Source organism: Sphingomonas vulcanisoli (genome assembly GCF_011761305.1).
Taxonomy (GTDB): Bacteria; Pseudomonadota; Alphaproteobacteria; order Sphingomonadales; family Sphingomonadaceae; genus Sphingomonas_I; species Sphingomonas_I vulcanisoli.
This window is the reverse complement of the sequence record NZ_JAAOZC010000008.1, coordinates 1-57288: the sequence shown is the minus strand read 5'-3', so window position 1 is coordinate 57288 and position 57288 is coordinate 1. Positions and strand designations below refer to the sequence as shown.

Sequence of the window (57288 nt, the reverse complement as noted above, 5' to 3'; positions counted from 1 at the left end):
CGGCGCCTATCGTTCGATGCAGATGGCGCTCAAGAAGGCCGGCCTGACGCCTGCCGATATCGATTATATCAACGCCCACGGCACCTCGACTCCGCTCGGTGACGAGCTGGAACTGGGCGCGGTCCGCCGCTTGTTCGGCGAGGCGATGGAGACGGTTTCAATGTCGTCGACCAAATCGATGATCGGGCATCTGCTCGGCGGCGCGGGCGCGGTCGAATCGATCTTCTGCATCCTCGCGATCCGCGATCAGATCGTGCCGCCGACGATCAACCTCGAGCACCCCAGCGAGAGTTGCGCGGGCGTCGATCTCGTGCCCAACGTCGCCAAGAAGCGGCAGGTGCGCGCGGTGCTCAACAACAGCTTCGGCTTCGGCGGCACCAACGCCAGCCTCGTGATGCGCGCGATCTGATTTGATGTTTGGGCGCCCTCACCCTTCCCACCCGGCTGAAGCCGGGCGGGCCCCTTCCCTCTCCCTGCGGGGAGAGGGAAGGAGCGATGCGTCAGCGTCGCGGAAGGGTGAGGGCGCGCGCCGCTGATGGCCAAGCGCCGCAAGACCAACGGCCTGCGTGGTCTCGGCTGCCTCGGCCTTATCCTCGTCGTCGTGGCCGGGCTGATCTGGCTGCAAGTCTATCGCAACTGGAGCGGCCCCGGCCCGGCCAACCACCCAACGCCGGTCGTCGTACCGCAGGGATCGACGCTGGCCGCCGCCGCGCGCGCGCTGGAGAAAGCGGGCGTCGTCCGCTCGACCACCGGCTTCCTCCGCTTCGCGCGCCGCTTCGGCTCCGGCGATCCGATTCGCGCGGGCGAATATGAGGTGCCGCCGCACGCCAGCGCCAAGGAGGTGCTTGCGCTCCTGCAGAGCGGCAAGACCGTCCAGCGGCTGGTGACGATTCCCGAGGGCATGCCCTCGATCGAAGTCTATGATCGTCTGAATGCCGAACCGTTGCTGACCGGCAAGATCCCCGTCCCGCCCGAAGGATCGGTGCTGCCCGGCACCTACAGCTTCCAGCGCGGTGAGCGACGGGGCAGCGTGCTCAAGCGGATGCAGGCGGCGATGCGCGATACGCTCCAGCGGCTATGGTTGGAGCGGAAGGCCAACAGCGTCGTATCGAGCAAGGAAGATGCGCTGATCCTGGCCTCGATCGTCGAGAAGGAAACCGGCGTGCCCGCCGAGCGGCCCATGGTGGCCGGCGTCTATTCCAACCGCCTGCGCGCCGGCATGCGTCTTCAGGCCGATCCGACGATCATCTATCCGATGACGCAGGGCCGCCCGCTCGGGCGCCGGATCAAGCTGTCCGAGGTCCGCGCGGTCAACGATTACAACACCTATGCGATGGCGGGACTTCCGAAGGGCCCGATCACCAACCCCGGCCGCGATTCGATCGCCGCGGTGCTGGCGCCCGCCGATACGCATGCGCTGTATTTCGTCGCGGACGGCAAGGGCGGCCACGTCTTCGCCGACAATCTCAAGGATCACAACGCCAACGTGCAGCGCTATTACAATCTGCGGAAGGCGCAGGGGACGCGCTGAGATTGCCAATAACCGTTTGTCCCGAGCGAAGTCGAGGGACGTGCCAAGAGCCGTGAAGCCGACGTGTCTCGACTTCGCTCGACACCAACGGTGAGTTTGGTTGAACGCACCGCCCCAATCCCCTAAAGGCCCGGCCCATGTATACCTTCCTCCTCGTCGTCCACGCGATCATCGCTGCGGCTCTCGTTTCGGTCATCCTCATGCAGCGTTCGGAAGCGGGCGGGCTTGGCTCCGGCGGCAATCCCGGCGGGCTGATGAGCGCGCGCGGCGCCGCGGATTTCCTGACGCGGGCGACATCGGTGCTTGCCACCATCTTCGTGATCATGAGCATCATCCTCGCCGCTCTCGCCACACGCGAACATGGCCCGGCGACGATCGATACCTCGCTCGCCAAGACATCGGTCCCCGTCGCGGCATCGCCTGCGGCTGCACCGACCAAGACCACTACGGGCGACACGACTGCCACCGGATCGAACAGCGCCGTCCCACTGGCGCAGTAATACAATCCTCCCCGGCACGGGGAGGTGGCATGGCGAAGCCATGACGGAGGGGGCTCTCAACTGGCGCTGCGCTCGGTGGTGAGCCCCCTCCACCATGCTGCGCATGGTCCCCCTCCCCGTGCCGAGGAGATACCTCATCAAAATCTGTGGGTCGTTTCGGCGCTGCCCTTGCCCTTCCCCCATCACCCCCGCTAGGTCTCTCCTCCCATGACGCGGTTCATCTTCATAACCGGCGGCGTGGTCTCCTCGCTTGGCAAAGGCCTGATGGCCGCCAGCCTCGCCGCCCTCCTCCAGGCGCGCGGGTACAAGGTCCGCATCCGCAAGTTCGATCCTTATCTCAACGTCGATCCGGGGACGATGAGCCCCTATCAGCATGGCGAAGTCTATGTGACCGACGATGGCGCGGAGACCGATCTCGATCTCGGCCATTATGAGCGTTTCACCGGCGTACCCGCGCGCCAGAGCGACAACATCACCTCGGGCCGCATTTACCGCGACATCATCACCAAGGAACGGCGCGGCGATTATCTCGGCGCCACCGTGCAGGTGATCCCGCACGTCACCAACGAGATCAAGCAATTCGCGCAGGACGATGTCGAGGGACTCGATTTCGTGCTGTGCGAGATCGGCGGCACGGTCGGCGATATCGAGAGCCTGCCCTTCATGGAGGCGCTGCGCCAACTGCGGAACGATCTCGGCCGTAACCGCACCTGCTTCGTCCACCTGACGCTCGTTCCGTACATCGCGGCGGCGGGCGAGCTGAAGACCAAGCCGACCCAGCATAGTGTCCGCGATCTCACCTCGCTCGGCATCCAGCCCGATGTGCTGGTCTGCCGCTGCGATCGGCCGTTGCCCGATGGCGAGCGCGCCAAGATCGCCCTGTTCTGCAACGTCCCCAAGCATCATGTCATCCCCGCGCTCGATGCCTCATCGATCTATGAGGTGCCGATCCAGTATAGCGCGGCGGGCCTCGATGCGGCCGTGCTCGACAGCTTCGATCTGCCCAACGCCGGCATGCCCGATCTGCGCCGCTGGAGCGATATTCTCGACCGGCTACAGAACCCGGAAGGCGAGGTAACGATCGGCGTCGTCGGCAAATATGTCGGCCTCGCCGATGCCTACAAATCGCTCAACGAGGCTTTGGTCCACGGCGGCATCGCCAATCGCGTCAAGGTCAACATCCGCTGGATCGATGCCGAACTGTTCGAAAAGGATGCCGGCGACATTGCTTTGGCGCTGGAGCCGATGAACGCGATCCTCGTTCCCGGCGGCTTCGGCGAGCGGGGCAGCGAGGGCAAGATCGCCAGCGTCAAATTCGCGCGCGAACGCAAGGTGCCGTACTTCGGTATCTGCCTCGGCATGCAGATGGCCTGCATCGAGGGCGCGCGGAACACGGCGGGGATCGTGGGCGCCTCCACCACCGAATTCGGTCCCACCGATGAGCCCGTCGTCGGCCTGATCACCGAATGGATGACTGCGGAAGGCCTGCAGAAGCGCGAGGCCGGCGGCGATCTTGGCGGCACGATGCGACTCGGCGCGTACGAGGCGACGCTCGCGGGCAACAGCCATGTCGCCAGCGTCTACGGCGCGACCGCGATCCAGGAACGCCACCGCCACCGCTATGAGGTCAACGTCCATTACAAGCCGGCGCTGGAAGCGGGCGGCATGGTGTTCTCCGGCATGTCCCCCGATGGTGCGCTCCCTGAGATCGTCGAGCGACCGGACCATCCCTGGTTCATCGGCGTCCAGTTCCACCCGGAATTGAAAAGCAAACCCTTCGATCCGCATCCTCTTTTTGCCAGCTTCATCGAAGCAGCGGTCAAGCAGAGCAGGCTGGTCTAAACCCATCGCCGAATCGCTCGGGATGAACGGTTAGGTTCCACTAGCCTTCCGCAGCCAGCGCGCTCGCCTGCGCGGCATTGGTATCGGCGGCGTTGGCCGCATCGACATCCGTCTTACGCTCTCCGGCGAACTGGATGGCGGACCAGCAGATACCGGCTGCCCAGAACAGCGCCGCCCAGCGGCTGCGAAACAGGGAGCGGGTTGGGATCATGGGCGCGATCCTAACCCTCCAGGGGTTAAGATCGCGTCACCCTCATACCGGATCGGTCGGCGTCGGGGGGATGGGATCGGTGGGCGTAGGCACCGGATCGTCGATCGGCAGATCGACGGGCAGATCGGGATTGGGCTGGCTGGCCATGTTAGGTCTCCTTACGGGGAGAACGCACGCGGCTTGCTGCGGGTGCCACGCTATTTGCTTCATCATGTGTGATGGAAAGCGGGAAGCCCAAAAAGCAAACACCCGGGATGCTTGAGCATCCCGGGCGCCTGCGTGACGATTGACTCGTCAGCCCCCTTATCTTGCCCGGCCCGCACGATACGACACCCCCCTTTTTATAGGTGCCGTTCGGGGCCTTGGCCTCCCTGAACCATGGCCGGAGCCTGTTCGTGAGCGTCTGTTATACGGTGATGCGCGTGCCGTCATGCGCGATTCTGTTTGCGCCAGCGCAATCACCGCACCCTGTGTTTTTCGCGCAACAGGGCCGCTTCGGGCCTTCACCCGATTTGCCCTCCGCCCGGCCCGCGCCTAAGCCGCGAAACCGCACAAGCCTCAGACGGAATCCCATGCGCCTTTCCCGTTATTTCCTGCCCGTGATGAAGGAATCGCCCGCCGAGGCGCAGATCGTCAGCCACAAATTGATGCTGCGCGCCGGGCTCGTGCGCCAGCAGGCGGCGGGCATCTATGCCTGGCTGCCGCTGGGAACGCGCGTGCTGCACAAGATCGCGCAGATCGTCCGCGAGGAGCAGGATCGCGCCGGCGCGATCGAGCTGCTGATGCCGACGCTGCAATCGGCGGACCTGTGGCGCGAAAGCGGCCGCTACGATGCCTATGGGCCGGAGATGCTGCGCATCACCGATCGCCACGATCGCGAGATCCTTTACGGGCCGACCAACGAGGAGATGATCACCGCCATCTTCCGCGATGCCGCGCGATCCTATCGTGATCTGCCGCGCACGCTTTACCACATCCAATGGAAATTCCGCGACGAGGTCCGTCCCCGCTTCGGCGTGATGCGCGGCCGGGAATTCCTGATGAAGGACGCCTACAGCTTCGATCTCGACGAGCAAGGCGCGCGCCACAGCTACAACCGCATGTTTGTCGCGTATCTGCGCACTTATGCTCGGATGGGGCTGCGTGCGATCCCGATGCAGGCCGATACCGGCCCGATCGGCGGCGATCTCAGCCACGAATTCATCGTCCTCGCTCCCACTGGCGAGAGCGAGGTTTTCTATCACAAGGCCTGGGAACAGGATCGTTCGCTGGATGTGGATGCCGATGATGCGGCGGCGCTGCAGGCGTTCGTCGGCGGCCTCACCGCCGATTATGCCGCGACCGACGAGAAGCGCGACGAAGGCCGCGAGCGCGAGGCCGGAGAGGCGCTGCGCACCTCGCGCGGCATCGAGGTGGGCCACATCTTTTATTTCGGCACCAAATATTCGGCGGCGATGGGCCTCAAGGTGCAGGGGCCGGACGGCAGCGATGTGGTGCCCCAAATGGGCAGCTATGGCATCGGTGTCTCGCGCCTGATGGGCGCGATCATCGAGGCGAGCCATGACGACAAGGGCATCATCTGGCCCGAAGCGGTCGCCCCCTTCAAGGTCGGCCTGATCAACATGCGCGCCGATGATGCGGCCTGTGCGGCGGCGGCGGATGATCTTTATCAGAAGCTCAGCGATGCGGGTGTCGAGGTGCTGTACGATGATCGCGACGAGCGCGGCGGCGCCAAGTTCGCGACGATGGATCTGATCGGTCTGCCCTGGCAGATCGTCATTGGCCCGAAAGGGCTGGCGAACGGGGTCGTCGAACTCAAGCGCCGTGCGACGGGCGAGCGCGAGGAGCTTTCGGCCGAGGCGGCGCTGGCCAAGGTAGCGGGCCGGTGATTACCAGAATTTCCCCTCTCCCCTTGTGGGAGAGGGTAGGGAGAGGGGATCGCGCGAGCGGGCTCGATGCCCGCGAGCGCGAATATTGGCTTACGCCATCCCCTCTCCCCTGCCCCTCTCCCACAAGGGGAGAGGGGTAAGTGTTCCTTTCCCGCACCGAATTCTTCATCGCCAAACGCTATCTCTGGCCCGGGAAGGGCGAGGGAATCATCGCGGTGGTTGTCGGCTTCAGCCTGATCGGCGTGATGCTCGGCGTCGCGGCGCTGGTCGTGGTGATGAGCGTGATGAACGGCTTCCGCGCCGAGCTGTTCGACAAGACCACAGCGCTCAACGGTCACGCCGTCGTTCAGGGCTATGACGGCAAGCTGGCCGATTGGCAGCGTATCGCCGCCGTCGCCAAGGCGACACCCGGGGTCGTCTCCGCCGTGCCGCTGATCGAGCAGCCGCTGATGGCGTCGAGCGAGGGCCGCGTCGAAGGCGTACTGGTGCGCGGGATGCGCCTCGAAGACATTCGCAATGGCACGATCGGCAAATCGGTCACCGCCGGCCATATCGCCGACGTCGCCCCCGGCTCCAACAACGTCGCCATCGGTTCCCAGCTCGCGCAGCAATTGGGCGTCGGTGTTGGCGCCTCGATCAGCCTGATCAGTCCCCAGGGCCAGACCACCCCCTTCGGCACCGTGCCGCGCATCGTCAGCTATCGCATCGCCGCGATCTTCGAGGTCGGCGTCTATGATTATGACAAGGCGTTCGTGGTGATGCCGATTGCCGACGCGCAGACCCTGCTGATGCTGGGCGATGCGGTCGGCATGATCGAGGTGCAGACCGTGGATGCCGATCGCGTCGGCCAGATCCTCGCTCCCGTCGCGCAGGCCGCGCGCGGCTCCGGCGAGGTGCGCGACTGGAAGCAACTCAACTCCAGCCTGTTCGAGGCGCTCGCGGTGGAGCGAGTGACGATGTTCGTGGTGCTGTCGATCATTATCATCGTCGCAGCGTTCAACATCCTTTCCTCGCTGATCATGCTGGTCCGCGCCAAGACACGCGACATCGCCATCCTGCGGACGATGGGCGCGACGCGGGGATCGATGCTCCGCATCTTCATGAGCGTCGGCCTGACGATCGGCCTGCTCGGCACCGTCGGCGGCCTGATCCTGGCCGCGATCTTCCTCTATTTCCGCCAGGGTGTGGTGAATGCCGCGCAGTTCGTCACCGGCCAGAATCTGTGGGATCCCTCGATCCGTTTCCTCTCGGAGTTGCCCGCGCGCGTCGATGCGATCGATGTGATCGGCACGGTGGTGATGACCATCGTATTGTCGCTGCTGTTCACGCTCTACCCGGCGCTGCGGGCGGCGCGGACCGATCCCGTGCAGGTGCTGCGCTATGAGTGATGCGCTCATCGTCCGCGATCTGCGGCGGACCTTCACGCAAGGATCGAAGTCGATCGAGGTGCTGCGCGGCGTCGATCTCACCGTCGCGCAGGGCGAGATCGTTGCGCTGCTCGGCCCCTCGGGCACGGGTAAATCGACTTTGCTGCAGGCGGTCGGGCTGCTCGAGGGCGGTTTCTCGGGCAGCATCCGTCTGCTCGATGAGGAAGCCGCCAGCCTGGATGACGGTGGCCGCACCCGCCTGCGCCGCGAGGCGCTCGGCTTCGTCTATCAATTCCACCACCTCCTGCCGGACTTCACCGCCGAGGAGAATGTGATCCTGCCGCAGATCATCCGTGGCAAGACACCCGCCGAGGCGTCCGAGCGCGCCAGGGCCTTGCTCTCGGCGCTGGGCCTTGCCGACCGCCTCGATCACCGCCCCGCCCAGCTTTCCGGCGGCGAACAGCAGCGCGTCGCCGTCGCCCGCGCGCTCGCCAACAAGCCCGCGCTGGTCCTCGCCGACGAACCGACCGGCAACCTCGACGAAGGCACCGCCGATCGCGTGCTCGGTGAATTCCTGCGGCTGGTCAGGGGCGAGGGTGCGGCGGCCTTGGTCGCAACGCACAACGAGCGGCTGGCGGCCAAGATGGATCGCATCGTGCGGCTTCACGAGGGCGTGCTGGGCTAAGCGAATGCGTCCCGGAAACTCCCCTCCCTTAAGGGAGGGGAGAAAAGGCCTTACTTGCCCTTGCAGGCGGCCTTGGTCTTGTTGCCCGCTTTCGAGCAATCATAGGTGATCGTCTTGCCCGTCTTGGTCTTGGTGGTCACCGAACTGCCGCTCGCGGTCGCGACGGAGGCGCTGCTTTTCTTCTCGGTCTTGACCGTCGCCTTGGTCGCCCCGATTGCGGGCTTGGTCGTGGTGGTCACGGTCTTGTCAGACGTCGCGGTCTTGGTGCTGGCGGCGGGCGTCTGCGCGATGCTCGCGCCCGAAAGCGCAAGCGCGGCGGCTACGGCAACGAAATGAAGCGTCTTGATCATAGCGATCCTCTCTCTGCCCGCGATTGATGCGGTGCGGGTCTAAGCTACGCCGCGAACGAACCGATGGCCATCCCGCCCGCCGGAGAGCGGTCAGGCAGCGCGCGGAACGATCCGGTCCAGCTCTTCGCCGTGCAGGCGCTTGACCTCTTCAAGGTCATAATCAGCTTGGAGACCGAGAAAGAATCCTTCGGACATGCCGAAATAGCGCGCAAGCCGCAGATCTATGTCGGCATCGATGGCCGCCGAACTTGCAACAACAGCCTCAAGCCGAGGCCGCGCGATCCCGGCAGACAAAGCAACCTCGCCTACCGAAATATCGCTGCCGATCAAAAAGTCCTCACGCAGGATATCGCCCGGATGCACGTTCGGCAGCCGGTCGCTTTCCTCAATGATAGTCCTCGATCCGGACATTTTCCGCGCCTCGTTCGGACCAGGTGAAGCAGATGCGCCACTGATCGTTGATGCGGATACTATATGTCCCTTTGCGGCTCCCCTTCAACTCCTCGAACCGATTGCCACGCGGGATGCGAAGTTCGGCGGGTTGGGAGACGCGGTATAGCTGGCGGAGTTTGCGGCGTGCGACGTCCTGGATATCGGATGGCAGCTTGCGGCTACGTTCGCCCTGCCAGACGCGCTGCGTTTCCGTGTCGGCGAAATTTATAATCATAAAAGCTCGCAGAGAAGAGTGCCAGGTTTCTCGCGATCCACGCGGCTGGCGTCTGATCTCTGCACTTACAGCGGCAGGAGCTGGGGGTGACGCAGTAACTCTCTACAGCCAGATCGAAATGAGATCAACCAGCACAATACTTCAACTCCGCGCCCTCTTCTCCGCCCGCACAGCCTTCGCCTTGCCGTACCGCGTCTGCCGCGTCCCCGGTTTGCCCAGCGTCGAGTTGCCGCGCATCGGCGCGCGGCTGGGTTCGCTGGGGAGGCCGAGTTCGTCATTTTCCAGCTTGCGGATCTCGTCGCGGAGGCGGCCGGCTTCCTCGAATTCCAGATCGGCGGCGGCAGCGCGCATCTTCTTTTCGAGATCCTCGATGTAGGCGCGCAGATTGTGGCCGACCATGTTGTTGCGGTCGTCGATCTCGAGATCGACGGTGACCTGATCCTTGGAGGACAGATGGCCGACAATATCGGCGACGCTGCGCTTCACGCTCTCGGGCGTGATGCCGTTGGCCTCATTAAACGCGATCTGCTTCTCGCGGCGGCGCGAGGTTTCGGCCATCGCGCGCTCCATCGATCCGGTGATGCGGTCGGCATAGAGGATCACCTTGCCGTCGATGTTGCGCGCCGCGCGGCCGATCGTCTGGATCAGCGAGGTTTCGGAGCGCAGGAATCCCTCCTTGTCTGCATCCAGGATCGCGACCAGCCCGCATTCGGGAATATCGAGCCCCTCACGCAGCAGGTTGATGCCGACCAGCACATCATAGACACCAAGCCGGAGATCGCGGATCAGCTCGATCCGCTCTAGCGTCTCGACGTCCGAGTGCATGTAGCGGACCTTGAGCCCGGCCTCGTGGAGATATTCGGTCAGATCCTCCGCCATCCGCTTGGTCAGCGTGGTGACCAGCGTGCGATAGCCCTTCGCGGCAACCTGCTTGCACTCGTTGACCAGATCATCGACCTGATCCTCGATCGGGCGAATCTCGACAGGCGGATCGATCAGCCCGGTCGGGCGGATCACCTGTTCGGCGAAGACACCGCTGGTCTGCTCCATCTCCCAGGGGCCTGGCGTCGCCGAGACATAAACGGTCTGCGGGCGCATCGCCTCCCACTCGTTGAAGCGCAGCGGCCGGTTGTCGATCGCAGAGGGCAAGCGGAAGCCATATTCGGCGAGCGTGATCTTCCGGCGATGGTCGCCGCGCGACATGCCGTTGATCTGGCCGATCGTCTGGTGGCTTTCATCCACGAACAACAAAGCATTCTCGGGCAGATATTCGAACAAAGTCGGCGGCGGTTCGCCGGGCATGCGGCCGGTGAGGAAGCGCGAGTAATTCTCGATGCCGGAGCAGGAGCCGGTGGCGGCGATCATCTCCAGATCGAAATTCGTGCGCTGCTCCAGCCGCTGCGCCTCCAGCAATTTGCCCTCGGCGTGCATCTCCTTGAGCCGCTCGGCCAGTTCGAAGCGGATCGCCTCCATCGCCTGCTTCATCGTCGGGCCGGGGGTGACGTAGTGCGAGTTGGCGTAGACGCGGATATCGTTGAGGCTGGCGCTGGTCTTGCCGGTCAGCGGATCGAATTCGCTGATCTGATCGATTTCGTCGCCGAAAAAGCTGATCCGCCACGCCGCATCGTCGAGGTGGCTGGGAAACAGCTCGAGATTGTCGCCGCGCACGCGGAAATTGCCGCGGTTGAACGCCTGATCGTTGCGCTTGTACTGGAGCGCGACCAGCTTGCGGATGATCTCGCGCTGATCGACCGTCTGGCCCTTCTTCAGATCGAAGATCATCGCCGAATAGGTCTCGACCGATCCGATGCCGTACAGGCAGGAGACCGAGGCGACGATCAGCACATCGTCGCGCTCCAGCAAGGATCGGGTGGCCGAATGGCGCATCCGATCGATCGCCTCATTCACCGAGCTTTCCTTCTCGATATAGGTATCGGAGCGGGGGACGTAGGCCTCGGGCTGGTAATAATCATAATAGCTGACGAAGAACTCCACCGCATTGTCCGGGAAGAAGCTCTTGAACTCGCCATAAAGCTGGGCGGCGAGGATCTTGTTGGGGGCGAGCACCAGCGCCGGGCGGTTCAACTGCTCCACCACCTTGGCCATGGTGAAGGTCTTGCCCGAACCGGTAACGCCCAGCAGCACCTGATCGCGCTCGCCCTGCTCGGCCTGCGCGACCAGCTCGGCAATCGCGGTCGGCTGATCGCCCGCGGGCTCGTAATCGGAAACGATGCGGAACGGCCTGCCGCCCTGGCTTTTCGCGGGCCGCTCGGGGCGATGGGGGATGAAGGACTGGCCGGTCTCGGGCTCTTCGAGACTCGTGCGGATCTGGATCGCCATGGGAACAGATATGGGGTGGGGCAGGGCGGAGCGCCAGAGTTTCATCCTCCCCCGCCAGGGGGAGGTGGCGCCGAAGGCGTCGGAGAGGGAGGGCGGCGGCGACCTATCAAGGTCTTCCAGTCCTCCCCCTCCGTCAGCTGCGCTGCCACCTCCCCCTGGCGGGGGAGGATTGGGTAGGCATGCGCAGCATTCCGCCTTAGACCGCTCCGCGTCATGTTCGATCTCGAAGCCTATCTCGCGCGCACCCGCCTGCCGCTCGCGCCAACGCCCGATGCCGAGGGCCTCGCCATCCTCCAGCGCGCGCACCGTTTGGCGATCCCGTTCGAGAATCTCGATATCGCGCTCGGCCGGGGTATCGCCATCGATAGCGATAGCGTCTTCGCCAAGCTCGTGCAGAGCCAGCGCGGCGGCTATTGTTTCGAGCATGGCCGCCTGTTTCTCGATGCGCTGGAGGCGCTCGGCTTCGAGGCGCGGCCGCTGCTCGCGCGGGTGTGGCTCGGCGGTGGAGACGAGGTGCCGCCGCAGACGCACACGCTGGCGCTGGTGACGATCGATGGCCAGCAATGGATCGCCGATGCGGGCTTTGGCGCGGCCTATTCGCCGCCGATGCCGCTCAGCGATGGTGAGGAGGCCGATGCTCCTGATGGCGCACGCTTCCGCCTCGCCCGCGATCCCGTGTTCGGCTGGATGCTGAGCCGCAACGGTGATCCCGCCACCACCGATGGCCGCATCGATGCCGCCGCCGAGGGCCGGGGCTGGCAGCGGCAATGCAGCTTCACGCTCGATCCGGTCTATCCGAACGACCTGATCCTGGCCAACCATTGGGTCTCCACCGCCGCCGAGAGCCGCTTCGTCCAGCACCGTATCGTCAGCGGCGTGCTGCCGCACGGCTTCGCCGGCCTGACCGACACACGCTATCACCGCCGCAACGGCGAACAGGCGACCGAGGCGGAGATCACCGATCCGCGCGTTTATCGGATGCGGCTATCGATGATGTTCGGAATCGACCTGAGCGCGGAGGAAGCGGCGATGTTGGTGGGCCTGCAAGCCGCATGAGCCGCACAAACCCCGTTCGTGTCGAGCGAAGTCGAGACAGGTTTGATCTGCCCGCTTGCAGCACGTCCCTCGACTTCGCTCGGGACAAACGGCGGGGGGTGGCGTTGTGACCCGCGTGCGATCGATCCTCGGCGGGGCGGCGGGCAATCTTGTCGAATGGTTCGATTGGTACGTCTATTCGGCTTTCTCACTCTATTTCGCGCCGGTCTTCTTCCCCGGCGGCGATCCCGCCGCGCAATTCCTCAAGACCGCGAGCGTGTTTTGGGCGGGGTTTCTGATGCGGCCGATCGGCGGCTGGCTGATGGGGCGGATCGGGGACCGGCACGGCCGCAGGACGGCGCTGGCGCTTTCGGTGGGGATGATGGGCGGCGGATCGCTGCTGCTCGCGGCGACGCCGGGCTATGCGCAGATCGGCGCGGCGGCCCCCGCCTTGCTGCTGATCGCGCGGATGCTGCAGGGGCTCAGCCTGGGCGGCGAATATGGCGCGGCGGCGACCTATCTCAGCGAAGTTGCCGAGCCTGAACGGCGCGGCTTCTGGTCGAGCTTCCAATATGTCACGCTCTATGGCGGGCAGTTGCTCGCGCTCGGCTTGATTCTGGGGATGCAGGCAAGCGGGATCGGCGAGGCGGCGCTGGCGAGCTGGGGCTGGCGCGTCGCCTTCGTCGTGGGGGCGGCGCTGGCGTTCGGCATCTTCTGGCTGCGGCGCGGGCTCGCCGAGAGCCCCGATTTCGTCGCCGAGCCTAAGGCGGAAAAGAAAGCCGGGGGCATCGCGGTGCTGTGGCGCGATCATCGCCGCGGGGTGCTGATCGCCTTCGGGCTGGCGATGGGCAGCAACGTGATCTTCTACACCTTCACCACCTATATGCAGAAATATCTGGTGGTGACCTCGGGCTTCCCCAAGGACATCGCGAGCCGGATCTGCGCGGGCGCGACGTTCCTCGCCATCCTCGCGCAGCCGCCGCTCGGCGCACTGTCCGATCGGATTGGGCGCAAGCCGCTGCAATATGCGTTTGGGTTTGGCGGCCTGTTGCTGACCGTGCCGATCATGGTCGCGATCGGGCGCACCCACGATGCCGGAGCGGCGTTCGGGCTGATGCTGTGCGCTCTGGCGATCATCAGCTGCTCCACCGCGACCAACGCCGCCTTGAAGGCCGAGCTCTTCCCGGTCCACGTCCGCGTGCTCGGCGTCGGCCTTCCCTATGCGCTCAGCCAGAGCCTGTTCGGCGGATCGGCGGAGACATTGGCGCTGGCGCTCAAAGGCGCAGGGCATGAGGTGCTGTATTTCTATTATGCCAGCGCGATGGCTGGGGTCGCGCTGATCGCCGCCTTTTACTTACGCGAAAGCGCGCCGCGCCTGACGGGGAAAACCTGATGCTCAGACTCTACGCCCATCCCTTCTCCTCCTATTGCTGGAAGGTGCTGATCGCGGTGTGGGAGAATGATATCCCGTTCGAATATGCCCATCTCGAACAGGGCGAGCATGGCGCGGAACTGGCGGCGCTGTCGCCGCTGGGGAAGATGCCGCTGCTCGTCGACGGCACAGAGGTGGTGCCCGAGACGACGATCATCATCGAATATCTCCAGCTCAACTATCCCGGCCCGGTGAAGCTCATCCCCGACGACCGGCAGGCCGCGCTGGAGGTGCGCAAGCTCGATCGCCTTGCTGACAATTATCTCGCCAACGTCCTGCAGATCCCGGTCTGGGATGCGATGCGCCCGGAAGCCGAACGCGATTTCGTCGGCGTCGCCAAGGCCCGCGCCGATCTCGTCAAAGCCTATGATTGGTGGGAAAGCCAGATCGCGCATCAGCCGGAATGGGCCTGGGCGCAATTCAGCCTCGCCGATTGCGCCGCCGCGCCCGCGCTTTTCTATGCCGATTGGGTACAGCCCTTCGCCGAGACGCACCCGGCTCTGTACGCCTATCGCCAGCGCCTGCTCGCCAGGCCGAGCATCGCGCGTGCCGTGGAGGAGGCGCGGCCTTACCGCGCCTATTTCCCGCTCGGTGCCCCCGATCGGGATTGACGCCTAAGCTTTCGCTGCCTCGGCATAGAGCGCGAAGACGCGAGCGGCGCCATCCGCTGCCCGCTCCAGCCACTCCGCGCCGCCGGCCTCCGCCGCATCATCGAGTGCGGCGCCGAAAGCCCGCCATTCGCCCGGCAGATGCCCGGCGTTGAGATAGGCCTTCGGCAAGCTCTCCGGCACGCCGCGCGCCAGCATCGATCCGCCGAGCCGCGATCCTTCGATCACATAGGCATAGCCGAACGCCTCGGCCGCATCGGCGGGCGGCGGTAGATCGAGCGCGGCGGGCATCGGCCGGCCCAGCGCGGCCAGATCATCGGCAAGCAGCGCGGCGCGGGGCCGGAGCGGCGGCACTTCCGCCAGCCCCGCCAGCACCGCCTCGACTGCGGGCAGCGCGCGGGCATGGGCTTCGAGAAAGCCGATATAGCCGTCCCGATCGGCAAGATCGAAGCGGCCGAAATGCGCGTCGACATTTTCGTGCCGCCCGGCGGTGGCGGCGCGAAGCGCGGAATGGGCTGTGGGCGATCCGGCCATCCCCGCCACGAGTGGCAGGCGCTACCGGCCGCGTCCAGTCTCCTCTTGCAGCGCATCGATCCGCTTCGAGGCTTCGGCCTTGGTCAGCGCCTCGTCAAATCCTCCCCCGGAAGGGGAGGTGGCGCGCGCAGCGCGTCGGAGGGGTGTCCCGCTATCGAGAGGGCGATACCCCTCCGTCAGCCCTAACGGCTGCCACCTCCCCTTGCAGGGGAGGATGTGAAGATCGCCCCAAATGTCGATCCGTCCTAGCGCATCGCGCCGCGCACGCTATCTAGGAAACCATGCCGCCTCTCGCCGTCACCACCGCCAAGCCTGAGGCGGGCTTCGCCACGCTGCGCCGCTTCCTGCCCTATCTGTGGCCGAAGGGCGGAACCGAGCTGAAGCTCAGGATCACGGGCGCGATGCTGTTCGTGCTCGCGTCCAAGATCGTCCAGGTGTTCGGCGCCGCCTATACGCTCAAATATGCGGTCGATCGCATGGCGCGCGGCGACAAGGCCGGGGTCGTGGTCGTCGTCGCGTTGGTCATCGGCTATGCCGCCGCCCGCTTCGGCTCGACCCTGTTCGACAATCTGCGCAACGTGGTGTTCGAGCGTGTCGGCCAGACCGCCACCGCCGATCTTGCCGCCAACGTCTTCCGCCATCTCCACAATCTCTCGCTGCGCTTCCATCTCGAGCGGCGGACGGGCGCGGTCACCAAGGTGATCGAGCGCGGCACCAAGAGCATCGATACGATGCTCTATTTCATCCTGTTCAACATCGCGCCGACCGTGCTGGAACTGGCGATGGTGCTGGTGCTGTTCTGGCGCAACTTCGGCCTGCCGATGGTCGTAACCACGATCGTGATGGTCGTGATCTACATCACCTTCACGCGCAAGGTCACCGATTGGCGCAGCCATCTGCGCGAGCGGATGAACGATCTCGATACCGGCGCGGTCGCGCATGCGGTGGACAGCCTGCTCAATTTCGAGACGGTCAAATATTTCAACGCCGAGGTGCGCGAGGCGACCCGCTACAACAAGGCGGTCACCGCTTATGCCGCCGCCGCGACCAAGAGCGAGAACAGCCTGGCCTGGCTCAACATCGGCCAGGCCTTCATCACCAACGCGATGCTGGCGGCGGGCATGGCCTTCGTCGCGCACGGCTGGAGCCAAGGCCGTTTCTCGGCGGGCGACGTGGTGTTCATCTCGACCCTGCTCGCGCAGCTGTTCCGCCCGCTCGATCTGCTCGGCATGGTCTATCGCACGATCCGCCAAGGCATCATCGATATGGAGGCGATGTTCCGCCTGATCGATACGCCGCAGGAGATCGTCGATGCGCCCGGCGCGCCCGCGCTCGTCACCGAGGGCGGCACGGTGCGGTTCGAACATGTCGATTTCGCCTACGATCCCGAACGCAAGATCCTCCACGACATGGATTTCACCGTGCCGGCCGGGCGGACGCTGGCGGTGGTCGGCTCGTCCGGTGCGGGCAAATCGACGCTCGCGCGGCTGCTGTTCCGTTTCTACGACGTCACCGGCGGGCGGATCACGATAGATGGGCAGGATATCCGCGCGGTGACGCAGGAGTCGGTCCGCCGCGCGATCGGCATCGTCCCGCAGGATACCGTGCTGTTCAACGATACGATCGGCTACAATATCGCCTATGGCCGCGACGGCGCGACGCAGGCCGATGTCGAGGCCGCCGCCAAAGGCGCCGCGATCCACGATTTCATTCTGAGCCTGCCCGATGGCTATAAGACGCGCGTCGGAGAGCGCGGGCTCAAGCTTTCGGGCGGTGAGAAGCAGCGCGTCGCGATCGCGCGCACTTTGCTCAAGGATCCCACCGTGCTGATTCTCGACGAGGCGACCAGCGCGCTCGACAGCCGCACCGAAGGCGAGATTCAGGAGACGCTGCAGCGCGTCGCCCAGCGCCGGACGACGATCATCATCGCGCACCGGCTCTCCACCATCGTCGGCGCCGATCAGATTTTGGTGATGGAGGGCGGCCGCATCATCGAACGCGGCACCCATGGCCAATTGCTTGGCCGCGCGGGCACCTATGCCGACATGTGGGCGCGCCAGCAGGCCGAAGAGGAAGAGGCGCAAGAGGCGGCGGAGTAAGGGTGCGGACATTTCCGTTCGTCCCGAGCGAAGTCGAGGGACGTGCCGCATGCGCTGACGCCGAACGTGTCTCGACTTCGCTCGACACGAACGGGGTTGATGGTGCGCGGGACGGGCTTAGAACCGCCTCCAACAAAACCATAAGAGGCCCTCAATGATCCGCACGCTGATGCTCGCCACCACCATGCTCGCCGCCATGCCGGCGTTCGCTGCCAACCCCTTCGCCACTCCCTCAACGCTGCCCTATCAGGCGCCGCGCTTCGATCTCATCAAGGACGGCGATTACCAGCCCGCGATCGAGCAGGGCATGGCCGAGCAGATCGCCGAGGTGAAGGCGATCGCCGACAATCCCGCCGCCCCGACGTTCGACAACACGATCGTCGCGCTCGAAAAGTCGGGCCGGATGCTCGATCGCGCCGGCACCACCTTCGGCAATGTCGTCCAGGCAAACACCAACGATACGCTCGACAAAGTGCAGACCGAGGAAGCGCCCAAGCTCGCCGCGCATCAGGATGCGATCAACCTCAATCCCAAGCTGTTCGCGCGGGTGAAGGCGCTGTGGGACAAGCGTGCGTCGCTCGGCCTCGATACCGAGCAGACGATGCTGCTCAAGACCTATTATCAGGGCATGGTCCATGCCGGTGCGTTGCTGTCGCCCGCCGACAAGCTGAAGCTGCAGGCGCTCAACAAGCAAACCTCCACGCTGGAAACCGCCTTCCAGCAGAAGCTGGTCGCAGGCGCCAAGGCGGGCGGGCTGGTCGTGAGCGATCCCAAGGCGCTCGACGGGCTCAGCGCCGCCGAGATCGCCGCCGCGGGCCAGGCGGCCAAGGATCGCAAGCTCGATGGCAAATATGTCCTGCCGCTGCAGAACACCACACAGCAGCCCTCGCTCACCGCGCTCAACGATCGCGAAACCCGCCTCGCCCTGTTCAAGCAGAGTTGGACCCGCACCGAGAAGGGCGATGCCAACGATACCCGCGCGCTGATCTCCGAACTGGCGCAGCTGCGCGCGCAAAAAGCCAAGCTGCTCGGCTACCCGACCTATTCCGATTATGTGCTGTACGATCAGATGGCCAAGACCAGCGCCGCGGCGCTGGGCTTCGTGCAGCAATTCACTCCCGCGCTGCGCGCCGCCGAGGATAAGGAAGCCGCCGATATTCAGGCGCTGGTCGATAGCCAGAAGGGCGGCTTCAAGGCCGGGCCGGCCGACTGGAATCATTATGCCGAGCAGATCCGCCGCACCCAATATGCGATCGACGATACTGCGCTGAAGCCCTATTTCGAGATCGGTAAGGTGCTGACCGACGGCGTGTTTTACGCCGCCAACCAGCTCTACGGCCTCACCTTCAAGGAACGGCACGACATTCCGGTCTATCATCCGGATGTTCGCGTGTTCGAGGTGTTCGAGGAGAATGGCGCCCCGCTCGGACTCATGTATTTCGATTATTGGAAGCGCGACAATAAGGCGGGCGGCGCCTGGATGAACAATTTCGTCGCGCAATCGAAGCTGCTCGGCACCAAGCCGGTGATCTACAATGTCGGCAATTTCACCAAGCCCGCGCCCGGCCAGCCCGCGCTGATCAGCTTCGAGGACGTCACGACGATGTTCCACGAATTCGGGCATGCGCTGCACGGCCTGTTCGCCGATCAGCAATATCCGAGCCTCTCCGGCGCCAATACCGCGCGCGACTGGGTGGAATTCCCCAGCCAGTTCAACGAACATTGGGCGCTCGATCCCAAGATACTCGCGCATTATGCGGTCGATTACCGCACCGGCGCGCCGATGCCGCAGGATCTGGTCGATAAGCTCAAGCGCAGCCAGACCTTCAACCAGGGCTATAAGCTGGGTGAGGCGATCACCGCGATGCAGCTCGATCTCGCCTGGCACACGCTGCCCGCCACGGCGCCGCGCCAGGATGTCGATGCGTTCGAGGCCAAGGCACTGGCCGCGACTGGGCTGAACACGGATGCGGTGCCGCCGCGCTACCGCTCCAGCTACTTCCTGCACATCTGGGCCAACGGCTATGCCTCGGGCTATTACGCCTATAGCTGGACCGAGATGCTCGACGATGATGCCTTCGCCTGGTTCACGAGCCACGGCGGCCTCACCCGCGCCAATGGCCAGCACTTCCGCGACACCATCCTCTCACGCGGGCACACGCTGGATTATGGCGACATGTACCGCAGCTTCGCGGGCAAGGATCCCGATGTGCAGGCCATGCTGAAGCAGCGCGGATTGAAGTGATCCAACTCCCCCTCCCCTTCAGGGGAGGGGGCCGGGGGGTGGGGGCGAGCGGAGCGAGCTCCGTCCAAGACTCCCCCACCCCAACCCCTCCCCGGAAGGGGAGGGGCTTTTTGTGAGTGATATGACCCCCCTCGACGCGCTCCGTACCACCTTCGGCTATCCCGCTTTCCGCGGCCGGCAGGCGGAAGTGATCGATCGCGTGATGGCGGGGCGGCACAGCCTCGCGGTGATGCCGACGGGCGCGGGCAAGAGCCTGACCTATCAGATCCCGGCGCTGTGCCGGGAAGGAACGGGGCTGGTGATCTCGCCGCTGATCGCGCTGATGCACGATCAGGTGCGCTCGGCCGAGGCGGCGGGCATCCGCGCCGCGGCGCTGACCAGCGCCGACGACAATCGCGAGGAGACGATCCGCCGCTTCCGCGCAGGCGATCTCGATCTGCTGTACGTCGCGCCCGAGCGGGCCAATACCGAAAGCTTCCGCCGCCTGATCGCCGATCAGACGCTGGCGCTGATCGCGATCGACGAGGCGCATTGCGTCTCCGAATGGGGCCACGACTTCCGCCCCGATTATCGCACGATCAAAGGCCTGCTGGAGGTGCGGCCCGATGTTCCCCGTCTGGCGCTGACCGCCACCGCCGACCAGCACACCCGCGCCGACATCCTCGCCCAGCTCGGCATCCCCGACGAAGGGCTGATCCTCGCCGGCTTCGATCGGCCCAACATCAGCTATGCGATCGAGCCGCGCGACGGCATCACCAAGCAGTTGCTGGCCTTCATCGCCACGCAGACCGGCCCCGGCATCGTCTATGCGCAGAGCCGCAACGAGACCGAGAAGCTGGCGGTGGCCATCGCGACCAGCGGCCGCCCGGCTCGCGCTTATCATGCAGGCCTTGAGCCGCAGATCCGCGCCGCCGCCAGCCGCGCCTTCGTCTCGTCCGAGGATATGGTGATGGTGGCGACGATCGCGTTCGGCATGGGGATCGACAAGCCTGATGTCCGCTTCGTCGCGCACGCCGGCCTGCCCAAATCGATCGAGGCCTATTATCAGGAGACCGGCCGCGCGGGCCGCGACGGCGATCCGGCGGTGGCGCAATTGTTCTGGGGCGCGGAGGATTTCTCGCGCGCCCGGCGGCGGATCGAGAGCGAGGTCGAGGAGGCGAGGCGGCCCGGCGAGCGCGCGCGGCTCAACGCGCTGGCGGGGCTTGTCGAGGCGACGGGCTGCCGCCGCGCGATCCTGCTCCGTCACTTCGGCGAGACGCCCCCGCCCGCCTGCGGCAATTGCGACAATTGCCTGAGCCCTCCCGCGCAGGTCGATGCCACCGAGATTGCGCGCAAATTGCTGTCGGCGGCGTTCCGTACCGAGATGCGCTTCGGCATCGGCCATCTGATCGATGTGCTGGCGGGCAAGGAGACCGACAAGGTGATCGGCCAGGGCCACCAGCGCCTCTCCGTGTTCGGCATCGCCAGTGAGGAGGAGTTGAAGCTCGTCCGCCCGGTGGCGCGGGTGCTGATGGCGCGGGATGCGCTGCGGGCCGACGATTTCGGGGGGCTGTCGTTCGGGCCGGGCGCCCGGCCGATCCTCAAGGGCGAGGAGGCGGTGGCGGTGGTGCTGCCGCCCAAGCGCGCCAGGGGCTCAAGACGTTCGCGCGATGCTGGGCCGGAGGATCCTATGTTCGAGGCGCTGCGGGCCAAGCGCCGCGATCTCGCGCGGGAGGCGGGGGTGCCGCCCTACGTCATCTTTCACGATGCCGTGCTGCGGGAGATGGCGGCGGCGCGGCCTGCGTCATTGGCAGCGCTTGGGCGGATCACTGGTGTGGGCGCGGTGAAGCTGGAGAAATATGGCGCGGCGTTTCTGGAGGTTCTCAACGATCCTCCCCTGTAAGGGGAGGTGGCGTCGCACAGCGATGACGGAGGGGTGTCGCCCCATCGATAGCGGGATACCCCTCCACCATCCTGCGGATGGTTCCCCTCCCCTTACAGGGGAGGATGAGCCTACCGCCGCGCCCCCGACGCACCCCTCATCGCCTCGCGGCTCTTTTCCTCGCTAGGATGCGTCCCCGGCTCGCCGGCCACCTCGTCCGCCACCGTCGCGCCGCGCCTGCCAAGCGGCTTCTCCGGCCCGGCGGTGCTGTCGCGCGCGGTCTGCCGCTCGGCCTCGGCATTGATCTCGGCGCCCAGCAGGATCGCATAGGCCGAAACCCACAGCCACATCAGCAGCACCACCACCGCCGAGAGCGAGCCATAGGTGGCATTGTAATTGCCGAGCGTCGTCGCATAGACGCCGAACAGCACCGTCGCGAGCAGCCAGAGCAAGGTCGCCAGCGCCGAGCCGAAGCTCAGCCAGCGCCATTTGGCGTCATGGCGATCGGGGGCGATGCGATAGGTCGCGGCGATGCCTGTGCTGGCGAGCAATCCCGCCACCAGCCACGTCGCGGCGCTGATCCCGATCGCGCCCAAGGTGCCAAGCTGATCGACCGCCTTGCCGACGAAGGCCAGCGCGGACGCGGCCAGCAATCCGACGATCGCCACCAGCACCGCGCCGACGATCATGATGAAGGAGAGCAAAGTCGTCCTGAGCAGGCTGCGCTTCTCGATCTGCTCATAGACGACGTTGAGCGCCATGATGATCGCGCCCGAAGCGCGCGTCGCGCCATAGAGCGAGACCAGCATCGCCACCGCCAGCCCCAGCCCCTTCTTGCCCGATGCGGTGGTGACCAGGCTGACGATCTGATCGATGATCAGCTTGGCCGCATCCTTGGGCACCAGCCGCACGATCGTGCGCATATGATCGGGGATGGAGGCGGGATCGGCGATCAGCCCATAGGTCATCACCATCGCGCCGAGCAAAGGCACAAAGGACAGGAAGGCATAGAAGGCGATGCCGGCGGCGAGCAGGCTGATATTGTCCGTGCCGGTCTTCACCCAGACGCGGCCGAGGATTTCCTTCCACGCGCTCCACGGCAGCCGGGTCGGCGCGGTGGCGGCGCGGCCGTGCGGATCTGTCTCGGCGGCGGACGCCATGCGATTAAACTCCCTGTTTCGCGCGGCTTAACGCACCGAGAGGGCGGTTGGTGGCACTCAAATCCTCCCCTGCAAGGGGAGGTGGCAGCCCGTAGGGCTGACGGAGGGGTGTCCCCCCTCTCGATAGCGGGATACCCCTCCGACGCGCTTCGCGCGCCACCTCCCCTTCCAGGGGAGGATCGGGTAGGCGTCCCGCATGTCCCGCGAACAACAGTTCATCGATCGCCTCAAGCCCCTCGCCCGCGATCCCGGCGCGCGGGGATTGATCGATGATGCCGCCGTGCTCGCGGTGGGGAACGAAACCTTGGTCCTCACCCACGATATGCTGGTCGAGGGCGTTCACTATCTCCCCGCCGATCCGCCGGCCGATGTCGCGTGGAAGCTGGTCGCGGTGAACCTCTCCGATCTCGCCGCAAAGGGGGCGGTGCCGGTCGCGGCGCTGATGGGCTATACGCTCGGCCCCGATGCCGATTGGGATGCGGCGTTCGTGGCAGGGCTCGGCGCGGCGCTCGGAGCCTTTGCACTGCCCTTGCTCGGCGGGGATACGGTGACGATGCCGCAGGGCCGCGCGCTGGGGCTCACCGCGATCGGGCGGGCGACGGGGCCGGTGCCGTCCCGCGGCGGCGTGCAGGCCGGTGACCAGCTCTGGGTAACGGGGCGGATCGGCGCAGCGCGGCTTGGTCTGGCGATCGCCAAGGGCATGGCAGAGGGGCCGGAGGAATGGCTCACCGCCTATCGCCGGCCGATGCCGCGCCTCGCCTGGGGGCAGGCGCTCGGCCCCCGCGTCCATGCCATGGCGGACGTCTCCGATGGCCTGCTGATCGATGCGCGGCGGATGGCGGCGGCGAGCGGGCTCGGCGTCACGATCGCGCTGGAGACGGTGCCGATCGTCGGCGATGACGCGCTGGCGGCAGTGACGGCGGGCGACGATTACGAACTGCTGTTCGCCGCCCCGCCGGGGTTCGCGCCGCCTTCCGATTGCATCGCCACCCTGATCGGCGGCTTCGCGCCCGGCGAGGGCCTTCGCCTGACGCGCGACGGCGCCGCCATCGCCTTGCCCGCTCGTCTGGGCTACGAACATGATTGAGGCGGGTCTGGAAAGGGCGAGAGCAGGATGACGCGGGCCCCCATCGCCGGAAAGCAGCGCGTCACCAGCAAGAAGAAGCGCAGCGCCTCCTCGCGCAGCTGGCTGGAACGCCAGCTCAACGATCCTTACGTCAAGCGCGCGCAGGCAGAGGGCTATCGCAGCCGCGCCGCGTTCAAGCTGATCGAGCTCGACGAGCGGTTCGCGCTGCTGAAGGGCGTCAAGCGGGTGATCGATCTCGGCATCGCGCCGGGCGGCTGGGCCCAAGTCGTCAAGCGCCGCAATGAAGCCACGGTGGTGGTGGGCATCGATCTGCTGGAGGTCGATCCGATTTCCGGAGTCACCATCCTGCAGATGGATTTCATGGACGATGGCGCGCCCGATGCGCTGATGACGGCGCTGGAAGGCCCCGCCGATCTGGTGCTTTCGGATATGGCGGCGAACACCGTCGGCCATCAGCAGACCGATCACCTGCGCACGATGGCGCTGGTCGAGGCGGGGGCGGATTTCGCCGGGCAGGTGCTGCGGCCCGGCGGCGCTTATGTCGCCAAGGTGCTGGCGGGGGGCGCGGATCATACTTTGGTCGCGCTGCTCAAGCGGATGTTCCAGACGGTCAAGCACGCCAAGCCGCCGGCCAGCCGCAAGGATTCGTCCGAATGGTATGTGATCGCGCAGGGCTTCAAGGGCCGCACAGAGCCGGGCGAAGTTGAGGAAGTTGAGGAGTGCGGATGAGATCAGCCGTACTCCGGCGAAGGCCGGAGTGCTGGAGGATCGAGCGCGCCGCCCGCCACGCAGCGCTCCGGCCCGCGCCGGAGCACGGAGACCTCTGAATCGCCCCCTCACGCTTCGTTCGCCGACCCCGCCCCGCCGGCCGCGAGCATGATCGGGCGAACCGAGGCGGGCACCGCGGTATAGGCGGGGCGCCGTGCCGCGACGAGCCGTGCGCGCCCAACGCGCACGATGCAGACCCGATCGCCCTGATTGCCGCCGAGGACATGGAAGGCGCCCGCATCCTCGCCGACGTACAGCCCGACATGGCCACCGGTCGGCCGCTGGAAAACCAAAGTATCGCCCAGCGCCGGGTGATCGGCGGGCGTGCCGAAATGCCGCCAGTTGAGCGCCCATAGCGGTCCGCCCACAGGCAACGGCTTGCCCGCGCGCTTGGCGACAACACCCATGAACAGCCCGCACCACGGCATCGCATCCGCGCGATAGGCGCCGGCGCCAATCTCCTTCGCCCAGCCGAGGATCACGGGATTGTCCACCGGGCTCGGGGCTTCGGTGGTGCCGTAGAGCGCGAGCGCCTCGGCGATCATCCGCGGCGGAGCGGCGATCTGGCCGAGCCAGGCGTAAGCGGCGGGGAGGGGGGTGTGGGACATGGCGAGACTCCTTGCATCGAAGAAGCGATTCGCAAGCGCGATTATAACCAGAAAGGCACGCTGTGGGCCAGCGAAAAGTGCCGATGGGCAAAGATTGAGGGATTTGCTTGGCACCCTCTCCCGCTTTCGCGGGAGAGGGAGGGGCCCGCTAATCGAGCGAAGCGAGATTTGTGGGAGGGTGAGGGTCTTCTTCTGGCGCGGTCCAAAGAAAGAAGACCCTCACCCCAACCCTCTCCCGCGAAGGCGGAAGAGGGAGCCGTGTCTCGACTTCCCCGTCCGCCGCGCTAACCTCCGCCCCATGAAAAAACTCCTGATCGCGGCGTTGCTCGCCGCCCCCGCTCCGCTCCTCGCGCGCCCGTTCACGCCGCAGGATATGGTTTCGCTGTCGCGCGTCAATGCGCCGGTGGTCTCGCCCGATGGCCGCTGGATGGTCTGGTCGCAGCGCGAGACCGATCTCGCCGCCAACAAGGGCCGCCACGATCTCTGGCGGCTCGATCTCAAGGCCAAGGCCGCCGCGCCCGAAAAATATGCCAGCTTGCCCTCAGCCGAGGAAAGCAGCCCGCAGTTCGGGCCGGATGGATCGCTCTATTTCCTCTCGGATCGCGCGGGCGGTAAAATGGCGGTGTGGAAGGTCGGCCCGGCGGGCGGCACCCCGACGCAGGTGACCGGCGATTATGATCTCGATGGCTTCAAGGTCGCGCCGACCGGCGACAAGCTGGTGGTATGGGCGGCGCGGCCGGTCGGCGCCGCCTCGCTCGATGCCAAGCTGCCTGCCAAGGCCAGTGATGCCGGATCGGGCCGCACCTTCGATCAGCTCTTCATCCGCCACTGGGATACGTGGAGCGATCATCAGCGCGAGCAACTCTTCGTGATCCCGATCGCCGCCGGCAAAGCGAGTGGCCCCGGCCATGCTATCGAAGGCGCGCTGATCGGCGACACGCCTTCCAAGCCCTATGGCGGTGCTGAAGAGGTGAGCTGGAGCCGTGACGGCAAGACCGTCTATTTCGCGCTGCGCGAGGCGGGGCGGATCGAGGCGCTTTCCACCAATCTCGATATCTTCGCCGCGCCCGCCGATGGATCGGCCCCGCCGGTCAATCTCACCGTTGACAATAAGGCGACCGATACCCAGCCCGCCGTCTCCCCCGATGGCCGCTGGCTGGCATGGGGCGCGATGGCACGGCCGGGCGCGGAGAGCGATCGGCTGGTTCTGTGGGTGCGCGAGATCGCCACCGGCAAGGCGCGCGCCGTGACCGAACGCTGGGATCGCTCGATCGGATCGATCGCCTGGGCGCCCAATTCGGCGGCGCTTTACGTCACCGCCAACGATGTGCTCGACAACCCCGTCTTCCGCATCGATCTTGCCACTGGCGAGCCGCACCGCATCACCGGGCCGGGCCATGCCGGCGGGGTCGAGGTGCTGCCCGGCGGTGGCCTCGTCTACACGCTCGACAGCCTCACCGCGCCCGCCGACATCTGGAAGTGGGAGCCCAACGGCCGAACGACCCAGCTCACCCACGTCAACGCCGCCCGGCTGGCGGGCGTCGATTGGCCGACCGTGTCGCGCTTCACCTTCAAGGGCGCGGGCAATGCCACCGTCTGGGGCATCGTCGCCAAGCCGCGGACGCTGGCGCCGGGCGCCAAGGCGCCGATCGCCTTCCTCGTCCACGGCGGGCCGCAGGGATCGTTCGGGGATAGCTGGTCGTACCGCTGGAACCCTGCCGCCTGGACCGGGCATGGCTATGCGGTGGTCTCGGTCGATTTCCACGGGTCGACCGGATACGGCCAGGCCTTCACCGATTCGATCAGCAACGATTGGGGTGGCAAGCCGCTGACCGATCTCAAGCTAGGCCTCAAAGCGGCGACCGAGCAATTCGCCTGGCTGGATGCGGACAACGCCTGCGCGCTCGGCGCGTCCTACGGCGGCTATATGATGAACTGGATCGAGGGCGCCTGGCCCGATCGCTTCAAGTGCATCGTCCAGCACGACGGCGTCTTCGATGCCCGCGCCATGGCCTATGAGACCGAGGAACTCTGGTTCGACGAATGGGAGCATGGCGGCCATCCCTATTATGAGGACGCCGCCGCGTTCGAAAAATGGAATCCGGTCAACAAGGTGGCCGAGTGGAAGACGCCCCAGCTGGTGATCACCAGCGAACGCGATTTCCGCATCCCCTACACGCAAGGCATCGCCGCCTTCACCGCGCTCCAGCGCCGCGATGTGCCTTCAAAGCTGCTGGTCTTCCCGGACGAGAATCACTGGGTGCTCAAGCCGAAGAACAGCCTGCAATGGTATGGCGAGGTCTTCCAGTGGCTGGATAAATGGACGGGCAACAAGGCGGGGTGAGGCCCTAAGGCCGGATCGACGTTCAAGATCATCATCGATCCTCCCCTGCAAGGGGAGGTGGCGCGCGCAGCGCGTCGGAGGAGTATACTGCTATCGAGAGGGTGACACCCCTCCGTCAGCCCCGGGGGCTGCCACCTCCCCTTGCAGGGGAGGATTGAGTGTCGATCGCCTTACCGAAACCGCACCCTCACCAGCGTGCGATAGGCCGCCCACCCCGGCCATCGGTGCGACCGGCCGCGGCCGCGGATGCGAGCGGCGCTCATTGCCGCGTCTCCTGCGCCAGCGGCAGCGGATCGAGGCCGTGCTGACCGAGGAAATGCTGTAGCGAGAGCAAGAGATTCTGGGCCGACGCCACCGGCAGCGCCAGCCGCGCCACCACCAGCCGCTCCAGCGGCGGCGGCGTTTTGGAATGATCGCAGCGCAAGCTTTCCAGCGTCACCGCGACGACGCCGTTCAGCAGGCCCATCCCCGATACGCCGGTGACCATCAGCTCGGGCGCGAAGCTGTTGTCGATCAAGGGCAGCTCGGGTGCGGGCTGGGGGTGGGGGAACATCTTCATGGGCGACGCACTCCTGTGGAAAACAGGGCGCCGTTGTCGAAAAGCCACGTGACGCGGGAATGTCGCTTATCGTGCAACGCGGACATCGCGCGGCAACGAACCGCAATCAGACTGGGCAGCGATCACCGCGTTACGGCGCAGCAGACAAGCGGAGCATGTCCTGCGGTCTAAGGTCGCCACCAGCGGCTATGCCATCGACGTCCTTTCTGGCCGCCACCCCGGATGTGTTCCGGTCATCCCACCGCAGGCTTCGAAGCTTGAGGATGGGCGGATGCCGGAATAAGCCCGGCACGACCATGCCATCCACCCATGCTCCTCCGTCACTCGATGCCGCCTTGGATCGCCGTCAGGCCACCGCGTTCCGCCTCGCATAGCGGTACAAGCCCCAGGCCAGCGCGAGGAACAGGATCGTGCCGCCGATCAGCGCGGGGGTCTCGAAGCTCTTGCCGACCAGCGCCAGCGGCGCATCGCTGCCGCTGACGTAGACGATCAGCGCGAAGGCGACCCCCCACAGGCTCTCGCCGACGATCATTCCCGTCGCGGTCAGCGTGCCGATGCGCTCGGCCAGCTCGGGGCTGGCGCTGCGGCGCGCCCAGCGATCGTAAAACCAGCCGGTCACCGATCCGATCGTGGTCGGCAGGATCACCGCCATCGGCAGATAGATGCCGAGCGCCACGCCCAGCGGCGGCAGGCGCAGCAGCCTGAGCTTGCCCAGCGTCTCGTCCAGCAGGATCAGCACCACGCCCGCGCCGACACCATAGCCCAGCATCCGCCAGTTGGCGTCGCCCGAGAGCACGCCCTTGGCCAGCGCCGAGATCAGCCCCGCCTGCGGGGCGGCGAGCGCGTTCGGCCCCGCGCCGGGCACGCCGACGAAACCCATGCCGCTGTTGAGCACGTTGAGCACGGGCGGGATGATCAAAGATCCGAACACCACGCCGATCACCAGCGCGACCTGCTGCTTCCACGGCGTCGCGCCGACCAATTGGCCGGTCTTCAGATCCTGGAGATTGTCGTTGGAAATCGTCGCCACGCCGAACACGATGCCGGTGACGATCAGCGCGTAGGCGATCAACGCGCTGGTCGTATCGCCGCCGGGGTGTTGGCCGAACAGCCCGACCAGCATCAGCGACGAGCCGATGATCGCAAGGATGCCGATCCCGGAGACGGGCGAGTTGGAGGCGCCGATCAGCCCTGCCATATAGCCGCACACCGCCGCGATCATCAGGCCGACCACGGCGATGAAGATCAAGGCGCCGCCGATCAGCGCGATCGCCGATCCGGCCAGCGCGCCGCCCTTGAGCACATCCCACAACAGCCAGGCGATCGGCAACAAGGTCAGCAGCGCGGCGCCTGCCACCCAAGCGATCGGCAGATCGCGCTCCTCCAGCGCCAGCGCCTCGCCCTTGCCGCGTGCGGCGCTCGCCGCCAGCGCGGAGCGGATGCCGCCGATCACCGGCCCGGCGATCTTGACCAAGGTCCACACCGCCGAGACGCCGATCACGCCCGCCCCGAAGAAGCGCACGTCGCCCTTCCAATAGGTCGTGACCCAGGCGGCGAGATCGCCGGGCATGGGATGCGCGGCGGTCAGGATCGGGACCAGTACGAACCAGCCGATCACCATCCCCAAGCCCATCGCTGCGCCCACCGAAAGCCCGACAAGGTGACCGACGCCGAGCAGGGCGAACGAAAGGCTGCCCGATATGCTGGTCGCGCCGGAGCCGACGCGGAAACTGGTCGCCGCGGTATCGGTGATGATCTTGGTCTGGGTGAAGATCGCAAAGGCGGCGGAAACGACGCTGTTCCAGATCAGCACCAGCAGGCCTTTCCTGGCCTCGCCTTCGCCTTCGCGCGATCCGGCGCCGATCTGCAGCACCTCGGCGGCGGCGACCCCTTCGGGATAGGGCAGATCGGTATCGACGACGAGCGCGCGCCTGAGCGGCACCGAGAACATCACGCCGAGGATGCCCCCCGTCGCGGTGATCATCGCGGTCTGGACATAGGGGAAATCGTGCCACCAGCCGATCATCACCAGCCCCGGCAGCACGAAGATGATCGCCGCCAGCGTGCCGGCCGCGCTCGCCACCGTCTGCACGATATTATTCTCGAGGATCGTCGCGCCCTTGAAGAGCTTGAGGATCGCCATCGAGATCACCGCGGCGGGGATCGATGTCGCGAAGGTGAGGCCGACCTTGAGGCCGAGATAGACGTTGGCGGCAGTGAACAGCAACGTGATGATGCCGCCGAGAAGAATGCCGCGGAAGGTGAGCTCGCGGAGCGCGGGAGTGGTCTGCATCCCCGGAAGGTGCCCGGCTGCGCGTCTGGGCGCAAGCCCGGCGCGCTGGCCGTTCCCTTCTCGTCATCCCATCGCTAAAGGCGCGCGCATGAAGTCTCACGCTCCCGATCCCGCCCTCCTCTTCAAGGCCGAAACCCTGGCCGAGGCGCTGCCCTATCTGCAGCGCTATGCGGGGGCGACGTTTGTGGTGAAATATGGCGGGCATGCGATGGGCGATGCCGATGCGGCGGAGGATTTTGCCGAGGATGTCGTGCTGTTGAAGCATGTCGGCATCAATCCGATCGTCGTCCACGGCGGCGGGCCGCAGATCGGCGCGGCGCTGAAGGCGCAGGGGATAGAGAGCCGCTTCGTCAACGGGCTGCGCGTCACCGACAAGGCGACGATGAAGGTGGCCGAGATGGTGCTGTCGGGCGCGATCAACAAGGAGATCGTATCGTGGATCGCCGCCGAGGGCGGGCGCGCGGTCGGCATCTCGGGCAAGGACGGGCGGCTGGTCACGGTCCGCAAGGTGCAGAGCGAGGATGATCTCGGCTTCGTCGGCGAGCCCGATGATATCGATACGCGCATCCTGGATACGATCAGCAAGGCGGGGATGATCCCGGTGGTGGCGCCGATCGGCGTCGGCCCCGATGGCGAGACCTATAATATCAACGCCGATACGATGGCCGGCGCGCTGGCCATCGCGACGGGGGCCGAGCGGCTGTTCCTGCTGACGGACGTGGCGGGCGTGCTCGACAAGGACAAGAACCTGCTCTCCGATCTCACCCCCGTCGAGATCGCGCAGCTGCGCGTGGAGGGCGTGATCACGGGCGGGATGATCCCCAAGCTCGAAACCTGTATCGATGCGGTGGAGGGCGGGGTCGACGCGGCGGTGATCCTCGATGGCCGCGTGCCGCATGCGATGCTGATCGAGATTTTCACCAAGGAGGGTGCGGGGACTTTGGTGCGGCTGGCCTAACAGCGCGCGCATCCCCCGTTCGTGTCGAGCGAAGTCGAGACACGTTCGACCTCACGCTCGTGGCACGTCCCTCGACTTCGCTCGGGACGAACGGTGTTATGGGTGGTTGGCCTCCTAATCGCCGATCGGCTAAAGGCCCATTGCCTCAATTTCGGATGACCCCATGATCGCGCTACTCCAGATCGTCGACCTGCTGCTTTCAGTCATCATGTGGATCATCGTCGTCCAGGCGATCCTGTCGTGGCTGGTCGCGTTCAACGTGGTGAACACGCACAATGATTTCGTCCGCCAATTGCTGTTCGCGCTCAGCCGGATGACCGAGCCGCTGTATCGCCCGATCCGCCGCCTGATGCCCGATTTCGGCGCGCTCGATTTCTCGCCGATGGTGGTGCTGCTGATCATCTACATCCTGCGCAACATCGTGCTGCCGAGGCTCGCGCTGGCTGCCGCCGGAATGGGCTGATGACCGCGCGGATCATCGACGGCAAGGCGCGCGCGGCGGCACTGCGCGCCAGGGTCGGCGAGCAGCATGCGGCGTTCGAGAGAGCGGCGGGGCGCAAGGCCGGGCTGGCGGTGGTGCTGGTCGGCGAGGATCCCGCGAGCGCCGTCTATGTCCGCTCCAAGGGCAAGGCGACCGAGGCCGCCGGCATGGCGAGCTCCACCCACCGCTTGGCCGCCAAGACCAGTGAGGGGGACCTGCTAACGCTGGTCCGCCAGTTGAACGGCGATCCGGCGGTGGACGGCATCCTCGTGCAATTGCCCTTGCCCGGCCACATCAACGAAAATGCGGTGATTGCCGCGATCGATCCGAACAAGGATGTCGATGGCTTCCACCCGGTCAATGCCGGGCGGCTGGCAAGCGGATTGCAAGGCTTCGTGCCCTGTACGCCGCTGGGATGCCTGATGCTGCTCAAGGAGGAATTGGGCGATCTTAGTGGGCTCGACGCGGTGGTGATCGGGCGATCCAACATCGTCGGCAAACCGATGGCGGCCCTGCTGCTCGCCGAAAGCTGCACCGTGACGATCGCCCATTCGCGGACGCGCGATCTCGCCGCCAAGGCGGCCGCGGCGGATATCGTCGTCGCGGCGGTCGGGCGGCCCGAGATGATCAAGGGCGATTGGCTGAAGCCGGGCGCGACCGTGATCGACGTCGGCATCAATCGCGTACCGGATGGCGAGGGCACCAGGCTGGTCGGAGATGTCGATTTCGATGGCGCGCTATCCGTGGCGGGCGCGATTACGCCCGTGCCGGGCGGGGTCGGCCCGATGACCATCGCCGTCCTGCTGCGCAATACCTTGCTCGCCGCGCACCGCAACGCGGGTGTCGCTTATGAGAAGGGCAGCCTGTGATCCTCGCCTGGCTTGCCGCCGCCGCGATCCCGCCGGTCGAGACGGCTGAGCGCGCCTTCGCCTCGGCTGCGCAGACGCAAGGCCAATGGACCGCCTTCCGCACCTTTGCCGCGCCGGATGCCACCATGATCATCGATGGCCCGCAGCCCGCCGCGCCGTTCCTTGCGGGGCGCGCGGATCCCAAGGGCGCGGTGATGTGGTGGCCGATGCGCACCGTCACCTCCTGCGACGGCACGATGGCGCTCTCCACCGGCCCGTGGCGTTCCGCCGATGGCACCAAGACCGGGCGCTATTACACGATCTGGCGGCACAAAGCCGATGGCTGGCATTGGGTGTTCGATGGCGGCACCGATGAAGCCGGCGTCGCCGCCGGCGATTTGATTTCGGGCAAGCGGGGCGGCACCTGCCACAAGCCGCATTGGGGCGAAGCCGAGCCCGGCGCGCTGGCCGGTGGCGGTTCGGTTGATGACAGCTTCCGCTGGCGGGTGGACAAGGCGGCACAAGGCTATCGCCTGCGCGTTTTCACCAATGTCGGGCCGGGCGCGATGAAGGATGAGGACGTCGTCCTCCGCTGATGCTGGGCCTTTACCTCTCGGCTTTCGTCACCTTCTTCGTGGTGATCGATCCGGTCGGCTGCGCGCCGATCTTCGCGGGTCTGACGCGCGGCGGCGGCCCGGAATATCGGCGCGCGATGGCGATCCGATCGACGGCCGTCGCGGCGGCCGTGCTGCTGTTGTTCGCCTTCATCGGCACGCCCTTGCTCAAGACGCTCGGCATCAGTCTCGATGCATTTCGTGCGGCGGGCGGCATCATGCTGTTCCTGATCGCGCTGGAAATGGTGTTCGAAAAGCGCACCGAGAAGCGCGAGCATCGCGTCGAGGAGGTCAACAAGCGCGCCGCAGAGCTGCATGTCGAGGCGCAGGATGTCTCGGTCTTCCCGATGGCGATCCCGATGATTGCCGGGCCGGGATCGATCGCCACGGTCATGCTCACCGCCTCGCGCAGCCACGGCACGGCCTTCTGGGTGGTGCTGGGCGCGCTGCTGAGCGTGCTGGTGGCGATGCTGGCGGCGCTGCTCGCGGCGGGGCCGATCATGCGCGTGCTGGGCGACAAGATCGAAGCGATGATCACGCGCATCCTGGGGGTGCTGCTGGCGGCGCTTGCGGCGCAGTTCGTGATCGACGGGGTGAAGGCGAGTTTTAGCTAAGCGCCCTATCCCGTTGGTGTCGAGCGTAGTCGAGACACGTCCCTCGACTTCGCTCGGGACGAACGGATGAAGGGGTTACCCCACCAATTTCCACAGCTTGAACGGGGAATTGGCCGGCAGCGGCATCGGCGCCAGCCATCCCGGCACCTTGCCGTTCTTGAGCTGGACGTAGAAGCCCTTGGGGTTCTCGCTCTGATAGACGGTGCTCTCGGACAATCCCGGGCAGAGCAGCAACAGGCTCGCGCCGTGCCGCTTCATCACGTCATGCGCCACCTCGGGATTATCGGCGCGGAAGGCGTGCTGGACATCGAGGATGGCGTTGCCGGCGCGGTGATAGGGGCCGGCGATGGCATCATGGTGCGTCACCGCGATCAGGCGGGGGCCGAGATCGACGAAGGTGAAGATCGTCGCGGGCGGCAGCGCGGCGATCGGCTTGAGCGCGGGCAAGGTCGGGCAGCGGCGGTTCGCCTGATCGACGGACTTGCGATAGGCGGTGCGATGCTCGGGGACAGAGCGCACGATCATCGCCGCGAAGCTGCCGGAGACGAGCAGGAAAGCCGCAACCGTGCCGAGGATGTGGATGAGCGAGGCCTCGATCTGGCCGAGCGCGCCCTTGCGATCGCTCGTATAGCCCAAAGTCCAGACCATCAAAGGCTGGCCGAGTGCGGTGGCGCCGATCACGCCCATTGCCTGGCTCGCGGGCCCGGCGCGCGTCTGCCACAACAGCAGCGCGGTCGAGAACAGCGAAAGCAGGGTCACGACCAGCCACGGCATCTCCTTGGCTGTGCCTTGCTCGCGCCGCCACGTCACGAACGCGCCGACCAGCCCGACGCCGGAGAGCGCGATGGTCGGGAACCACACCCGCCAGCCATGCTCGTAGAGCGGCTTGGCCTCCTTGATGTGGCTGAACCAGAGCTTGTCGAGCTCGGGCGAGATATGTTCGGGGCGGCCGAGGCATTGCGGCCAGGTGGTTGCGAAGGCACCGCCCAGCACGATCGCCGCCGCCGCCATCAGCACCGCGCGCGAGGTACGTCCCTCAATCCGCAGCGATCCGAGCAGCACCATCAGCCCGCCCGCCTCCAGCAGGGTCGACAGATAGACCGGCGTCAGCGCGTCGCAGAGCGGGGCGGCATTGTCGAACGATCCGAACACCGCATAGCCCACCGCCGCGCCGCCCGCGAGCGCGGCGCCATAGGCGCGGATGCGGTCTCGCTCGCTGGCGTCGAGCACCCACCACAGCAGGCTCAGCGCGCCGATCGTCGCGAGATAGGGGAGCAGCTCCAGCCCGATCGAAAGGCTGATCGCGGTGGCGATGCCGGTGGTGATGCCGCCGCGCACCTTTTTTGGGTCGGCGATCCCCGTCACCGCCCAGATCAGCGTGGCAAGCTGCCAGCCGTGATGATCGATGCGCAGCGGCATCCACATCAGCATCGATGTCTGCGCGCAGACCATCACCGCGAAGGCGAGGAAGAACGCCCACCGATCGATCAGCCGCCGCGCCGCCAGCATCATCCCATAGAGCGAAGCGCCGAACGCCAGCATCGGCGCGATCGCACAGGCCCAGCGCGCGGCCTGTGGTCCGCCGAGGATCGGCTGGAGGATCAGCAGCAGCCCCGCGATAGGCAGATCGACGATCCGCGACCAGTGGATCGAGATGCCGTCCGGCGGGTCCATTCGGTGGTTGCGCAGATCGTACCAGCCCTGGCCCGCCAGCCAGGATTTGACCTGGACGAAGCGCATATTGTCATCGGTATCGGAGAGCGCGAACCAGGTGATCGCGCCCCATTTGTACCAGAGCATGTAGGCCGCGGTGGCGGCGAAGAAGGCCCAGAACCACAGCCGCCAGTGCGTGCGTGCCGGGGGTTGAGGCCTTTTCTCGTCGTTCACGGCTGGTCCCGAAAGCTTGCGCGCCCGCTCGACAGGGGCACGATCTTAACCCTAGGGCCTCTACGGACCCCAAGGCAAAGAGCAAGGCATTGACGTCGCATGCGTGAGACCGCCGCCAAAAGGCGCGAACTTTTCTGGCAACTCGTCCGCTATGGGATCAACGGCTGCATCGTTACCGGCACCTATACGGCGGTGTTCGTGGCGGTGGACAGCCTCACGCACTGGTCGCCGCAGATCTGCAACCTGCTCGGCTTTCTGGTGGCGGTGTCGCTGGGGTACAATCTGCACAGCCGCGTCACTTTCAAGGGCCACGGCGATCGCGGCCGCGCCGCGCAGATCCGCTTCTTCGCGGCGAGCTTCCCCAGCATGATCGTCAACGCTGGCTGGACCTGGCTGCTCCTCACCCACCTCAAGCTGCCGCACTGGACGGTGCAGGTGCCGATCTGGTGCGTGACGCCGATATTGCTGTTCGCGCTGAACAGATGGTGGGTGTTCAAGGAGGCGAAGTGATCCTCCCCGGCACGGGGAGGGGGACCGTTCGCGTAGCGAATGGTGGAGGGGGCTCACAATCCCGCGCTGCACCCGGAGGATAGCCCCTCCGTCAGCCCTGCGGGCTGCCACCTCCCCGTTCCGGGGAGGAATGCTCCACGCGATACAATATCCCCCCTCGATCCCCTATCCAGATCGGCGTCAGCCCCGGGAAGCTGTTCATCTTGTCGCGGGCCATGGCGATCAGCCAGACGTAATCGAAGGCGTCGTGGGGCAAATGGTTGAGGCCGCCGGGATAGACTTTTGCGTGCGCCTGGCGGCAGGGGAAGGGGCGCAGGATCTGCGTCGGATCCTCGGAAAAGCCTTTGGCCGGGGCATATTTGATCGAGAGCAATTGCGCGCCGGGATCGACCCACTGGCCGTTGGCGAAGGCGCCGCGCCGCACGATCGCCATCGATCCCAGATGATCCATCCGCGTCGTCTCCCAATTGCCGAGGCATTGGAGCGCCACCTCGACGAACACGCGCGATCCGGGCTTCACATGATCGAGCGCCACGAGTTGGGCGCGGTTGGCATCGTCATGCTCGGCGAAGCTGGCGGTCAGCATCGCCAGCCGCGCGCCGAACAGCGCGGTGGCGATAAGGGCGACGATCGCATTCTCGCGCCGCGCGCTCGATCGCAGCGTGATCGCCGCCACCGCGATCATCAGCACATAAGGCGCCAGCCGCATATCGGCATAAGCGGAGTTGAGCAGGATGCGCGGCAGCAGGCAGTAAGCGATCATCAGCATCAGGCTGGCGATGCCGAGGGTACGGTTCATCCGCACCCAGATCCCCGCCAGTCCGCAGGCGATCAGCCCCCAGAGGATGTAGACCGACGCGATGTCGTAATTCATCCAGTGCGTGCGCAGCGACGAGATGATGTAGACATATTTGCCGCGCCAGAAGAAGAAATCCCCGGTCAGCGATTTGGCGCTGGCATCGCCGCTTCGCCAGACGAGCAGTAGAATCAGGGGCGGCGCCAGCGCCAGCGTCTTGATCCCGCCCCAGAACAGGCTGGTGAAGAAGCTGCGGCCATCGTCGCGCGCGCGGACGACTTCGGCGGCGTAGCAGAGCAGGCAGAGCGTCGCCCAGCCGAAGACATGCGCGACGGTGAGCAGCAGGCCGATCGGCACGAACAGGATATTGCGCCAGCGGTACAGCCCCATCCGCCCGAGCCGCAGCCAAAGCGCGAAGGCGTTGAGTGCCAGCGCCATCGCGAAACTGTAATTGAGGAAGCCCCAGATCAGCGGGAAGCCATAGGCCAGCGGCAGCGCGAACAAAGCGGTGGGCGGCACGCGGCCATGCGCCTCACGCGCGATCCATAGGATGCCGAACGTCACCATCGCGGGGATGGTGATGACGATCAGCTTGAGCCCCAGCTCCAGCCCGAACAGCTTGGCCATCGGGATGATGGCGATATCGACGCCGAGATTGGCAAGGAAGCGCCAGTGGAAATTGTAGTAAGTGCTGCGCAGCGGCGAGGCGGGATCGGCCAGCTCCACGGCGTAGCGGCCCATATGGCCGGGCAGATCGGTGAAAGGCGGGATCGTGGGATAGAGCAACGGGATCGTCGTCACGATCACCAGCGCCATGCAATACCAGCGGCTGTTCCACCACCCGCGCGGGGGCATCGGGGCGGGAAGCTGGGGGCGAAACATCGCGCCCGCTTTATGGCGGTGGAGGGCCTACCGGCAAGGGGGCAGGGCCAAGCTCAATAGCGATAGCCCGGCAGGGCCAGCCGCCAGCGGATCGCGGCGGCGCGCAGACCGAAGCCTCCGGCGGCGCCGATCAGCGCGGGCCAGGGCGCGGGCAGGCCGAGCAATGTCAGCCCGACGAACAGCCCCGCCGCCAGCATCGCGCAGGTCACGTAAAGCTCGTGCCGCAACAGGATCGAAGGCTTGCGCGCCAGGGTATCGCGGATCACACCGCCCATGCAGGCGGTCACCACGCCCATCACGCCGGCCGGCAGCGGCGGCACGCCATAGTGCAGTGCCTTGCCCGCGCCATACGTCGCATAGGCCGCGAGACCCGCGGCATCGCACCAGTCGAGCGCCGCTTCGGGCCACCAGCGGCGCGGCAGCAGCCACACCGCCACCGCCACTGCGAGGCAGATCAGCAGCGGCGCCGGATCGCGCATCCAGAACACCGGCGCATCGATCAGCAGATCGCGCATCGTCCCCCCGCCGATCGCGGTGACGGTGGCGAAGAAACAGGCGCCGACGATATCCAGCCGCGCCCGCGCCGCCGCCAGCGCGCCCGATGCTGCAAACACGCTTATGCCGGCGTAATCGAGCCAGCGCAGCATCGGTTCGAGGGGCGGAAGCAGGTGCATGGCGGGAAGCCTAGCCCGTTCGGCCCCGCTCCGCACGCGCTTCGTCATTCCGCCTTCGCGGGAATGACGCTGTGGGGTACTGGCCCTGCCATGACCGAAATTCTGATGTGCGCGCCGATGCCTCCGCTGGTGATCGATGGCCTTGCTGCCCGCTTCACGCTGCACAAGCTCTGGGAGCATGCGGATACGGAGGCTGCGCTTTCCGCAATAGCGCCGCGTATCCGTGGGCTTGCGGCGAGTACGCTCGCCGGCCCGGTGGCGCCCGCGCTGCTCGACAGACTGCCGGCGCTGGAGATCATCGCCAGCTTCGGTGTCGGCTACGAACATGTCGATGCCGGGGCCGCCGCGGATCGCGGCATCATCGTCACCAACACGCCCGGCGTGCTCGATGACGAGGTCGCCGATTGCACGATCGGCCTGCTGCTCGCGACGTTGCGCTGCCTGCCCCAGGCCGATCGCTTCGTGCGCGCAGGCCTATGGCGCGACGGTGCTTTCCCGCTCTCGCCGAGCTTGCGCGGGCGGCGGATCGGCCTCCTCGGTTTCGGCAATATCGGCCAGGCGATCGCGCGGCGGCTCGCAGGGTTCGGCGTTCCGATCGCCTACCACGCACGCCATCCGCGCCCGGACACGCCCTATGATTATTACCCGACGCCGGTCGCACTCGCCGAGGTCAGCGATGTGCTGATCGCGATCCTCCCCGGCGGCGACGCGACGCGCCATATCGTCAATGCCGATGTGCTCGCCGCGCTCGGGGCCGATGGCGTGCTGATCAATGTCGCGCGGGGCAGCGTGGTCGATCAGCCCGCGCTGATCGCGGCGCTGCAGCAGGGCACGATCCTCGCCGCCGGTCTCGACGTATTCGAGGAGGAGCCGGAGGTGCCGCAGGCGCTGATCGATATGGAGAATGTCGTGCTGCTGCCCCATGTCGGTTCGGCCTCCGAGCGGACGCGCGCGGCGATGGGCCAGCTGGTGGTCGATAATCTCGTGAGCTGGTTTGCGGAGGGACGCCCGATTACGCCGGTGTTTGAGAGCGAGCGATTGCTGAACCGCTGATCCTCCCCTGCAAGGGGAGGGGGACCAGCCGTAGGCTGGTGGAGGGGTATCCCGCTCTCGAGAGGACGACACCCCTCCGTCATCGCTGCGCGATGCCACCTCCCCTTCAAGGGGAGGATGTGTGCGTCACTTAGCCTTATACGCCACCCCCATCACCTCGAAATGCGCGCCGCCGAGCAGGCTGCCGGCGCCGAGGAAGGCGCGCGCCGGCATCGGGCCCTTGAAATAGGTGCGGTAGACCGCGTTGAAATCATTGAAGTCCTTGAGATCGGTGGCGAACACCTGCACCCAGACGAGATCGTCCATCGTCAGCCCGGCTTTCTCCACCGTGGCCTTGATATGATCGAGCACCAGCTTGGCGCCGTCCTTTGCGGTCGGCGCGCCGCCATCGGTGGTGCCCGCGACATAGAGCGTGTTGCCCGCCCACACCGCGGCGCTGAACGGCGGCGTGCCGGTCATGCCCGCGGGCATTCCGCCGGCGGGAATGTGCACGTTCTCCGCCAGTGAGGGGGCGGCGATCAGGGCGAGGGCGGCGGCGAGCAGGTGGCGCATCAAGGGCTCCTTCGTTGGGTGGCGATACGATACTTGCGCAACCCGTGCACACAAGCACCGTACTCCGGCGCAGGCCGAAGCCCAGCAGCCGTGGGCGCTCCGCCCATAACCCTGGGCTCCGGCCTGCGCCGGAGCACGGCCCGCGATTGGTGAAGGCAGGGGTGCCAATCAGCCGACGCATCGCTAAGAGCGCACCCCTATGACGATCGACAAGACCTTCGACCCCGCCGGTATCGAGGCGCACTGGTATCCTTATTGGGAGAGCCGCGGCCTGTTCCGCCCCGCGCGCGAGGACCGGGAGCCGTTCACGATCGTCATCCCGCCGCCGAACGTGACCGGCAGCCTGCACATCGGCCATGCGCTGGATAATACGCTGCAGGATATCCTGATCCGCCACGCCCGGCTGCAGGGCAAGGATGCGCTGTGGGTGGTCGGCACCGATCACGCCGGCATCGCCACGCAGATGGTGGTCGAGCGCAACATCGCCAGCCAGGGCCTCAAGCGGCAGGAGATGGGGCGCGAGGCGTTTCTGGACCATGTCTGGGAATGGAAGGCGACGAGCGGGGGGCAGATCACCCGCCAGCTCCGCCGCCTCGGCGCATCGTGCGATTGGGCCAACGAGCGCTTCACGATGGACGAGGGCTTTTCGAAGGCCGTCGTGAAGGTGTTCGTTGATCTCTACAATCAGGGCCTGCTCTATCGCGACAAGCGCCTGGTCAACTGGGATCCGCACTTCCGCACCGCCATCTCGGACCTCGAGGTCGAGACCCGGGAGGTGAACGGCAAATTCTGGCACCTGCGCTACCCGCTGGCCGATGGATCGGGATCGATCTCGGTTGCGACGACGCGGCCCGAGACGATGCTCGCCGATATGGCGGTGGCGGTGAACCCGGAGGACGCGCGATACAAGGCGCTGATCGGCAAGCAGGTGTGCCTGCCGATCACCGGGCGGCTGATCCCGATCGTGGCGGACGATCATGCCGATCCGGAGCTGGGATCGGGCGCGGTGAAGATCACGCCGGGGCACGACTTCAACGATTTCGAAGTGGGCAAGCGGGCGGGCTTCAAGGCGGCCGAGATGCTCAACATGCTCGATGCCTCGGGCGCCATCACCCAGACCGCCGACGGGCTGATCCCCGCCGACTTGCTCGGCCTCGATCGCTTCGAGGCGCGCGATGTGATCGTGAAGCTGCTCGAAGAGGCGGGTGCGCTGGAAAAGGTCGAGGATCGCGTGATCCAGACGCCTTATGGCGATCGCTCGGGCGTGGTGATCGAGCCTTGGCTGACCGATCAATGGTATGTCGATGCCAAAGCGCTCGCCGGCCCGGCGATCGAGGCGGTGCGATCGGGCGCGATCCGCGTGGTGCCCGAGACGTGGAAGAAGACCTGGTATCAGTGGCTGGAGAATATCCAGCCTTGGTGCGTGTCGCGGCAATTGTGGTGGGGGCATCAGATCCCGGCGTGGTTCGGGCCGGGCCTCCGCGATGATGGCAGCTTGATTACAGGCGACGTGATTCGGGTAGACGCCAACTGGCGCCCAACCACCCGAATGCCGATCTCCGAGAAAATTTTCGTTGCTGACAGCGATGAAGAAGCGCTTGCTCAGGCGCGGGCTTACTACCCGAACGATGCCACGATCCGATTCTCCGACGACTGGGAGGATCGTGGTCAATCAGAAGCAAATACTGTCGTCCTGCGCCGTGATCGTGACGTGCTCGACACCTGGTTCTCTTCCGCCCTCTGGCCCTTCGCGACGCTCGGCTGGCCCGATGGCGCACCCCAAACCCCGTTCGTCCCGAGCGAAGTCGAGGGACGTACCTCAGGCGGTGCGGTCGAACGTGTCTCGACTACGCTCGACACAATCGGGCGGGGGGCGGCGTCCGCCCCGGCAAAAACCCTCCTCGCCCGCCACTACCCCAACGATGTCCTCATCTCCGGCTTCGATATCCTGTTCTTCTGGGATGCGCGGATGGCGATGCAGGGGTTGCATTTCATGGGGGAGGCGCCGTGGAAAACGCTGTACCTGCACGGGCTGGTGCGCGCGCCCGATGGCTCCAAAATGTCCAAGTCCAAGGGCAACACCGTCGATCCGCTCGGCCTGATCGACAAATATGGCGCCGATGCGCTGCGCTTCACGCTGGCGGCGATGGAGAGCCAGGGGCGGGACATCAAGCTGGATGAGAAGCGCGTCGAGGGCTATCGGAACTTCGCCACCAAGCTCTGGAACGCCGCCCGCTTCGCGCAATCGAACGGCATCGGCGGATCGACGCGGCAGGAGCCGCCCGAGCAGATCAACGCGGTCGACAAATGGATCGTCGCCGAGACGGTTCGCACCGTGCAGGCGCTCGATCTGGCGCTGGCGGACCTGCGCTTCGATGAGGCGGCGAACACCGTCTATCAGTTCGTCTGGGCGCAATTCTGCGACTGGTATCTGGAGCTGATCAAGCCCGGCCTCGGCAATGAAATGCCGGGCGAGACCAAGGCGGTGGCGGGCTGGGTGCTCGATCGCATCCTGGTAATGCTCCACCCCTTCATGCCCTTCATCACCGAGGAATTGTGGCGCGCGCTGGCGGCGCGCGATCATGATCTGATCGTGGCGGAATGGCCCAAGGTGGATGCGGTTTCGATCGATCAGAGCGCGGTGGCCGAGGTGGAGTGGCTGATCCGCCTCGTCAGCGCGATCCGGGCGGCGCGGGCGGATGTAAATGTGCCGCCTGGCGCAAGAACTAACCTCATCATTTTGGAGCAGCGCGAGCTCAAGTCCGGCGATCTCGTGTCTGCGACACCGAACCCGAACTTGATCGATCGTGTTCGTCGTCAGGCAAAGGCGCTTTCGCGCTTGGCAAGAATCGACAATGCGGAATTCATAAGCACTGGAATCGCGATCCAACTGGCAACGGGAACGGAGACCGACCGGATTACCTACCAGCCGTCGCTAAAAGGGCGCCTCCAAGTTGTAGTCGATGGGATCGATTATATTCTGCTCGTTGGCGATTTGATCGATCTCGTCGCGGAGGAGGCGCGGCTTAGGAAAAATCTTGAGGCAGCCGAAAAGGAAGCAGCCTCGCTTGCCGGCCGTCTCAACAACCCCTCCTTCGTCGAGAAGGCCAAGCCCGAGGCGGTCGCCAAGGCGCGGGAGGATCATGCCGCCAAGTCCGCCGAGGCGGAGCGGCTGCGCGCGGCGTTGGCGCGGTTGGGCTGACTTGCTAGTCTTTCGTCACCCCGGACGTGTTCCGGGGTCCACCCAGCAATAGATTCCTGAGCTTGCGGATGGGTGGATGCCGGAACACGTCCGGCATGACGTTTTAGGACATATCCGTCCGGTTTCTTGCCGCCGCGCGCCTCTCCCGCTAAGCGCGCACCTCCCATGGCCCATCCGATCATCATTGCCGTCCCCAAGGGGCGCATCCTCGCCGAGGTGATGCCGTTGTTCGCGGCCGCCGGCATCACGCCGGAGCCCGCCTTTGCTGATGAGGACAGCCGCGCGCTGCGCTTCGCCACCGATCGGCCCGATATCAGCCTGATCCGCGTTCGCGCCTTCGATGTCGCCACCTTCGTCGCCCACGGCGCGGCGCAGCTCGGCATCGTCGGATCGGACGTGCTGATGGAATATGCCTACTCCGAGCTCTACGCGCCGGTCGACCTCGATATCGGCCACTGCCGCCTTTCGGTCGCCGAGCCCGCCGACATGGCCGCCAAGGACGATCCGCGCGGCTGGAGCCACGTCCGCGTCGCCACCAAATATCCCAACCTCACCCGCCGCCATTTCGAGGCTAGGGGCGTGCAGGCCGAGTGCATCAAATTGAACGGCGCGATGGAGATCGCCCCGGTGCTGGGGCTGTCGAGCCGGATCGTCGATCTGGTCTCGTCGGGGCGGACGCTCAAGGAAAATGGACTGGTCGAGGTGGAGGTGATCACGCAGGTCTCCGCGCGGCTGATCGCCAATCGGGCGGCGTTCAAGACACGGGCGGCGCAGGTGCTGCCGTTGATCGAGGCGTTTCGGAGCGCGGTGGAGCAGGCCCGTGCGGCCTGAGCGCCTAACTCCCTCTCCCCGCTGGCGGGGAGAGGGTTGGGGAGAGGGGGCTGGCGATGACCAGACCTCTCGCCTGATCGCGACCGACTCCCCCTCTCCCAACCCTCTCCCCAAAGGGGAGAGGGCTTTGTGATCCGCCTCGATGCTTCCTCCGCCGACTTCGCTCCTGCCTTCTCCGCGCTGGTCAACGCCCGCCGCGAGGCTGATGAGGACGTCTCGCGTGACGTAAGCGCGATCCTGCGCTCCGTGCGGGAGCAGGGCGATGCGGCGGTGCGGGACTATACGCAGCGGTTCGATCGGCATGACCTCGATGCGGGCGGCTGGCGGATCTCGCGGGAGGATTGCCACGCGGCGCTGGATAGGCTTGAGCCGGAGCTACGCAAGGCGCTCGAACTCGCCGCCGAGCGCATCCGCACCTACCATGCCGAGCAGCGCCCCGCCGATCGCGATCATACCGACGCTGCCGGCATCCGCCTCGGCGCGCGGTGGAATGCGGTGGAGGCGGCGGGGCTGTATGTGCCCGGTGGGCGTGCGGCCTATCCCTCTTCCGTGCTGATGAACGCTATTCCCGCCAAGGTCGCAGGCGTCGATCGTCTGGCCATGGTGACGCCGACGCCGGGTGGCCTGATCAATCCGCTCGTCCTCGCCGCCGCCGCCATAGCGGAGGTGGATGAGGTGTGGCGGATCGGCGGCGCGCAGGCGATCGCGGCGCTGGCTTATGGTACGGACACGATCGCGCCCGTTGATGTCGTCGTCGGGCCGGGCAATGCCTGGGTCGCGGAGGCCAAGCGCCAGCTTTATGGCGTCGTCGGTATCGACATGGTCGCGGGGCCGTCCGAGATCGTGGTGGTCGCCGATGGCGCCAACGATCCGGCGTGGATCGCTGCCGATCTGCTCAGCCAGGCCGAACATGATCCCACCAGCCAATCGATCCTGTTGACCGACGATGCCGCTTTCGGCGAAGCGGTTGCGGTTGAGGTAGATGCCCAGATCGCGCGCCTGCAGACCGGCGACACCGCGCGCGCCGCCTGGGACGCCAACGGCGCGATCATCCTCGTCCCCATGCTCGAAGCCGCGCTGCCGCTGGTCGATCGCCTCGCGCCCGAGCATCTCGAACTGGCCACCGCCGATCCTGACGCGCTGTTTGCCAAGGTCCGCCACGCGGGCTCCGTCTTCCTCGGTCGCCACACGCCCGAGGCCGTGGGCGACTATATCGCCGGGCCGAACCATGTGCTGCCGACCGGGCGGCGCGCGCGGTTCGCCTCGGGCCTCTCGGTACTGGATTTTATGAAACGCACCTCGTTCATCGCCTGCTCGCCCGCGAGCCTCGCCGTCGTTGGCCCCGCCGCCGTCGCGCTTGCCGAGGCGGAGGGGCTGCCCGCGCACGCCCAATCGATCGCGGTGCGGCTTTGAGCCGCCCGAAGAAGAGCAGCCAGTCGCGCTCGGCGGCACGGCTGGCGGCGGTGCAGGCGCTGTATCAGCAGGAGATGGAGGGCACGCCGCTCGCCAAATTGCTCGACGAATTCCACCAGCATCGGCTGGGCGCGACGATCGAGGATGTCGAATATGCCGATGCCGATGTCGCCTTTTTCGATGATCTGGTGCGCGGCGTCTCGGCGCGGCGCGCGGAAGTGGATGCGCTGATCGGCGCGAATCTGGCGAGCGGCTGGTCGATCGAGCGGCTGGACAAGCTGCTGCGCCAGATCGTGCGCGCGGGGACCTATGAGATGCTGGCGCGGATCGATGTGCCGACCAAGGCGATCGTCAGCGAATATGCCGATGTCGCGGACGCTTTTTACGGCAAGCGCGAGACTGGGTTCGTCAACGGGTTGCTGGACGCGATCGGGAAGAAGGCGCGGTCTTAAGCCCTCTCCCTTGAGGGAGGGTTGGGTGAGGGTGACCGCGTTATCGAGAGGGTGGCGCCCTCACCCTTCCGCGCCTTGCGGCGCTCCCTCCCTCTCCCTGCAGGGAGAGGGATTACGCCGCCGCGACCTGACTTACCGCCGCCTCGACCCGCTCGGCGCTGACCACCGCATCCGCCGCGCGCAGCCCGGCGAGGATGCGCATCAAATGCTGGAGATCATGCACCTCGATCAGCACCTGGAAATGGTGGAAGCTCTGGTCGCGCTCGGCAAGGTTGAGGTTGACGATGTTGGCGCCCTGCGCGCCCAGGATGCTCGCCATCACGCCCAGCGATCCGGGCTCGTTCTTGACGACGATCGCCAGCCGCGCGGTGCCGCCCTCGCTGCCGTCGCCCCAGGCGCAATCGATCCAATCCTCCTCCGCGGTTTCGGCGAGCACCGGGCATTCGATCGCGTGGACCATCACCGGCGCATCGGCCAGCCGCACGCCGACGATCCGGTCCCCCGGCACGGGTGTGCAGCAGGGCGCGAGATCGAAGGCGAGGCCCGCCGTCAGCCCCTTGATCGAGACGGTCTGCGGCGCCGCTTTCCGGGCCGGCGTCGCGCCTTCCGACGAACCGGGCATCAGCGCTTCCATCACCTGCGCATCGGTGAGCTTGCGGCGCGCGATCGCCTCCATCAGCCGGTCCTCGTCGGCCAGCCGCAGCCGCTTGAGCCCCTCCTTGAGCGCCTTCGCGCCGAGCGCCGCGGGCAGCCGCGCTACGATGCCGGCGTAGAGCTGGCGGCCCAGCGCGACCTGCTCGGCCTGCTCCTTCTGCCGCACGTAGCGCCGCACCTCGGCGCGCGCCTTGCCGGTGACGACGAAGTTGAGCCAGGCGGGCTGCGGCTCCTGCCCCCGCGAGCGCAGGATCGCCACCTGATCGCCATTGTTGATCTGGGTGCGCAGCGGCACGACGCGGCCGTTGATCTTGGCGCCCACGGTCTCGTCGCCCAGATCGGTGTGGACCTGATAGGCGAAATCGACCGGGGTCGCGCCCTTGGGGAGCTGGATCAGCTCGCCCTTCGGGGTGAAGGCGAAGATGCGATCCTGGTACATCGCCATGCGGGTATGTTCGAGCAGCTCTTCCGGGCTGTCGGCATTGTCGAGGATCTCGACCAGATCCTTGATCCAGCTGCCATAGGCCTCGGCGCGGAGCGGCGCGCCCTGCTTGTAAGCCCAATGCGCGGCGACGCCATATTCGGCCTCGGCATGCATCGCCTTGGTGCGGATCTGGATCTCGATGCGCACCCGTTCGGTATGAATCACCGCGGTGTGAAGCGATCGATAGCCGTTGCGCTTGGGCGTCGAGATATAATCCTTGAAGCGGCCGGGCACCATCGGCCAGCGCTCGTGGATCAGGCCCAGCGCCTTATAGCATTGCTCGATATCGTCGACGATCACGCGGAAGGCCATGATGTCCGAAAGCTGCTCGAAGCTGATGTGGCGCTCGGTCATCTTGCGCCAGATCGAATAGGGATGCTTCTCGCGCCCCTCGACCTCGGCCTGGATGCCTTTCTGGCCGAGCAGCAGGCGGACGCCCGAGGAGATGCGCGAAACCCGATCGCCGCCGCCCTCGCGCATCTGCTCGATATGCTTGGTGATCGATGCGTAGGCGTCGGGTTCGAGCTGTTCGAAGGCGAGGCTCTGCATCTCCTTCATGAACTCATACATGCCGATCCGTTCGGCGAGCGGCGCATAAATCTCCATCGTCTCGCGCGCGATGCGGCGGCGCTTGTCGGGATTGGAGATGAAGTGGAGCGTCCGCATATTGTGCAGCCGATCGGCGAGCTTCACCAATAGCACGCGGATGTCGTCGGACATGGCCAGCAGGAATTTGCGGAGGTTCTCGGCGGCGCGTTCGTTCTCGCTCTGCGCCTCGATTTTGGAAAGCTTGGTGACACCATCGACCAGCCGCGCGACCGAGGGGCCGAAACGCTTCTCGATATCCTCATAGGTGGCGACCGTATCCTCGATCGTATCGTGGAGGATGGCGGTGGCGATCGTCTCATCATCCAGCCGCAGATCGGTGAGGATACCCGCGACCTCGATCGGATGGCTGTAATAGGGATCGCCCGAGGCGCGCTTCTGAGACCCGTGCGCGGCCATCGAGAAAACATAGGCGCGGTTGATCAACGCCTCATCGGCGTCGGGATCGTAGCTTAAAACCCGATCGACCAGCTCATATTGGCGCAGCACCCGCCCAAGATGAGTCGGGGCGGGCGCTTAGGCAAGGAGAAAGCGGCGGAATTGCACGCAAAAGAATCCTCCCCCGCCAGGGGGAGGTGGCGCCGAAGGCGACGGAGGGGGAGGGCGGCGGTCAGCTATCGAGGCCCTCGTGACCTCCCCCTCCGTCAGCTTGCGCTGACACCTCCCCCTGGCGGGGGAGGATTTAAATTATTCGTAATCGCCGCCCAGGCTCTGGTTGCGCGGAGGGGCGGCGGCGGTGAGGCGGAGCGCCTCGGCCGACTGGGCGAGCGAGCCGATCGCATCGACCGCATCGTCGTCGTCGATCTGGACCTTCTGCAGGCTGGCGACGAGCGATTCGCTCATATCCTCGGGCAGGATCGTCTCTTCGGCGATCTCGCGGAGCGCCACGACCGGATTTTTATCACGATCACGATCGATCGTGAGTTCGCCCCCGCCCGAGATCTGGCGCGCGCGCTGCGCGGCCAGCAGGACGAGATCAAAACGATTGGGAACCTTGTCGACGCAATCCTCGACGGTTACGCGGGCCATGCTGAAACGCTCCGGAAAACGGGCAAAGCTTTTGGTGCTTTGGGAAGGGCGCGCACTTAATGGCGACGGAGCCGCAAGTCAATGAAAACGGCGTCGCCCCGGCGTCACGCCCGTCGTTCGAGGTGGCCGGCAATCATTTCACCTTGCTGCCCGATGGATCGGAGCGGCTGGCGGCGCTGCTGCGGCTGATTCGCGGCGCGAAACATTCGCTGCGCATCCTCTACTACATCTATTGCGACGATAAGGTAGGCCGCGACGTGCGCGCGGCGATGCTGGAGGCGATCGAACGGGGCGTCGACGTGCGGCTGATCGTCGATGGCTTCGGCAGCTCGGTGCCCGCCGATTTCTTCGATTGCCTGAGCGACAAGGGTGCCGACATCTGCCGCTTCATCCCGCGCTACGGCCGCCGCTATTTCCTGCGCAACCATCAGAAGCTGGCGCTGGCCGACGAAGGCATCGCGATCATCGGCGGCTTCAATATCGAGGATGATTATTTCGACGACACCAAGGGCTGGCGCGATTTGGGCCTTGTCGTCGAGGGGCCGGCGGCGAAGCGGATCACCGGCTATTTCGACGCGCTGGCGCGCTGGACGCACCATGACATCGTCTCGATGCGCGAGCTGCGCCATGCGTTGCGCGAATGGAGCGAGCCTCCCGGTACGCCGGTACGCTGGCTGTTCGGCGGCCCGATGCGGCGATTGAGCCCCTGGGCACGCACGTTGAAGTGGGACATGGAGCATACGAGCGATCTCAGTATGATCGCCGCCTATTTCGCGCCCAGCCCCCGAATGATGCGGCGGATCGAGCGCATCGCGCAGCGCGGCGGCTCTGCACGGCTGATTACACCCTCCAAGGCGGATCATGCCGTGGCGGTGGCGGCGGCGCGGCACACCTTTACCCGGCTGCTCAAGCGCGGCGTGCGCGTCTTCGAATATCAGCCGCGCAAGCTCCATACCAAGCTCTTCCTGCTCGATAATGTCGTCCACATCGGCTCGGCCAATTTCGATATGCGCAGCATGTTCCTCAATCTCGAGCTGATGCTCCGGATCGAGGACAAGGCCTTCGCCGCGCATATCCGCGCCTATTTCGATGGCGAACTCGTCGATAGTCAGGAAGTGACCGTGCAGGAGCATGAACGCGCGGGCTTCCTCACCCGGACCAAATGGGCGATCGGCTATTTCATCATGGCGGTGCTGGACGCGAGCGTTACCCGCCGCCTCAATTTCGGGATCGACACGGGCGAGCGTTGAGGCCAGCCGTTGAGCGCATTTGACGGAACGGCAAGGGCCGTCCGCAGGTTCTTCCCCTGCCTTCCCAAAGGCCAAGCCGATAGGAGAAGATCATGGCTGACACCAACAATAACGCCGGTGGCAACAACGCTGGCAACGCCGACCGCGACGGCAACCAGCAGCAGGACCGCAACCAGCAGGCGGATCGCCAGCAGAACCAGCAGGGCGGCGCGAAGGACGACCAGAACGCCGATCGCGATCGCGACAATCAGGCCGGGCAGGGCAATCCCAACGCCGGTAACGCCCAAAATCGCTGACACGCCGATAGGGTAATAACAGAGGCTGGGGCCGCCATGCGCGACTCCGGCCTTTGCTTTGTCCACAGAAGCTTTCGGCACGCCCGCGCGTCGCGCTGGCATCCGCGCCGAAGATCGGTTTAAGTCCGCCACGCATGTGGCAACTCTATCAATTCCCGCTCTGCCCCTTTTCGCGCAAGGTCCGCCTGCTGCTCGGTGAGAAGGGCGAGGGCTATGAGCTGGTGCGTGAAAGCCCGTGGGACCAGCGCGACGAATTCCTCGACATGAACCCCGCCGGACAGACGCCCGTGCTGGTCGATAAGGTCGGCGGACTGGTGCTGATCGATTCGGCGGCGATCTGCGATTATCTCGAAGAGACGATCGAGCGGGCGACGATGCTGCCCGGCACCGCCGCGCACCGCGCCGAGATCCGTCGGCTGGCGGTGTGGTTCGACCACAAGTTCCACGACGAGGTCGTGCGCCCGCTGATGTATGAGCGGATGGAGAAGCGTCTCGTCCATCGCCTCTCGCCCGATGCCAAGGCGCTGCGCGAGGCGATGCGGCTGGCCAACAGCCACCTCGATTATGTCGATTGGCTGCTCGATCATCGCCGTTGGATGGCAGGGCCTTTGTTCAGCCTCGCGGACCTGGCGGCGGCGGCGCACATCTCGGTTGCCGACTATCTCGGCGGTATCGATTGGCGGGGCCACGACCGCACTCGCCACTGGTATGCGGGCATGAAAAGCCGCCCGAGCTTCCGGCCCCTCCTGTCGGAGCGGATGGAGGTCGTCGGACCGCCCGATCATTACGATAAGGTGGATTTCTAGCTGATTGCTTTGTGCGCCGCATCGGATGATGCCCGGGGCCGCGAACATTGCAGCGCGCCGTAAGTTCATTGAATCTCAAATGCTTTTCTGCGGGCGGTGACGGAACCCGAGCGGAACCTTAACCCCTGTTAACGCTTATGCTGCGGCGCACGATTGCGTTTGTTTTGTTGTGTAAGGGGTATCTGTATGCGTAAGTTGCTTTCTGCAGGCGTTTGTCTGCTGTCCGCCGTTATTGGAGGAAGCGCTGCGCAAGCATCGCTCGTTCCCACGCTGGTCAACTCGCCCGTCGCGGTCAGCGGCGGCTATCTGTACACCTACAATATCAAGCTGACCGGCGATCAGGGCCTTTCGGCAGCCGCGGTCGATCCCCAGTCCGGGCGGATGTTCGATTCACAGCTGACGATTTTCGATTTCGCGGGCTATGTCGCGGGTAGCGCGAACGTGAACTTCAATACGGCGCTGGATCCCGGCGGCAACTTCATCGTCACCACGCCCAACACCACTGATACGACGTTCCTTGCCACCGTTCCCGGTGAAAGAGACAGCGCAGACGTTCCTAATCTCGTCCTGAATTATACCGGGCCCGACTATCGGACCACCGGCGGCGGCGACGGCGCGACCAACAACTTCCAGGATGTGTTCATCGCGACGGTCTCTGCAATCTCGGTCTACAACGATACCGATTACACGTCCTTCTCGGGCATCGGCGTGAAGAATACCGGCACGACCACCGCCAATACGGCGGCGTTCAACGCCGGTTCCACGCTCGCTCCGGTAGCGCAGGTGCCCGAAGCCGCCACTTGGGCGATGATGGTGATTGGCTTCGGCGTGGTCGGCGCCAGCCTGCGCTCGCGCCGTGCGGTGCACGCGATCGCCAACCTCGGCTAAGCCCCTTTCCAGCTGAACATCGGCGCCGTCGAGCCTCCCCGGCCCGGCGGCGTTGCTGTATGACTTGAACAGGGCACCGGAAGCGGCCATCTTGTCGGGAAATTTCGGGCTGGAGACCATCCTTGGCGACGACCGCGACTGATACCGCAACCGAGAGCGATCTCGTTCTGACGCCGCCGACACCGGTGCAGGCGATCGCGCCCGCGCGCGCCGCCGGGCTGGTGCCGATCGACGATAGCGTGAAGAGCGAGCTGGCCAAGCGCGTCGGCACCTTCGTCGATCAACTCGCCGAGCTCGACGCCAATTCGCCGGAGTTCGGCAAGCGCATCGATACGATCTCCAACCTCGGCGCCAAGGAGATCCGCGATGCGGCGGGGCAATCGAACCGCTTTCTCGATCGCCCGGCGCGCGCGATGGACGGCGATACCGGCGTCGGCGCCGATCTCGCGCAGCTGCGCCGCACGATCGAGGAACTCGATCCGGTCAAGAAGGGCAATCTGCTCGCGCCGCGCAAGATCTTCGGGATCATCCCGTTCGGCAACAAGCTGAAGAATTATTTCGACAGCTACAAAAGCTCGCAGACCCACATTTCCTCGATCCTGGTCAGCCTCAAGAACGGCAAGGATGAGCTGCTCAAGGACAATGCCGCGATCGATACCGAGCGGCAGGCCTTGTGGGCGGCGATGGGCCGGCTGGAGCAGATGATCCATTACGCCCAGACCGCCGACACGCTGCTGGAAGACAAGGCCAACGAGCTGGACGCGAGTGATCCGGCCAAGGCCAAGGCGATCCGCGAGAGCGCGCTCTTCTATGTGCGCCAGCGCCATCAGGATCTGCTGACCCAGATGGCGGTATCGGTGCAGGGCTATCTCGCGCTGGATCTGGTCAAGAAGAACAATATCGAGCTCATGAAGGGTGTCGATCGCGCATCGACCACCACGGTCGCGGCGCTGCGCACGGCGGTGACGGTGGCGCAGGCGCTGGTCGGGCAGAAACTGGTGCTCGATCAGATCACCTCGCTCAACACCACCACCGCCAAGATCATCGATTCGACCGGCGAGATGTTGCGCAATCAGACCGCGCAGATCCATCAACAGGCCGCCGGTTCGACCATCCCGATCGAGACGCTGAAGCGCGCCTTTCAGAATATTTACGATACGATGGACGCGGTCGATCGCTTCAAGCTGGAGGCGCTCGATTCGATGAAGACTACGGTCGACAGCCTTTCGAGTGAGGTCGAGAAATCGCGCGGCTATATTGCGCGGGCCGAGGGCGCGGCGCAGGCGCGGCTCACCTCCGGCGGCGCGACGCCGGCGGCCGAAGATCCGTTCAAGCCCGTCTGATGGTCGATAGCGATCGCGAACTCGCCAACGCCCGGGCCATCCTCGAGCGGCGGCGGATGGATTATTCGGATGCCGAGGCGCTGCTCCAGCGCGTCTCGCCCGAAGGCCGCCGCCTCGCCAAGGCCGCGCGTCAGAGGAAGTATCGCCAGGGTCTGGTCGTCACCCGGCGGTTGTTCGCGGCGGTGGCGGTGGTCGTCGCGGCGGTCCTCGCCTGGGGCTTGGTGATCGGCCCGATCGGGATGATGGGCTTCCTGGCCGCCGTCGTTACGCTGGTGATCGCCTGGACGGTAATCATCGCCGCCAGCCGCCAGCCCGAGGAGACGCCGCAGCGGCTCGTCCAGAGCGATCTGCCGCAATTGCCGTCGCGCACCGAGGCGTGGCTGCAGGCGCAGCGCCCCGCGCTGCCCGCGCCGGCCGCGAAGCTGGTCGACGGCATCGGCGTGCGGCTGGAAACGCTGGCGCCCCAGCTTGCCACCATCGATCCGCGCGAGCCGATCGCGCAGGAAGTGCGCAAGCTGATCGCTGAGGAACTGCCCGATCTGATCCAAGGCTATAACCGTGTGCCCGCCTCGCTGCGCAAGGTCGAGAAGGACGGTCCTTCGCCCGATCGCCAGTTGGCCGAGGGGCTTACGGTGGTGGAGGGCGAGCTGGCCCGGATGAGCGCCGATCTCGCCAGCGGCGATCTCAGCAAGTTCGCCGCGCAGCAGCGTTACCTCGAGTTGAAATATAAGGACGACGGCGCCATTTGAGGCGGAACCGGGCGGCAACCTTGCCGTTTCGCCTTAACCGCTGATGTATCGGTCGTTGCTCCCCCAACGGCTTAGTGCTAGGCGCCGCGCCGCTGCTGCCGGATGAGGACCGGGCATATCAGAAATAAGCAGCCCGCAATTGCCGAATTCCTCCCGAAAGTTCCGAGGCTTAGCCGCTTTCAATGAACGCCGAGATTGCCGTCGCAGATCCTGCCGCGCCGCTTGATGCGTCTGCGGATATGGAATCGCACGGCGCTGGCAAAAATCGGCTGCTGGCGCTCGGCCTTGGCGCGATCGGCGTCGTCTATGGCGATATCGGCACCAGCCCGCTCTATTCGATGCGCGAGATTTTCATCGGCCATCACAAACTGACGGTCGATCCGCTGCACATCTTGGGCGTCGTCAGCCTGATCTTCTGGTCGCTGATGGTGGTCGTCACCTTCAAATATATTCTCGTCATCCTGCGGGCGGACAATAAGGGCGAAGGCGGCAGCCTGGCGCTGCTCGCGCTGATCCAGCGGCGCAGCGGCGGCGGGCGCTGGACATCGGGGCTCATCCTGCTCGGCATCCTAGCCACCGCCTTATTCTTCGGCGATTGCATCATCACGCCCGCGATGTCCGTGTTGTCGGCGGTCGAGGGCCTGGAGACGATCCACCAGGGTTTCGCCGAATGGGTGGTGCCGATCTCGGTGGTGATCCTCGTCTCGCTGTTCCTGATCCAGTCGCGCGGCACGGCGACGATCGGGCGCTTCTTCGGCCCGATCATGATCGTCTATTTCATCACCATATCGGTGCTGGGGATCATGGCGATCGCGCACCGGCCCGACGTATTGTGGGGCCTGAACCCGATCTGGGCGGCGCGCTTCATCGCATCGGATCCCAAGCTCGCGTTCCTCGCGCTCGGCTCGGTCGTGCTGGCGCTGACGGGGGCAGAGGCGCTGTATGCCGATATGGGTCATTTCGGCAAAAAGCCGATCCAGCTGAGCTGGGTGGCGATCATCCTGCCCGCGCTGATGCTCAACTATTGCGGGCAGGGCGCGCTATTGCTCGCCGATCCCGCCAAGGTGGAGAACCCGTTCTTCCTGATGGCGAGCGAGCAGCTGCGCTTGCCGCTGGTGCTGCTGGCGACGGTGGCGACGGTGATCGCCAGCCAGGCGGTGATCACCGGTGCTTTCTCGGTCGTTCAGCAGGCGGTGCAGCTCGGCCTGATGCCGCGCGTGCGGATTGATCATACCAGTGAGCATACTGCGGGGCAGATCTACGTGCCGATCGCGAACAGCGTGCTGATGGTGCTGGTGATTCTGCTGACCCTCACCTTCCGCAGCTCCTCGAACCTGGCCGCGGCCTATGGCATTGCGGTGACGGGCACGATGTTCATCACCACCTGCATGGTCGCGGTGCTGATGTTCCGGGTGTGGGGCTGGAAATGGTATTATGCCGCGCCGCTGATCGGGGTCTTCCTGACGATCGATTTCCTCTACCTGGCTTCCAACGCGACCAAGATCGTCGCGGGCGGCTGGTTCCCGCTGCTGATCGGCGGGGTCGCCTTCACTTTGCTCACCACCTGGGCGCGTGGACGCCAGCTGATGCTGAAGCGCATGGCCGAGGTTTCGATGCCGATCGACGTCTTCGTCCGCTCGGCCTCGGGATCGGCGACGCGCGTGCCGGGCACCGCGGTGTTCATGACATCGACGCCGCACGGCGTACCTCATGCGCTGCTGCATAACCTCAAGCATAATAAGGTGCTGCACGATCGCGTGATTCTGCTCACAGTGAAGATCGTCGATGTGCCCTACGTGCCCCATTTCAAGCGTGAGGGGCTCGAAGATCTGGGCCAGGGCTTCTATCGGCTGGTGCTGCACTTCGGCTTCATGGAAGAGCCGGACGTGCCCGCCGCTTTGGCGCGCGCCACCAATTGCGGGGCGCAATTCAGGATGATGGACACCAGCTTCTTCCTGGCGCGGCAGACGCTGATCGCTTCGGAGCGGCCCGGCATGGCGCTGTGGCGCGAGAAATTGTTCGCCTGGATGCTGCGCAACGCGGAAAGCGCGATGCAATTCTTCCGCCTGCCCACCAATCGCGTCGTCGAGCTCGGCAGCCAGGTCGAGATCTGATGCGGGTCGCGCTGCTGCTCGCAGGAGGCGAGGGCAGGCGGTTCGGACGACGGGACAAGCTCCTCGAACATGTGGGCGGCGAACCTTTGCTGGCCCATGCCCTCCGCGCCGCGCGGGCGGGCGCGCAGCGGACGATTTTGGTCCTGCCGCCCGGCTTTGCGCGCCGCCGGGCCTTGGTGAAACGATTGCGGTGGCCGGGATTGATGATCCGCACAGCCCCAGACGCCCGCGCCGGCATCGGTGCCAGCCTCTCTGCCGGGCTCCGGGCGCTTCGTCCGGTAGATCACGAAGCGGTGATTTTCCTGGCCGACATGCCCTTCGCGCGGTCAGGCCGTCATCGCCTCACGGCGGGATGTGACGCGCTGCGGCCGATTTGGGCGGGCCAGCCGGGTCATCCTGTGCTTGTCCGCACCGCCGCAATCAGAGGATGGACGGTGCCTTCCGAGGCGGGGCTCGCCGCGCTGCTCGATAGGCGGCAAATTGCCGAAGTCGCCGGCAGCGAAGGCTGCATCATCGATATCGACACGCCCGCCGCGCTCCGCCGCCTCCGTTATCGGATCGCGACGCGCGCGGGCGCGTTTCGGATGGCCAAGGGGAGTTATAGATGCTGACCGACGCCGCCCAATATATCGCGCCCGGCGCGACGATGATCGCCGCGATGATGACCGCGGCCAATCTCGGATCGCGGATCACCGGCTGGGGGTTCGTGGTCTTCACGGTGGGCGCGATCGGCTGGGTGATCGTCGGGCTGGCGACGGGGCAGCACAATCTCATGCTCTCGAACGGCTTCCTGCTGATCGTCGATCTGGTCGGGGTGTGGCGCTGGCTCGGCCTGCGCGCGCGCTATGATAAGGGTGCCGAGGCGGCGGCGCAGGACAGCGCCGTCCGCACTAGGCTCTTCCAGCTCTCGCGCGTCGAAGGGCGGCCCGTGACCTCGCCCGATGGGGCGCCGATCGGCCGTGCGGTGGACGCGATGCTGAGCTGCGATGATGGGCGGATCGTCTATCTGGTGGTGAGCGAGGGTGGCTTGGCAGGTGCGGGGGAGAGACTGCACGCACTCGGCTGGCGTGATCTGGAGGTCGAGGAGGAGGCGATCGTCAGCCATGTCGATGCGAATGCGCTGGCGGGCCGCACCCCGCTCGATCCGACGCATTGGCCGGCGGGCCTACGGGCGGCTGATCCTCCCCGGAACGGGGCATTGTTCACTTTGTATTGCATTGATGAGGTGTCGATGGAAGAAGAGTGTGAGTGTGGCATCGAGCATATCGAGGGATTTGGAGTAGCGTT

Annotated in this window: 53 protein-coding genes (1 of these 53 only partly in view); 36 read left to right on the top strand and 17 right to left on the bottom strand. The window is 65.7% G+C overall.

The window, feature by feature from the left end; translation table 11 throughout:
* From fabF to FHS31_RS13525, 4 genes are all read left to right on the top strand, one after another.
* Positions 1–409 carry the end of a beta-ketoacyl-ACP synthase II gene (gene fabF, locus FHS31_RS13540; protein ID WP_167074414.1) on the top strand. Its footprint begins 851 nt before the window's first position, so the window shows 409 of its 1260 coding nt (coding positions 852–1260); its start codon lies off the left edge, out of view; it ends in the stop codon at positions 407–409.
* A gap of 126 nt (positions 410–535) precedes the next feature.
* The gene (gene mltG / locus FHS31_RS13535; RefSeq protein WP_167074412.1) at positions 536–1531 is read left to right on the top strand and encodes an endolytic transglycosylase MltG; all 996 of its coding nucleotides are present in this window, start codon (positions 536–538) and stop codon (positions 1529–1531) included.
* A 137-nt stretch (positions 1532–1668) separates the two neighbouring features.
* Positions 1669–2031 carry a preprotein translocase subunit SecG gene (gene secG, locus FHS31_RS13530; RefSeq protein ID WP_167074410.1) on the top strand — a complete coding sequence of 121 codons (363 nt, stop codon included), beginning with the start codon at positions 1669–1671 and terminating at the stop codon, positions 2029–2031.
* A 207-nt stretch (positions 2032–2238) separates the two neighbouring features.
* Entirely contained in the window at positions 2239–3873 is a 1635-nt protein-coding gene (locus FHS31_RS13525; RefSeq protein ID WP_167074408.1) for a CTP synthase, read from the top strand.
* A gap of 40 nt (positions 3874–3913) precedes the next feature.
* Here the strand turns inward: FHS31_RS13525 and FHS31_RS13520 are convergent, their stop codons facing one another.
* Positions 3914–4084: a hypothetical protein gene (locus FHS31_RS13520; RefSeq protein ID WP_167074406.1), complete on the bottom strand. Its 171-nt coding sequence runs from the start codon at positions 4082–4084 to the stop codon at positions 3914–3916.
* A 572-nt stretch (positions 4085–4656) separates the two neighbouring features.
* Here FHS31_RS13520 and proS point away from each other — a divergent pair.
* From proS to FHS31_RS13505, 3 genes are all read left to right on the top strand, one after another.
* Positions 4657–5973 carry a proline--tRNA ligase gene (gene proS / locus FHS31_RS13515; protein WP_167074404.1) on the top strand — a complete coding sequence of 439 codons (1317 nt, stop codon included), beginning with the start codon at positions 4657–4659 and terminating at the stop codon, positions 5971–5973.
* A gap of 140 nt (positions 5974–6113) precedes the next feature.
* Positions 6114–7361: a lipoprotein-releasing ABC transporter permease subunit gene (locus FHS31_RS13510; RefSeq protein WP_167074402.1), complete on the top strand. Its 1248-nt coding sequence runs from the start codon at positions 6114–6116 to the stop codon at positions 7359–7361.
* Positions 7354–8025, top strand: coding sequence for an ABC transporter ATP-binding protein (locus FHS31_RS13505; protein WP_167074400.1), 672 nt, complete (start codon positions 7354–7356; stop codon positions 8023–8025). The genes FHS31_RS13510 and FHS31_RS13505 overlap by 8 nt, the downstream gene beginning before the upstream one ends.
* A 50-nt stretch (positions 8026–8075) precedes the next feature.
* Here FHS31_RS13505 and FHS31_RS13500 read toward each other — a convergent pair whose 3' ends face one another.
* From FHS31_RS13500 to uvrB, 4 genes are all read right to left on the bottom strand, one after another.
* A complete protein-coding gene (locus tag FHS31_RS13500) occupies positions 8076–8375 on the bottom strand; it encodes a hypothetical protein (protein ID WP_167074398.1) in 300 nt (99 codons plus the stop codon).
* 90 nt (positions 8376–8465) lie between these two features.
* On the bottom strand, positions 8466–8786 hold the full coding sequence (locus FHS31_RS13495) for a HigA family addiction module antitoxin (protein ID WP_167074396.1): 321 nt from the start codon (positions 8784–8786) through the stop codon (positions 8466–8468).
* Positions 8761–9042, bottom strand: coding sequence for a type II toxin-antitoxin system RelE/ParE family toxin (locus tag FHS31_RS13490; protein WP_167074394.1), 282 nt, complete (start codon positions 9040–9042; stop codon positions 8761–8763). Before FHS31_RS13490 ends, FHS31_RS13495 begins: the two co-directional genes overlap by 26 nt.
* A gap of 141 nt (positions 9043–9183) precedes the next feature.
* On the bottom strand, positions 9184–11382 hold the full coding sequence (gene uvrB / locus FHS31_RS13485; RefSeq protein ID WP_167074392.1) for an excinuclease ABC subunit UvrB: 2199 nt from the start codon (positions 11380–11382) through the stop codon (positions 9184–9186).
* A 213-nt stretch (positions 11383–11595) separates the two neighbouring features.
* Between uvrB and FHS31_RS13480 the strand changes: the two genes are divergently transcribed.
* The 3 genes from FHS31_RS13480 (at position 11596) to FHS31_RS13470 (ending at position 14460) form a co-directional block, all read left to right on the top strand.
* A complete protein-coding gene (locus FHS31_RS13480) occupies positions 11596–12438 on the top strand; it encodes an arylamine N-acetyltransferase family protein (protein WP_167074390.1) in 843 nt (280 codons plus the stop codon).
* A 106-nt stretch (positions 12439–12544) separates the two neighbouring features.
* Positions 12545–13810 carry an MFS transporter gene (locus FHS31_RS13475; protein ID WP_341786362.1) on the top strand — a complete coding sequence of 422 codons (1266 nt, stop codon included), beginning with the start codon at positions 12545–12547 and terminating at the stop codon, positions 13808–13810.
* Positions 13810–14460, top strand: a complete 651-nt coding sequence (locus tag FHS31_RS13470; RefSeq protein WP_208408721.1) for a glutathione S-transferase family protein — start codon at positions 13810–13812, stop codon at positions 14458–14460. Before FHS31_RS13475 ends, FHS31_RS13470 begins: the two co-directional genes overlap by 1 nt.
* Before the next feature lie 3 nt (positions 14461–14463).
* Here the strand turns inward: FHS31_RS13470 and FHS31_RS13465 are convergent, their stop codons facing one another.
* The gene (locus tag FHS31_RS13465) at positions 14464–14991 is read right to left on the bottom strand and encodes a biliverdin-producing heme oxygenase (protein WP_208408720.1); all 528 of its coding nucleotides are present in this window, start codon (positions 14989–14991) and stop codon (positions 14464–14466) included.
* Positions 14992–15012: 21 nt separating this feature from the next.
* Positions 15013–15078: a DUF3072 domain-containing protein gene (locus FHS31_RS16805; RefSeq protein WP_243843472.1), complete on the bottom strand. Its 66-nt coding sequence runs from the start codon at positions 15076–15078 to the stop codon at positions 15013–15015.
* Positions 15079–15272: 194 nt separating this feature from the next.
* Between FHS31_RS16805 and FHS31_RS13455 the strand changes: the two genes are divergently transcribed.
* The 3 genes from FHS31_RS13455 (at position 15273) to recQ (ending at position 21217) form a co-directional block, all read left to right on the top strand.
* Entirely contained in the window at positions 15273–17090 is a 1818-nt protein-coding gene (locus FHS31_RS13455; RefSeq protein WP_167074383.1) for an ABCB family ABC transporter ATP-binding protein/permease, read from the top strand.
* Between the two features lie 154 nt (positions 17091–17244).
* Entirely contained in the window at positions 17245–19335 is a 2091-nt protein-coding gene (locus FHS31_RS13450) for a M3 family metallopeptidase (RefSeq protein ID WP_167074381.1), read from the top strand.
* Positions 19336–19456: 121 nt separating this feature from the next.
* Positions 19457–21217 (top strand): DNA helicase RecQ, encoded by a 1761-nt coding sequence (gene recQ, locus FHS31_RS13445; protein ID WP_167074551.1) that lies wholly within the window; start codon positions 19457–19459, stop codon positions 21215–21217.
* 110 nt (positions 21218–21327) lie between these two features.
* Here recQ and FHS31_RS13440 read toward each other — a convergent pair whose 3' ends face one another.
* On the bottom strand, positions 21328–22356 hold the full coding sequence (locus FHS31_RS13440) for a YihY/virulence factor BrkB family protein (RefSeq protein WP_167074379.1): 1029 nt from the start codon (positions 22354–22356) through the stop codon (positions 21328–21330).
* A 196-nt stretch (positions 22357–22552) separates the two neighbouring features.
* On the opposite strand from FHS31_RS13440, the gene thiL reads away from it, so the two are divergent.
* Both thiL and FHS31_RS13430 read left to right on the top strand, forming a co-directional pair.
* A complete protein-coding gene (thiL, locus tag FHS31_RS13435; protein ID WP_167074377.1) occupies positions 22553–23443 on the top strand; it encodes a thiamine-phosphate kinase in 891 nt (296 codons plus the stop codon).
* Between the two features lie 27 nt (positions 23444–23470).
* Positions 23471–24172: an RlmE family RNA methyltransferase gene (locus FHS31_RS13430; protein WP_167074375.1), complete on the top strand. Its 702-nt coding sequence runs from the start codon at positions 23471–23473 to the stop codon at positions 24170–24172.
* Positions 24173–24279: 107 nt separating this feature from the next.
* Here FHS31_RS13430 and FHS31_RS13425 read toward each other — a convergent pair whose 3' ends face one another.
* Entirely contained in the window at positions 24280–24819 is a 540-nt protein-coding gene (locus tag FHS31_RS13425; RefSeq protein ID WP_167074373.1) for a TIGR02594 family protein, read from the bottom strand.
* A 298-nt stretch (positions 24820–25117) separates the two neighbouring features.
* Between FHS31_RS13425 and FHS31_RS13420 the strand changes: the two genes are divergently transcribed.
* On the top strand, positions 25118–27163 hold the full coding sequence (locus tag FHS31_RS13420) for a S9 family peptidase (RefSeq protein ID WP_167074371.1): 2046 nt from the start codon (positions 25118–25120) through the stop codon (positions 27161–27163).
* Positions 27164–27422: 259 nt separating this feature from the next.
* Here the strand turns inward: FHS31_RS13420 and FHS31_RS13415 are convergent, their stop codons facing one another.
* Both FHS31_RS13415 and FHS31_RS13410 read right to left on the bottom strand, forming a co-directional pair.
* Positions 27423–27722 carry a hypothetical protein gene (locus FHS31_RS13415; RefSeq protein WP_167074369.1) on the bottom strand — a complete coding sequence of 100 codons (300 nt, stop codon included), beginning with the start codon at positions 27720–27722 and terminating at the stop codon, positions 27423–27425.
* 346 nt (positions 27723–28068) lie between these two features.
* Positions 28069–30015: an OPT family oligopeptide transporter gene (locus tag FHS31_RS13410; RefSeq protein WP_167074367.1), complete on the bottom strand. Its 1947-nt coding sequence runs from the start codon at positions 30013–30015 to the stop codon at positions 28069–28071.
* Between the two features lie 88 nt (positions 30016–30103).
* Here FHS31_RS13410 and argB point away from each other — a divergent pair, with 88 nt between their 5' ends.
* From argB to FHS31_RS13385, 5 genes are all read left to right on the top strand, one after another.
* On the top strand, positions 30104–30973 hold the full coding sequence (argB, locus tag FHS31_RS13405; RefSeq protein ID WP_167074365.1) for an acetylglutamate kinase: 870 nt from the start codon (positions 30104–30106) through the stop codon (positions 30971–30973).
* A 163-nt stretch (positions 30974–31136) separates the two neighbouring features.
* Complete coding sequence (locus FHS31_RS13400; RefSeq protein ID WP_167074363.1) at positions 31137–31436, top strand: YggT family protein; 300 nt, start codon at positions 31137–31139, stop codon at positions 31434–31436.
* On the top strand, positions 31436–32323 hold the full coding sequence (gene folD, locus FHS31_RS13395) for a bifunctional methylenetetrahydrofolate dehydrogenase/methenyltetrahydrofolate cyclohydrolase FolD (protein WP_167074361.1): 888 nt from the start codon (positions 31436–31438) through the stop codon (positions 32321–32323). The genes FHS31_RS13400 and folD overlap by 1 nt, the downstream gene beginning before the upstream one ends.
* Complete coding sequence (locus FHS31_RS13390) at positions 32320–32898, top strand: hypothetical protein (RefSeq protein WP_167074359.1); 579 nt, start codon at positions 32320–32322, stop codon at positions 32896–32898. The genes folD and FHS31_RS13390 overlap by 4 nt, the downstream gene beginning before the upstream one ends.
* The gene (locus tag FHS31_RS13385; RefSeq protein WP_167074357.1) at positions 32898–33530 is read left to right on the top strand and encodes a MarC family protein; all 633 of its coding nucleotides are present in this window, start codon (positions 32898–32900) and stop codon (positions 33528–33530) included. Before FHS31_RS13390 ends, FHS31_RS13385 begins: the two co-directional genes overlap by 1 nt.
* A gap of 75 nt (positions 33531–33605) precedes the next feature.
* On the opposite strand, the gene FHS31_RS13380 is transcribed toward FHS31_RS13385, so the two are convergent.
* Positions 33606–35417, bottom strand: coding sequence for an AcrB/AcrD/AcrF family protein (locus FHS31_RS13380; protein WP_341786361.1), 1812 nt, complete (start codon positions 35415–35417; stop codon positions 33606–33608).
* A 99-nt stretch (positions 35418–35516) separates the two neighbouring features.
* Here FHS31_RS13380 and FHS31_RS13375 point away from each other — a divergent pair, with 99 nt between their 5' ends.
* Positions 35517–35927 (top strand): GtrA family protein, encoded by a 411-nt coding sequence (locus FHS31_RS13375; RefSeq protein WP_167074355.1) that lies wholly within the window; start codon positions 35517–35519, stop codon positions 35925–35927.
* 91 nt (positions 35928–36018) lie between these two features.
* Here the strand turns inward: FHS31_RS13375 and FHS31_RS13370 are convergent, their stop codons facing one another.
* The gene (locus tag FHS31_RS13370) at positions 36019–37605 is read right to left on the bottom strand and encodes a hypothetical protein (protein ID WP_243843468.1); all 1587 of its coding nucleotides are present in this window, start codon (positions 37603–37605) and stop codon (positions 36019–36021) included.
* Positions 37606–37658: 53 nt separating this feature from the next.
* Positions 37659–38279, bottom strand: coding sequence for a trimeric intracellular cation channel family protein (locus FHS31_RS13365; protein WP_167074353.1), 621 nt, complete (start codon positions 38277–38279; stop codon positions 37659–37661).
* 90 nt (positions 38280–38369) lie between these two features.
* Here FHS31_RS13365 and FHS31_RS13360 point away from each other — a divergent pair, with 90 nt between their 5' ends.
* Positions 38370–39332 (top strand): 2-hydroxyacid dehydrogenase, encoded by a 963-nt coding sequence (locus FHS31_RS13360; RefSeq protein ID WP_167074351.1) that lies wholly within the window; start codon positions 38370–38372, stop codon positions 39330–39332.
* A 126-nt stretch (positions 39333–39458) separates the two neighbouring features.
* Here FHS31_RS13360 and FHS31_RS13355 read toward each other — a convergent pair whose 3' ends face one another.
* On the bottom strand, positions 39459–39884 hold the full coding sequence (locus tag FHS31_RS13355; RefSeq protein WP_208408719.1) for a RidA family protein: 426 nt from the start codon (positions 39882–39884) through the stop codon (positions 39459–39461).
* A gap of 199 nt (positions 39885–40083) precedes the next feature.
* Between FHS31_RS13355 and FHS31_RS13350 the strand changes: the two genes are divergently transcribed.
* From FHS31_RS13350 to nusB, 4 genes are all read left to right on the top strand, one after another.
* The gene (locus FHS31_RS13350) at positions 40084–43086 is read left to right on the top strand and encodes a valine--tRNA ligase (protein WP_167074349.1); all 3003 of its coding nucleotides are present in this window, start codon (positions 40084–40086) and stop codon (positions 43084–43086) included.
* A gap of 165 nt (positions 43087–43251) precedes the next feature.
* Positions 43252–43917, top strand: a complete 666-nt coding sequence (gene hisG, locus FHS31_RS13345) for an ATP phosphoribosyltransferase (RefSeq protein WP_167074347.1) — start codon at positions 43252–43254, stop codon at positions 43915–43917.
* Positions 43918–44046: 129 nt separating this feature from the next.
* Positions 44047–45330: a histidinol dehydrogenase gene (hisD, locus tag FHS31_RS13340; protein WP_167074345.1), complete on the top strand. Its 1284-nt coding sequence runs from the start codon at positions 44047–44049 to the stop codon at positions 45328–45330.
* Entirely contained in the window at positions 45327–45782 is a 456-nt protein-coding gene (gene nusB, locus FHS31_RS13335; protein WP_167074343.1) for a transcription antitermination factor NusB, read from the top strand. Before hisD ends, nusB begins: the two co-directional genes overlap by 4 nt.
* 112 nt (positions 45783–45894) lie before the next feature.
* On the opposite strand, the gene FHS31_RS13330 is transcribed toward nusB, so the two are convergent.
* Together FHS31_RS13330 and rpoZ are read right to left on the bottom strand one after the other, a co-directional pair.
* Positions 45895–48015, bottom strand: coding sequence for a RelA/SpoT family protein (locus tag FHS31_RS13330; RefSeq protein ID WP_167074341.1), 2121 nt, complete (start codon positions 48013–48015; stop codon positions 45895–45897).
* A 198-nt stretch (positions 48016–48213) separates the two neighbouring features.
* On the bottom strand, positions 48214–48555 hold the full coding sequence (rpoZ, locus tag FHS31_RS13325) for a DNA-directed RNA polymerase subunit omega (RefSeq protein WP_167074339.1): 342 nt from the start codon (positions 48553–48555) through the stop codon (positions 48214–48216).
* 59 nt (positions 48556–48614) lie between these two features.
* Here rpoZ and FHS31_RS13320 point away from each other — a divergent pair, with 59 nt between their 5' ends.
* From FHS31_RS13320 to FHS31_RS13280, 9 genes are all read left to right on the top strand, one after another.
* On the top strand, positions 48615–49805 hold the full coding sequence (locus FHS31_RS13320; RefSeq protein ID WP_167074337.1) for a phospholipase D-like domain-containing protein: 1191 nt from the start codon (positions 48615–48617) through the stop codon (positions 49803–49805).
* 92 nt (positions 49806–49897) lie between these two features.
* Positions 49898–50101, top strand: a complete 204-nt coding sequence (locus FHS31_RS13315) for a hypothetical protein (RefSeq protein ID WP_167074335.1) — start codon at positions 49898–49900, stop codon at positions 50099–50101.
* A 134-nt stretch (positions 50102–50235) separates the two neighbouring features.
* Positions 50236–50907 carry a glutathione S-transferase family protein gene (locus FHS31_RS13310; RefSeq protein WP_167074333.1) on the top strand — a complete coding sequence of 224 codons (672 nt, stop codon included), beginning with the start codon at positions 50236–50238 and terminating at the stop codon, positions 50905–50907.
* A gap of 186 nt (positions 50908–51093) precedes the next feature.
* Positions 51094–51795: a PEPxxWA-CTERM sorting domain-containing protein gene (locus FHS31_RS13305; RefSeq protein WP_243843467.1), complete on the top strand. Its 702-nt coding sequence runs from the start codon at positions 51094–51096 to the stop codon at positions 51793–51795.
* 122 nt (positions 51796–51917) lie between these two features.
* Positions 51918–53138 (top strand): toxic anion resistance protein, encoded by a 1221-nt coding sequence (locus FHS31_RS13300; RefSeq protein WP_167074331.1) that lies wholly within the window; start codon positions 51918–51920, stop codon positions 53136–53138.
* Positions 53138–53887, top strand: coding sequence for a hypothetical protein (locus FHS31_RS13295; protein ID WP_243843466.1), 750 nt, complete (start codon positions 53138–53140; stop codon positions 53885–53887). Before FHS31_RS13300 ends, FHS31_RS13295 begins: the two co-directional genes overlap by 1 nt.
* 182 nt (positions 53888–54069) lie before the next feature.
* Positions 54070–56001 carry a potassium transporter Kup gene (locus FHS31_RS13290; protein ID WP_167074328.1) on the top strand — a complete coding sequence of 644 codons (1932 nt, stop codon included), beginning with the start codon at positions 54070–54072 and terminating at the stop codon, positions 55999–56001.
* Positions 56001–56612 (top strand): NTP transferase domain-containing protein, encoded by a 612-nt coding sequence (locus FHS31_RS13285; RefSeq protein WP_167074326.1) that lies wholly within the window; start codon positions 56001–56003, stop codon positions 56610–56612. The genes FHS31_RS13290 and FHS31_RS13285 overlap by 1 nt, the downstream gene beginning before the upstream one ends.
* Positions 56606–57288 (top strand): PRC-barrel domain-containing protein (locus tag FHS31_RS13280; RefSeq protein ID WP_243843465.1); only part of this gene is annotated, 683 nt, incomplete at its 3' end. The genes FHS31_RS13285 and FHS31_RS13280, both read left to right, overlap by 7 nt.

Coding starts and splice junctions, on each gene's coding strand:
- mltG (WP_167074412.1), top strand. CDS start 536: ATGGCCAAGCGCCGCAAGACCAACGGCCTGCGTGGTCTCGGCTGCCTC.
- secG (WP_167074410.1), top strand. CDS start 1,669: ATGTATACCTTCCTCCTCGTCGTCCACGCGATCATCGCTGCGGCTCTC.
- FHS31_RS13525 (WP_167074408.1), top strand. CDS start 2,239: ATGACGCGGTTCATCTTCATAACCGGCGGCGTGGTCTCCTCGCTTGGC.
- FHS31_RS13520 (WP_167074406.1), bottom strand. CDS start 4,084: ATGATCCCAACCCGCTCCCTGTTTCGCAGCCGCTGGGCGGCGCTGTTC.
- proS (WP_167074404.1), top strand. CDS start 4,657: ATGCGCCTTTCCCGTTATTTCCTGCCCGTGATGAAGGAATCGCCCGCC.
- FHS31_RS13505 (WP_167074400.1), top strand. CDS start 7,354: ATGAGTGATGCGCTCATCGTCCGCGATCTGCGGCGGACCTTCACGCAA.
- FHS31_RS13500 (WP_167074398.1), bottom strand. CDS start 8,375: ATGATCAAGACGCTTCATTTCGTTGCCGTAGCCGCCGCGCTTGCGCTT.
- FHS31_RS13495 (WP_167074396.1), bottom strand. CDS start 8,786: ATGTCCGGATCGAGGACTATCATTGAGGAAAGCGACCGGCTGCCGAAC.
- FHS31_RS13490 (WP_167074394.1), bottom strand. CDS start 9,042: ATGATTATAAATTTCGCCGACACGGAAACGCAGCGCGTCTGGCAGGGC.
- uvrB (WP_167074392.1), bottom strand. CDS start 11,382: ATGGCGATCCAGATCCGCACGAGTCTCGAAGAGCCCGAGACCGGCCAG.
- FHS31_RS13480 (WP_167074390.1), top strand. CDS start 11,596: ATGTTCGATCTCGAAGCCTATCTCGCGCGCACCCGCCTGCCGCTCGCG.
- FHS31_RS13470 (WP_208408721.1), top strand. CDS start 13,810: ATGCTCAGACTCTACGCCCATCCCTTCTCCTCCTATTGCTGGAAGGTG.
- FHS31_RS13465 (WP_208408720.1), bottom strand. CDS start 14,991: ATGGCCGGATCGCCCACAGCCCATTCCGCGCTTCGCGCCGCCACCGCC.
- FHS31_RS13455 (WP_167074383.1), top strand. CDS start 15,273: ATGCCGCCTCTCGCCGTCACCACCGCCAAGCCTGAGGCGGGCTTCGCC.
- FHS31_RS13450 (WP_167074381.1), top strand. CDS start 17,245: ATGATCCGCACGCTGATGCTCGCCACCACCATGCTCGCCGCCATGCCG.
- recQ (WP_167074551.1), top strand. CDS start 19,457: ATGACCCCCCTCGACGCGCTCCGTACCACCTTCGGCTATCCCGCTTTC.
- FHS31_RS13440 (WP_167074379.1), bottom strand. CDS start 22,356: ATGGCGTCCGCCGCCGAGACAGATCCGCACGGCCGCGCCGCCACCGCG.
- thiL (WP_167074377.1), top strand. CDS start 22,553: ATGTCCCGCGAACAACAGTTCATCGATCGCCTCAAGCCCCTCGCCCGC.
- FHS31_RS13430 (WP_167074375.1), top strand. CDS start 23,471: ATGACGCGGGCCCCCATCGCCGGAAAGCAGCGCGTCACCAGCAAGAAG.
- FHS31_RS13425 (WP_167074373.1), bottom strand. CDS start 24,819: ATGTCCCACACCCCCCTCCCCGCCGCTTACGCCTGGCTCGGCCAGATC.
- FHS31_RS13420 (WP_167074371.1), top strand. CDS start 25,118: ATGAAAAAACTCCTGATCGCGGCGTTGCTCGCCGCCCCCGCTCCGCTC.
- FHS31_RS13415 (WP_167074369.1), bottom strand. CDS start 27,722: ATGAAGATGTTCCCCCACCCCCAGCCCGCACCCGAGCTGCCCTTGATC.
- FHS31_RS13410 (WP_167074367.1), bottom strand. CDS start 30,015: ATGCAGACCACTCCCGCGCTCCGCGAGCTCACCTTCCGCGGCATTCTT.
- argB (WP_167074365.1), top strand. CDS start 30,104: ATGAAGTCTCACGCTCCCGATCCCGCCCTCCTCTTCAAGGCCGAAACC.
- FHS31_RS13400 (WP_167074363.1), top strand. CDS start 31,137: ATGATCGCGCTACTCCAGATCGTCGACCTGCTGCTTTCAGTCATCATG.
- folD (WP_167074361.1), top strand. CDS start 31,436: ATGACCGCGCGGATCATCGACGGCAAGGCGCGCGCGGCGGCACTGCGC.
- FHS31_RS13385 (WP_167074357.1), top strand. CDS start 32,898: ATGCTGGGCCTTTACCTCTCGGCTTTCGTCACCTTCTTCGTGGTGATC.
- FHS31_RS13375 (WP_167074355.1), top strand. CDS start 35,517: ATGCGTGAGACCGCCGCCAAAAGGCGCGAACTTTTCTGGCAACTCGTC.
- FHS31_RS13370 (WP_243843468.1), bottom strand. CDS start 37,605: ATGTTTCGCCCCCAGCTTCCCGCCCCGATGCCCCCGCGCGGGTGGTGG.
- FHS31_RS13365 (WP_167074353.1), bottom strand. CDS start 38,279: ATGCACCTGCTTCCGCCCCTCGAACCGATGCTGCGCTGGCTCGATTAC.
- FHS31_RS13360 (WP_167074351.1), top strand. CDS start 38,370: ATGACCGAAATTCTGATGTGCGCGCCGATGCCTCCGCTGGTGATCGAT.
- FHS31_RS13355 (WP_208408719.1), bottom strand. CDS start 39,884: ATGCGCCACCTGCTCGCCGCCGCCCTCGCCCTGATCGCCGCCCCCTCA.
- FHS31_RS13350 (WP_167074349.1), top strand. CDS start 40,084: ATGACGATCGACAAGACCTTCGACCCCGCCGGTATCGAGGCGCACTGG.
- hisG (WP_167074347.1), top strand. CDS start 43,252: ATGGCCCATCCGATCATCATTGCCGTCCCCAAGGGGCGCATCCTCGCC.
- rpoZ (WP_167074339.1), bottom strand. CDS start 48,555: ATGGCCCGCGTAACCGTCGAGGATTGCGTCGACAAGGTTCCCAATCGT.
- FHS31_RS13320 (WP_167074337.1), top strand. CDS start 48,615: ATGGCGACGGAGCCGCAAGTCAATGAAAACGGCGTCGCCCCGGCGTCA.
- FHS31_RS13315 (WP_167074335.1), top strand. CDS start 49,898: ATGGCTGACACCAACAATAACGCCGGTGGCAACAACGCTGGCAACGCC.
- FHS31_RS13310 (WP_167074333.1), top strand. CDS start 50,236: ATGTGGCAACTCTATCAATTCCCGCTCTGCCCCTTTTCGCGCAAGGTC.
- FHS31_RS13305 (WP_243843467.1), top strand. CDS start 51,094: ATGCGTAAGTTGCTTTCTGCAGGCGTTTGTCTGCTGTCCGCCGTTATT.
- FHS31_RS13295 (WP_243843466.1), top strand. CDS start 53,138: ATGGTCGATAGCGATCGCGAACTCGCCAACGCCCGGGCCATCCTCGAG.
- FHS31_RS13290 (WP_167074328.1), top strand. CDS start 54,070: ATGAACGCCGAGATTGCCGTCGCAGATCCTGCCGCGCCGCTTGATGCG.
- FHS31_RS13285 (WP_167074326.1), top strand. CDS start 56,001: ATGCGGGTCGCGCTGCTGCTCGCAGGAGGCGAGGGCAGGCGGTTCGGA.